Source organism: Anaerococcus provencensis, assembly GCF_000312365.2.
Taxonomy (GTDB): Bacteria; Bacillota; Clostridia; order Tissierellales; family Peptoniphilaceae; genus Anaerococcus; species Anaerococcus provencensis.
The window spans coordinates 695,010-752,680 of sequence record NZ_HG003686.1 but is presented as its reverse complement, the minus strand read 5'-3'; the positions used below and the strand labels follow the sequence as shown (position 1 = coordinate 752,680).

At 34.3% G+C, this 57,671-nt stretch carries 46 protein-coding genes, 1 tRNA gene, 1 other RNA gene and 1 CRISPR repeat array (2 of these 49 cut by a window edge); of the genes, 9 read left to right on the top strand and 39 right to left on the bottom strand.

Annotated elements, in window-relative coordinates:
- The 7 genes from BN38_RS06270 to dnaG all read right to left on the bottom strand — a co-directional run.
- A protein-coding gene (locus BN38_RS06270; RefSeq protein WP_044566108.1) for a bifunctional 5,10-methylenetetrahydrofolate dehydrogenase/5,10-methenyltetrahydrofolate cyclohydrolase crosses the window boundary here: on the bottom strand, window positions 1-589 show its 5' portion. The gene continues 197 nt to the left of window position 1, outside the view; only the first 589 of its 786 coding nucleotides appear in the window; the start codon lies at window positions 587-589; its stop codon lies beyond the left edge, outside the window.
- Between the two features lie 50 nt (window positions 590-639).
- On the bottom strand, window positions 640-2,328 hold the full coding sequence (locus BN38_RS06265) for a C40 family peptidase (RefSeq protein ID WP_044566107.1): 1,689 nt from the start codon (window positions 2,326-2,328) through the stop codon (window positions 640-642).
- 230 nt (window positions 2,329-2,558) lie between these two features.
- Window positions 2,559-2,894: RNase P RNA component class A (gene rnpB, locus BN38_RS10775), an RNA gene on the bottom strand.
- Window positions 2,895-2,936: 42 nt separating this feature from the next.
- The gene (locus BN38_RS06260; protein WP_044566106.1) at window positions 2,937-3,707 is read right to left on the bottom strand and encodes a Nif3-like dinuclear metal center hexameric protein; all 771 of its coding nucleotides are present in this window, start codon (window positions 3,705-3,707) and stop codon (window positions 2,937-2,939) included.
- Window positions 3,689-4,381, bottom strand: coding sequence for a tRNA (adenine(22)-N(1))-methyltransferase (locus BN38_RS06255; protein ID WP_044566105.1), 693 nt, complete (start codon window positions 4,379-4,381; stop codon window positions 3,689-3,691). The genes BN38_RS06260 and BN38_RS06255 overlap by 19 nt, the downstream gene beginning before the upstream one ends.
- On the bottom strand, window positions 4,381-6,198 hold the full coding sequence (gene rpoD / locus BN38_RS10925) for an RNA polymerase sigma factor RpoD (protein ID WP_084593765.1): 1,818 nt from the start codon (window positions 6,196-6,198) through the stop codon (window positions 4,381-4,383). Before rpoD ends, BN38_RS06255 begins: the two co-directional genes overlap by 1 nt.
- Window positions 6,191-7,846 carry a DNA primase gene (gene dnaG, locus BN38_RS06245; RefSeq protein WP_044566104.1) on the bottom strand — a complete coding sequence of 552 codons (1,656 nt, stop codon included), beginning with the start codon at window positions 7,844-7,846 and terminating at the stop codon, window positions 6,191-6,193. The genes rpoD and dnaG overlap by 8 nt, the downstream gene beginning before the upstream one ends.
- Before the next feature lie 235 nt (window positions 7,847-8,081).
- Between dnaG and BN38_RS11370 the strand changes: the two genes are divergently transcribed.
- Window positions 8,082-8,447 (top strand): cupin domain-containing protein, encoded by a 366-nt coding sequence (locus tag BN38_RS11370; RefSeq protein WP_230197736.1) that lies wholly within the window; start codon window positions 8,082-8,084, stop codon window positions 8,445-8,447.
- An 89-nt stretch (window positions 8,448-8,536) separates the two neighbouring features.
- Window positions 8,537-8,932, top strand: a complete 396-nt coding sequence (locus tag BN38_RS11365; RefSeq protein WP_230197735.1) for a helix-turn-helix transcriptional regulator — start codon at window positions 8,537-8,539, stop codon at window positions 8,930-8,932.
- Window positions 8,933-8,981: 49 nt separating this feature from the next.
- Here BN38_RS11365 and BN38_RS06235 read toward each other — a convergent pair whose 3' ends face one another.
- From BN38_RS06235 to tuf, 3 genes are all read right to left on the bottom strand, one after another.
- Window positions 8,982-10,319, bottom strand: coding sequence for a DUF438 domain-containing protein (locus tag BN38_RS06235; RefSeq protein ID WP_044566103.1), 1,338 nt, complete (start codon window positions 10,317-10,319; stop codon window positions 8,982-8,984).
- A 106-nt stretch (window positions 10,320-10,425) separates the two neighbouring features.
- Window positions 10,426-11,757, bottom strand: coding sequence for a putative glycoside hydrolase (locus BN38_RS06230; protein WP_044566102.1), 1,332 nt, complete (start codon window positions 11,755-11,757; stop codon window positions 10,426-10,428).
- A 468-nt stretch (window positions 11,758-12,225) separates the two neighbouring features.
- Window positions 12,226-13,422: an elongation factor Tu gene (tuf, locus tag BN38_RS06225; RefSeq protein WP_044566101.1), complete on the bottom strand. Its 1,197-nt coding sequence runs from the start codon at window positions 13,420-13,422 to the stop codon at window positions 12,226-12,228.
- A gap of 121 nt (window positions 13,423-13,543) precedes the next feature.
- On the opposite strand from tuf, the gene BN38_RS06220 reads away from it, so the two are divergent.
- Window positions 13,544-13,619, top strand: a tRNA-Thr gene (locus BN38_RS06220).
- Window positions 13,620-13,786: 167 nt separating this feature from the next.
- Here the strand turns inward: BN38_RS06220 and BN38_RS06215 are convergent.
- Complete coding sequence (locus BN38_RS06215) at window positions 13,787-16,201, bottom strand: glycoside hydrolase family 3 protein (protein WP_049944458.1); 2,415 nt, start codon at window positions 16,199-16,201, stop codon at window positions 13,787-13,789.
- Window positions 16,202-16,360: 159 nt separating this feature from the next.
- Here BN38_RS06215 and ypfJ point away from each other — a divergent pair, with 159 nt between their 5' ends.
- Window positions 16,361-17,275, top strand: a complete 915-nt coding sequence (gene ypfJ / locus BN38_RS06210) for a KPN_02809 family neutral zinc metallopeptidase (protein WP_044566100.1) — start codon at window positions 16,361-16,363, stop codon at window positions 17,273-17,275.
- Window positions 17,276-17,460: 185 nt separating this feature from the next.
- Window positions 17,461-18,894: a CRISPR direct-repeat array (repeat unit 28 nt; unit sequence GGATCACCCCCGCGTGTGCGGGATAAAC).
- 28 nt (window positions 18,895-18,922) lie between these two features.
- Here ypfJ and cas2e read toward each other — a convergent pair.
- Genes cas2e through BN38_RS06165 form a run of 9 tightly spaced genes read right to left on the bottom strand, consistent with a single transcriptional unit; the run spans window position 18,923 to window position 28,763 of the window.
- Window positions 18,923-19,804, bottom strand: coding sequence for a type I-E CRISPR-associated endoribonuclease Cas2e (gene cas2e, locus BN38_RS06205; protein WP_044566099.1), 882 nt, complete (start codon window positions 19,802-19,804; stop codon window positions 18,923-18,925).
- Entirely contained in the window at window positions 19,804-20,742 is a 939-nt protein-coding gene (cas1e, locus tag BN38_RS06200; protein ID WP_044566098.1) for a type I-E CRISPR-associated endonuclease Cas1e, read from the bottom strand. Before cas1e ends, cas2e begins: the two co-directional genes overlap by 1 nt.
- Before the next feature lies 1 nt (window position 20,743).
- A complete protein-coding gene (gene cas6e / locus BN38_RS06195; RefSeq protein ID WP_044566097.1) occupies window positions 20,744-21,385 on the bottom strand; it encodes a type I-E CRISPR-associated protein Cas6/Cse3/CasE in 642 nt (213 codons plus the stop codon).
- Between the two features lie 9 nt (window positions 21,386-21,394).
- Window positions 21,395-22,114, bottom strand: a complete 720-nt coding sequence (gene cas5e / locus BN38_RS06190; protein ID WP_044566096.1) for a type I-E CRISPR-associated protein Cas5/CasD — start codon at window positions 22,112-22,114, stop codon at window positions 21,395-21,397.
- A 9-nt stretch (window positions 22,115-22,123) separates the two neighbouring features.
- Entirely contained in the window at window positions 22,124-23,197 is a 1,074-nt protein-coding gene (gene cas7e, locus BN38_RS06185) for a type I-E CRISPR-associated protein Cas7/Cse4/CasC (protein ID WP_044566095.1), read from the bottom strand.
- Complete coding sequence (casB, locus tag BN38_RS06180; RefSeq protein WP_044566094.1) at window positions 23,187-23,804, bottom strand: type I-E CRISPR-associated protein Cse2/CasB; 618 nt, start codon at window positions 23,802-23,804, stop codon at window positions 23,187-23,189. Before casB ends, cas7e begins: the two co-directional genes overlap by 11 nt.
- Window positions 23,805-25,478, bottom strand: coding sequence for a type I-E CRISPR-associated protein Cse1/CasA (locus tag BN38_RS06175; protein WP_044566402.1), 1,674 nt, complete (start codon window positions 25,476-25,478; stop codon window positions 23,805-23,807). It abuts the gene before it with no gap.
- A 4-nt stretch (window positions 25,479-25,482) separates the two neighbouring features.
- Complete coding sequence (locus BN38_RS06170; RefSeq protein ID WP_044566093.1) at window positions 25,483-28,242, bottom strand: CRISPR-associated helicase/endonuclease Cas3; 2,760 nt, start codon at window positions 28,240-28,242, stop codon at window positions 25,483-25,485.
- Window positions 28,239-28,763, bottom strand: coding sequence for a thermonuclease family protein (locus BN38_RS06165; protein WP_044566092.1), 525 nt, complete (start codon window positions 28,761-28,763; stop codon window positions 28,239-28,241). Before BN38_RS06165 ends, BN38_RS06170 begins: the two co-directional genes overlap by 4 nt.
- Window positions 28,764-28,883: 120 nt before the next feature.
- Here BN38_RS06165 and selD point away from each other — a divergent pair, with 120 nt between their 5' ends.
- Genes selD through BN38_RS06145 form a run of 4 tightly spaced genes read left to right on the top strand, consistent with a single transcriptional unit; the run spans window position 28,884 to window position 31,894 of the window.
- Window positions 28,884-29,897, top strand: coding sequence for a selenide, water dikinase SelD (selD, locus tag BN38_RS06160; RefSeq protein ID WP_044566090.1), 1,014 nt, complete (start codon window positions 28,884-28,886; stop codon window positions 29,895-29,897).
- An 11-nt stretch (window positions 29,898-29,908) separates the two neighbouring features.
- Window positions 29,909-30,511, top strand: a complete 603-nt coding sequence (yedF, locus tag BN38_RS06155; RefSeq protein ID WP_044566089.1) for a sulfurtransferase-like selenium metabolism protein YedF — start codon at window positions 29,909-29,911, stop codon at window positions 30,509-30,511.
- Window positions 30,505-30,768, top strand: a complete 264-nt coding sequence (locus tag BN38_RS06150; RefSeq protein ID WP_044566088.1) for a DUF3343 domain-containing protein — start codon at window positions 30,505-30,507, stop codon at window positions 30,766-30,768. Before yedF ends, BN38_RS06150 begins: the two co-directional genes overlap by 7 nt.
- Complete coding sequence (locus BN38_RS06145; protein WP_044566087.1) at window positions 30,758-31,894, top strand: aminotransferase class V-fold PLP-dependent enzyme; 1,137 nt, start codon at window positions 30,758-30,760, stop codon at window positions 31,892-31,894. Before BN38_RS06150 ends, BN38_RS06145 begins: the two co-directional genes overlap by 11 nt.
- A gap of 37 nt (window positions 31,895-31,931) precedes the next feature.
- On the opposite strand, the gene BN38_RS06140 is transcribed toward BN38_RS06145, so the two are convergent.
- The 18 genes from BN38_RS06140 to dpaL form a co-directional block, all read right to left on the bottom strand.
- On the bottom strand, window positions 31,932-32,729 hold the full coding sequence (locus tag BN38_RS06140) for an XdhC family protein (protein WP_044566086.1): 798 nt from the start codon (window positions 32,727-32,729) through the stop codon (window positions 31,932-31,934).
- Window positions 32,726-33,529, bottom strand: a complete 804-nt coding sequence (gene yqeB / locus BN38_RS06135) for a selenium-dependent molybdenum cofactor biosynthesis protein YqeB (protein ID WP_044566085.1) — start codon at window positions 33,527-33,529, stop codon at window positions 32,726-32,728. The genes BN38_RS06140 and yqeB overlap by 4 nt, the downstream gene beginning before the upstream one ends.
- Window positions 33,522-34,091, bottom strand: coding sequence for a nucleotidyltransferase family protein (locus BN38_RS06130; protein WP_044566084.1), 570 nt, complete (start codon window positions 34,089-34,091; stop codon window positions 33,522-33,524). The genes yqeB and BN38_RS06130 overlap by 8 nt, the downstream gene beginning before the upstream one ends.
- The gene (gene yqeC / locus BN38_RS06125; RefSeq protein ID WP_044566083.1) at window positions 34,081-34,779 is read right to left on the bottom strand and encodes a selenium cofactor biosynthesis protein YqeC; all 699 of its coding nucleotides are present in this window, start codon (window positions 34,777-34,779) and stop codon (window positions 34,081-34,083) included. The genes BN38_RS06130 and yqeC overlap by 11 nt, the downstream gene beginning before the upstream one ends.
- The gene (gene xdh, locus BN38_RS06120) at window positions 34,763-37,402 is read right to left on the bottom strand and encodes a selenium-dependent xanthine dehydrogenase (protein ID WP_084593764.1); all 2,640 of its coding nucleotides are present in this window, start codon (window positions 37,400-37,402) and stop codon (window positions 34,763-34,765) included. The genes yqeC and xdh overlap by 17 nt, the downstream gene beginning before the upstream one ends.
- An 8-nt stretch (window positions 37,403-37,410) precedes the next feature.
- Entirely contained in the window at window positions 37,411-38,778 is a 1,368-nt protein-coding gene (gene hydA, locus BN38_RS06115) for a dihydropyrimidinase (RefSeq protein ID WP_044566082.1), read from the bottom strand.
- Between the two features lie 67 nt (window positions 38,779-38,845).
- The gene (xdhC, locus tag BN38_RS06110; RefSeq protein ID WP_044566081.1) at window positions 38,846-39,457 is read right to left on the bottom strand and encodes a xanthine dehydrogenase subunit XdhC; all 612 of its coding nucleotides are present in this window, start codon (window positions 39,455-39,457) and stop codon (window positions 38,846-38,848) included.
- Complete coding sequence (gene xdhB / locus BN38_RS06105; RefSeq protein ID WP_044566080.1) at window positions 39,450-40,334, bottom strand: xanthine dehydrogenase subunit XdhB; 885 nt, start codon at window positions 40,332-40,334, stop codon at window positions 39,450-39,452. Before xdhB ends, xdhC begins: the two co-directional genes overlap by 8 nt.
- 11 nt (window positions 40,335-40,345) lie before the next feature.
- Complete coding sequence (xdhA, locus tag BN38_RS06100) at window positions 40,346-42,640, bottom strand: xanthine dehydrogenase subunit XdhA (RefSeq protein ID WP_044566079.1); 2,295 nt, start codon at window positions 42,638-42,640, stop codon at window positions 40,346-40,348.
- 62 nt (window positions 42,641-42,702) lie between these two features.
- On the bottom strand, window positions 42,703-44,076 hold the full coding sequence (locus BN38_RS06095) for a uracil-xanthine permease family protein (protein WP_044566078.1): 1,374 nt from the start codon (window positions 44,074-44,076) through the stop codon (window positions 42,703-42,705).
- Window positions 44,077-44,139: 63 nt separating this feature from the next.
- Window positions 44,140-45,519, bottom strand: coding sequence for a uracil-xanthine permease family protein (locus BN38_RS06090; RefSeq protein ID WP_044566077.1), 1,380 nt, complete (start codon window positions 45,517-45,519; stop codon window positions 44,140-44,142).
- A gap of 99 nt (window positions 45,520-45,618) precedes the next feature.
- Complete coding sequence (ssnA, locus tag BN38_RS06085) at window positions 45,619-46,938, bottom strand: putative aminohydrolase SsnA (protein ID WP_044566076.1); 1,320 nt, start codon at window positions 46,936-46,938, stop codon at window positions 45,619-45,621.
- Window positions 46,939-46,947: 9 nt separating this feature from the next.
- Window positions 46,948-49,521 carry an FAD-dependent oxidoreductase gene (locus BN38_RS06080; protein WP_044566075.1) on the bottom strand — a complete coding sequence of 858 codons (2,574 nt, stop codon included), beginning with the start codon at window positions 49,519-49,521 and terminating at the stop codon, window positions 46,948-46,950.
- Between the two features lie 410 nt (window positions 49,522-49,931).
- Window positions 49,932-51,296, bottom strand: coding sequence for a dihydropyrimidinase (gene hydA, locus BN38_RS06075; protein ID WP_044566074.1), 1,365 nt, complete (start codon window positions 51,294-51,296; stop codon window positions 49,932-49,934).
- 18 nt (window positions 51,297-51,314) lie between these two features.
- On the bottom strand, window positions 51,315-52,778 hold the full coding sequence (locus BN38_RS06070; protein ID WP_044566073.1) for an NCS1 family nucleobase:cation symporter-1: 1,464 nt from the start codon (window positions 52,776-52,778) through the stop codon (window positions 51,315-51,317).
- 17 nt (window positions 52,779-52,795) lie between these two features.
- Complete coding sequence (locus tag BN38_RS06065; RefSeq protein ID WP_044566072.1) at window positions 52,796-54,130, bottom strand: YgeY family selenium metabolism-linked hydrolase; 1,335 nt, start codon at window positions 54,128-54,130, stop codon at window positions 52,796-52,798.
- A gap of 10 nt (window positions 54,131-54,140) precedes the next feature.
- On the bottom strand, window positions 54,141-55,337 hold the full coding sequence (gene ygeW, locus BN38_RS06060; RefSeq protein WP_044566071.1) for a knotted carbamoyltransferase YgeW: 1,197 nt from the start codon (window positions 55,335-55,337) through the stop codon (window positions 54,141-54,143).
- 13 nt (window positions 55,338-55,350) lie between these two features.
- Complete coding sequence (gene dpaL / locus BN38_RS06055; protein WP_044566397.1) at window positions 55,351-56,592, bottom strand: diaminopropionate ammonia-lyase; 1,242 nt, start codon at window positions 56,590-56,592, stop codon at window positions 55,351-55,353.
- A 199-nt stretch (window positions 56,593-56,791) separates the two neighbouring features.
- On the opposite strand from dpaL, the gene BN38_RS06050 reads away from it, so the two are divergent.
- The gene (locus BN38_RS06050) at window positions 56,792-57,484 is read left to right on the top strand and encodes a GntR family transcriptional regulator (protein WP_044566070.1); all 693 of its coding nucleotides are present in this window, start codon (window positions 56,792-56,794) and stop codon (window positions 57,482-57,484) included.
- Here BN38_RS06050 and BN38_RS06045 read toward each other — a convergent pair.
- Window positions 57,481-57,671, bottom strand: partial view of a MogA/MoaB family molybdenum cofactor biosynthesis protein gene (locus tag BN38_RS06045; protein ID WP_044566069.1) — the 3' end only. The gene runs 289 nt beyond the window's last position; only the last 191 of its 480 coding nucleotides appear in the window; its start codon lies beyond the right edge, outside the window; the stop codon is at window positions 57,481-57,483. The genes BN38_RS06050 and BN38_RS06045 overlap by 4 nt on opposite strands.

Sequence of the window (57,671 nt, the reverse complement as noted above, 5' to 3'; positions counted from 1 at the left end):
TGCCGATTGCTGATATAAAAATATCAGAACTCTGAATAAGTTCTTTTTGATTCTTAGTAAGGCTATTTATAACACTTACCGTAGCTCTTGATCTTGACAAATATGTTGCCAAAGGTAAACCGATTAGAGTACTTCTATTTGCTATTGTGATGTTTTTACCTCTAAGATCAGTTATAGATTGTAAGTACCTAGCTATAGCTTTGGGTGTTGCTGGCAGATAGCCAATTTGCCCATTTAATGCTCTACCTTGAGAAGAGTAGGTAAAGCCATCTAAATCTCTAATTTTGATTTCTGAACGTATAATATCTAAATACTTGTAATTATCAAAAGGCAACAATAATATAAATCCATCGTCTTTATTGAAACCGTTAGCAAAATCGATAATCTGACCAGGATTAGTAGCTGAGTCGAATTCTTTATCCACAAAATCAATACCAAATTGTTGGCATTTTTTTATAATAAATTTCTTATATGATATCTCCTCACTGTTAGGATTCATTGACAGTATAAGTAGTTTATTATTGATTTGTGACTTTTCTAAATGATCAATTATCTGCTTTTTTAATTTGTCAGTGTTTAATATTTCCATCATATCTCCATTAAAAAAACGCCCACACGGACGTTTTAAATGTTATTTTCTTAGAAAATTCTTCTAGCACCTCTGAATGTATTTTGATAATAACTATTATAAACATTATCGTATCTTACACCAGATCTTGGTGTTGAAGCATGAATAAATGTACCATCTGAGCTTGTTATAATACCAACGTGGTCAATTCCACCGCCCTTGATGGAAAAGAATATTAAGTCACCTGGTTGTAAGCTATTGTAGTCTACAGCATATCCAGTATTAAACTGTGCTGCTGAAGAGTGTGGTAAGCTTACTCCAAGTTGCCTATAAGTATTAACTACTAGGCCTGAACAGTCAAAACCAACAGATGGATTAGATGATCCCCAAACATATGGATATCCAACAAATTGCCCAGCAATATTTGCAGCTGAAAGGCCATTGTTATTTACTGCAGGTTTTTGTGCTTGTTCTACAGCTACTTCTTGTTGATCTTTTACTTCCTCTACAGGTGCTTTTGCTTCTTCCTTTACTTCTTCAGTTGTTAGATAGCTTGAAGAAACGTATGAAGTTTTACCATTAAAATCAAATTTAACCCAGCCGTCTGCTATTTCACCAGAAACTTTTGTACCCTTACTTAGGGTACCAACGATATTTCCGCTAACAGCTTTATCACGTACGTTAAGTACATTTGTGTTGTAAACCCAACCAGTGAATGCTTGGCCTTTTACTTCTGGGATCACTTCTTCTTGCACTTGTTCACTAGCCTCATTATTTTCTACTACTTCTTCAACTTGGGCTTGTTCTTCAGTTGCCTTTTCTTCTACAACTTCTTCAGTTTGAATTTCTGTATTTGCTTCTTGAACTTCAGGAGCCTCTTCTTGCTTATCTTTATTATTTAATGAATCTATTAAATCTTGTGGGTATGAATCACTTAAATAAGCTAGTTTAACATAACCGTCATTGGTCTTAAACCACTCACCGTCAACTGTTCCGCTGATTTTTTCACCAGCTGCCAATGTTTTTACAATGTTTGAAGAATCTTCAAAAGATTTGCTGCTTCTAACATTTAGAGCTTGAGTATTGATGTATTTTACAAGCTCATTGATAATTTCTTCTGGAGTCTCTTCGCTAACTTCTGCATTACTATCATCAGCTTGATTTTCACTTTCGTTAATTACAGAATCATTGCTCTCAGCTTCAGTGCTTACAGCCTCGTTGCTATCAAGATATTCTACTTGTGAGTCGATATCACTTTGTTCGTTTTCAACCAAGTCTTCCTCATTGATATTTTCGATAGCACTATCAAGATTTACGTCTTCATAAACTACTAGTTGATTATCATCAACTTCTTCATTTACTGCGACTTCTTCTTCAGAAACTTCTTCTTCTGCAGATACTATGTCTTCATTTTCTACATCTGCAGTTTCTTCCTCTTCATATGTAGTTTCTTCAATTGAAATAAGTTTCTCTGCAACAATTTTATTGGCTGCTTCTTCTATTTTAGCAACTTTTTCTTCATCATCTTTTGTAGTCTTGTGAATTCTTTTTTCTTTTGCTATTGCTGTATTTTTAAGATCTTTTGTATAATCAGCTTGTATAAAGCTCACATAATCGTTATTTTCTGTGTAAGATGGACTAATCATAGAATTAGTATTTTTATCAGAATCTAAATTATTTACTGTAGAAGCATATGCTGTTGCTCCTGCAGTTACAGCTGCTATAAGAGATAAAGCAGCTCCTATATTTTTTTTATTCATTAGTGTAAAATCCTCTCCTTAAATAGTTTGGTATTCCTTTATGAATTAAAATCTTACTATATTCTATACTAAATTAACAAAATAGTCAACAATTAGTTACAAAAAAATTACACTTACAGAAAAAACCTACAATTTCAACCTTTATTTCTAAATATAAATTGTAAATTATTTACCAAAAGTGTAAATAAAAAATACTTTGAATTTTTTTGGTTACATTTTGTAACTATTATGTAGGGAGCAAATCTATAAGCCGTGTTCTGTATTAGACAATCATCTATCTAGACTTACTGTTGCCAATAAGCTCAAGCGAACAACCATTCTGGATCAAAGCCGAGCAAGCTTTGTTTGTCATCCCTTCGTTCTTGCACCGGATGGGGTTTACATAGCCTATATGTCACCATATAGCTGGTGAGCTCTTACCTCGCCATTCCAACCTTACCAAAAATTTGGCGGTATACTTTCTGTTGCACTTGCCTGAAGATCACTCCTACTTGACGTTATCAAGCATCCTGCTCTGTGGTGCACGGACTTTCCTCGTACTATGCCGCGATTGTCTGATTTACTCCAAACTTTATTTTACTCTTTATAATATATTTGTAAAATTTATATTAAATAAAAGTCCTAAAATCATCCTCTTTAGAATAAGTATAAACCTTATTATCAGTCATTTTACTTAATATATTTTCTAGCTTATAAATAATATGGTTTTCGCTAGCAAAATGACCAGGATCGATTATTACAAGACCTCTATTTGCATAGTCCATCCCCATATGGTAGGAAACATCTCCTGTAATCATCAGATCACAACCTTGGTTAATTGCATCATCAAAAAGCGAAGAACCAGCTCCCCCACAAACAGCTACTTTTGAAATTTCTTTTTCCATATCGCCATAGCAAACTAGTTCATTAGCCTTAAGGATTTCTTTTACTTTTTTAGCAAAATCTTTTGCTTTTGTAGTTTCTATAACTCCAAATCTACCTAAGCCAGGATCCTTATATAGTTCTAAAACTTGCGGCTTTTGGATCTCTAGTATTTGACAAAGATTGTCATTAAGACCATCGGCTGCGATATCTAGGTTTGTATGCATAGCAAAGACACTTATATCGTTTTTTATAACTTTTTCTAGGCGGTTGTAAAAAGAATCAGTAAAATCAATAGACTTTGTGCCATTAAATAAATATGGATGGTGGGTAATGATTAGGTTACAATCATTTTCTATAGCCATATCTACACCCTCTTCTTCCAGATCCAGACTAATTAGTACATTTTTTAGTTCCTTGTCCAAATTTCCAATCTGGAGTCCTGAGTTATCCCAGTCTTCTTGCAAATCTAGTGGATATTTTTCGCATAATTTGTCTATTAGTTCTCTAATTTCCATCTTTCATAAACCTCATCTATAGCTTCTAATCTTTCGTCTATTTTTTCTAAGCCATCATTATTTTTAGAATTTTTAATGATATTTTCTCTAAAAATCTGATTTTTCTTACGATCTATTAGTAATTTTTCTACTAATAGTTGACTCTTATTTTCTATATTCTCAAATCCATAATATATATCAGAAATTTTCATCTCCTTCTTATTACCATATTTTACCTTTAAAATGTCATAATATTTACCATTTTCAAAGGATAAAAAATCTCTCATAATCTCAAAATTATTATTATATAGAAATAATCTAAGTTTTTCAGTTGCTATGTTTGATTCTAATATCATATAATCAAGATTTTGGGCAAATTCGATGTTAGCATCTATAATATCAACAATAGTATTGCCACCCATACCTGCAATGATTGCGATTTGATTATCTTCTTTTTCTATACCCTTAAATCCATCTGTCACCTTAGTTTTAATTATTTTTGATAAATCATCATCAAGTTGGTCTTCAAGCTTTTTTAAGGATGGTGCGGATATATCAGTAGCCAAAATATTTGAGCTGATATTATTTTTTGCCAAATATAAAGGAACCAATCCATGATCGGTTCCTACATCTATGACACTTTTGCCATAATCTATCAATTTTATGATATCCATTAATCTTTTCTTATCATTCATTATAAAAAGTCTTTCAACGATTCGCTCTTATTCGGACTTTTTAGCTTTCTAAGAGCCTTTGCTTCGATTTGACGTATCCTTTCACGGGTTACATCAAATTCCTTTCCAACTTCTTCTAGTGTTCTTGGTGTTCCATCTATAAGTCCAAATCTTAGTTGCAACACTCGTTTTTCACGAGCACCAAGGCAAGATAAAACTTCGTTTAAATTTTCCCTAAGCATAGTGTAGTTTGCAGCTTCATCTGGATTTATAGCTGATTCATCTTCTATAAAATCTCCCAAGTGTGAATCTTCTTCTTCACCTATTGGTGTTTCAAGTGATACTGGTTCTTGGGCAATTTTTCTGATTTCTTGAACTTTTGAAACTTCTATGCCCATTTGTTCAGCTATTTCTTCGTTAGATGGATCTCTGCCTAGTTCTTGGACTAATTGTCTTTGAGTTCTTACTAATTTATTTATAGTTTCAACCATGTGAACTGGGATTCTTATAGTTCTAGCTTGGTCAGCTATAGCACGGGTTATAGCTTGGCGTATCCACCATGTTGCATAGGTAGAGAATTTGAATCCACGGTTGTAATCGTACTTATCTACTGCCTTCATTAGGCCCATATTTCCTTCTTGAATAAGATCCAAAAAGCTCATACCACGACCTACATATTTTTTAGCAATGGAAACAACAAGCCTTAAATTAGTTTCTGCCAATTTTTGTTTTGCTCTTTTTGATAATAGAACAGCTTTTTTTAGTTTTAATATATCATCTTGGCTAAGCTCGTCATTATCGAAAATTATATGAGCCACATTGCTCATCTCTACCAATTCATTTAATTCTTTAATCTCATCTGCACTTAGACAATTATCTTTGGATAATTCTTTGGATCTATTTGCAGCTTCAATCAATGAATCTATAGTCATCTTATCAAAAGTTTTTAGATATTCTTCATTCAAAGCCTTCGACAATAAATTTGTAAATGACTCATATACAAAGGTAAGCACATTTTCATCTACATTGACATTTAGAATGTGATCAAAGGAATCAAACAAATCACATAGTGAATTTGCATCATTCTCACTAAGCTCTTTATCATTTACAGATTTTTGAGCTATATTACAAATTAACACCTTGTTTTTTAGCTCCTCTATCTTTTCTAAGTCAGGTTCTTCAACCATAATCTCTTCGAAAAGTTTGCCCATTGCAATGATCCCATTTAGATTGTATCCAGATTCTTCACTTAATTTTCCATCATTCTGGTATTCATCATTAGCAATCAATATGGCCTTTGCCAAATTCCCAAAAAATATGGTATTGGATAATTCAATTTTATTTTGCTTATTTAAATTTATACCTTCTAATTTTTTGTAGGCTATCTCACCCATTTCCATTTTTCTAGATAGGTCAATTTCTTCCTTAGCGGTTAATAATGAAACTTTTCCTATTTCCTTAAGATACATCTTTACAGGGTCATCAAGCTTAATGCCAGAAATATTTTCGACATCATCATCTATTTCTTCATCTATATCTTCTTCGTTTATATCGTCGTCATCTAGTGTTTCATCGTCATCTAAATCATCATCCAAATCACTATCATCTAAATCTTCGTCCAATTGTGCTTCTGATTTTTCGACAATTTCAATTCCACTGCTTAAAATTTGAGATATAACGTATTTTTTGCTATCTTCTTCTATTTCTTTAAACGATTCAAAAGTATAGATTTGAGTATAAGTTATAAGTCCATCTTGATTTTCACTAATGGACTGAAATTCTTCTATTATCTCTTTTAAAACATCTTCATCAAGCAACTTATCGCTTTCGCTACTCATTCGTACTCCTCTTGGCTTTTCTTCTATGGGCTTTTAGCTCAAATAACTTTTGTCTTTTTTCAAAAAGCCTAATTTTATCAATCAATTCACTTATTTGTATTGGATTGGTATCATCACTTATATAGTCAAAAATGTAATTATAATCATCATCATTTTGGTCAAACTTGCTTACATCTTTATTTATAATAAAATCTTTAACGTTTAATACTTTTTCATTTTTTAGATGCTGATTAAAAAAATCTTCATTAGATAAATAATCATCTTTCTGATTAAAAATTAATCTAAGTATTTCTAATTCAATAGTATTAAAGGATTTCTTCTTCTCTGGAATAATAATTTTATTCTTTTTATTTGAATAATTTACTCTATTCCCAGTATCAGTACTATACTTGTTTATAGCTTCATTTAAAGTACTTTTATCAATGTTAAATAGAGTTGATACGTTATTTATAAATATTTCTCTAGTTAGGTCTTTGTCTATACTTGCAAGAAATTCTATAAACAAATCCAACTTCTCAAACTTTTCATTTTCATTTGCCTTGCTATATAAATCCAAGATTTTATTATATTTGTAATTATAGACATCCAAGGCTTGGCTCTTTTTTTCTAAGAACTTTTCTTGTCCATATTTTTTAATAAAATCATCTGGGTCAAGTCCTTCTTCTAGAACAATTACCTTAGCTACTACTCCATTATTTAGGAAAATATCGCAAGCTTTGTCAGTAGCCTTCATTCCTGCCCCATCTCTGTCATAGCAAATATATACATTATCTGCATATCTTTTTATAAGTTTGGCTTGGTCGTCTGTTAAAGCAGTACCCAGACTTGCAACAGCATAATCTATACCATGGTTATTTAAAGCTATGACATCCATATAGCCTTCCACAAGGATGATATCTTTCTTTTTTTGTCTCTTATAGACATTTAAGCCGTAAAGGTTGTATCGTTTCTTAAATATACTAGATTCAGGAGAGTTAAGATATTTTGGCATTTGATCATCTATACTTCTACCACCAAAACCTATAACATTGCCATAATGATTTATTATCGGGAAAATAATCCTATTCCTGTACTTATCATAATATTTGCCTTTAGCCGACTTTTTTATAAGTCCTATATCTTCCAAATCATTCTTATCATAACCCTTATATTCACCGTAATTTACCAAGTCATCCCAGGAATTTTTAGCAAATCCTAGCATAAATTTATTAACAATTGAAGATGATAGGCCTCTTTTTTTTAGATAGTTTATTGCATCCCTATTAGTTAGCAAATTCTTGTAATAAAACATCATTACATCTTTGTTTATTTCATAAAGCTCCTTGTTTTTAGGATTCTGTGATGAGCTGTCGTTATAAGTAATAGTAACACCTGTTTTGTTTGCCAAATATTCTAGGCTTTCTTTGTATGATAGGCCCTCTTTTTGCATAATAAAAGAAACAACATCTCCACCTGCTCCACAACCGAAACAGTGAAATAATTGTTTCCTATCGTCAACAGTAAATGATGGTGTTTTTTCATTATGAAATGGACATAAGCCCTTAAAGGAAGACCCAGACCTCTTTAAATCAGTATATTCGCTGATAATATCAACTATATTGGCCCTTGACCTTATTAGCTCTATAGTCGTATCTGAAATCATAGCCATAATATCACCCCTATTAATCAAACTATACTAAGGCAAAAAAACTTTTCAATTTTATATTTTTCGTGAATTGTGAAGAAATTTTATAGTTAAAATGATATAATAATTATAATAAGTAGAATACGATATTAAAATTATATTATAGTTATTACTTTAAATTAATTCTAAAATGTATTATAATATAATATATTATCTTATATATTATCGTAATAGCGGATAGAAGTTCAGGAGAAAAATTATGGATACATTCAATACAAATGATATTGATCGAGAAAATGACATATCAGATCTTGGAATAAAAGTATTAGATAGCCAGAAATTTATTTTTAATAAGAATTATTCTTCAAGAATTCAATTCCATCCATTTACTTATTTTTATTTTCTAATAAATGGCGAGGGCAAACTTTCTATTGAAAATGAGTCAATAGATGTCAGGCAAAATGACCTTATTATTATAAACTCAAATATTGGTCATACTATGTATATAGATGGAAATTTTGATAATTGTGAAGTTATTGGTTTTGGTGTAGAATCTATTTCAATTTCTAGCGTAGATAAGAAAAAAATAGCGTTAATCCAACTAACTTTTTTCATTCAAGTTTAACTGAAGAATCTAAAGCTTTATCAACTTTTGAAAGTATATTTGACGAATATAACTGCAAGTATCTATTTTCTAGATCTATGGCAAATTCTTTGGCATCTATTTTTATTATCAATATCTTAAGAGCTAACGAGGATAAACTTGCTATTCAACATGACAGGAAAATCAACCACCAAATTGATTATGTTAAGTCATACATTGATAACAACTATGCTGAAGATATTAAGTTAGAGCAACTATCTACTATGGCTTATATGAACAAGTTTCATTTGATAGCTGAATTTAAACAAGCTTATAGGGTAACCCCTATAGAGTATTTGATACTAAAGAGAATAGAAATATCAAAAAACTTGTTGATTTCCACAAATCATTCCATGGAGGAAATATCAACCATAGTTGGTTTCAATTCTCAGTCGTATTTTAACCAAGTTTTCAAGAAAAAAACTATGCAAACACCTTCGCAGTTTAGAAAAAAACATAGGCTATAATAAAATCGTTTCATTTTTTCAATAAAGATTAAATGAAACGATTTTTTATTTACAATTTATTCCATTTTTTAAGATAATTCTTGTAGAAATCCATATTCTGAACAGTTTCTAGAATCCCCTTGTAATTTCCCTCTTTATCCCAAACTCCATAATAGCTTACCGTATAATCACTTCCACCTATGTCTCTAATTACAACAACTTTATCCCTAGCACCAGATTTTAAGTCTCCAATAATCTTTTTAACTTTGGGTAGTGCTTGAGGTGGATGGCAAGAATATACTTCCCTTCCTAGGGAAGATTGTGGTCTCTTAAAGATTTTGTTTTCTCTAGGGTTATTGTAATAAGAGTTAATATCTTTTTCATCAACGTAAGTAATCTCAATTTCTAAAGTATCAAGCATTGCTTCAAGTTGATCAACTCTCATTTTCCCTTTTGAAAAGTATATATACTTATCATCATTATCGGCAGTTTCTTTGAATAATTCATCATCACTATTTTTGCTATCTTGATCATATTCTTTCAAATCGCTATATATATTAGAATAATCTTCATCAGATAAATTCTCTTCTAGCAGAGGATATAGTATATTTTCTTCCTTATAAGTCATTTCTTCTGCCCTTATTATAGTTTCCTCTAATAAATCTTTGTCATTCTTTTTGAGGGCCTTTTTTATATTTCTTAAAATCTCATAATCAACACCCCACATCACTTCTGATGGACCAGATTTATTATATTTTGACTCTAATAGAGGATATATTAAATCTCCTTTTTTTCTATAGTGACTATTTAGAAGCTTTTGCAATTCTTCCAAGGGATTTTCACAAATTTCTCCACCATAATATGCTTTTGTTTTTAAAATTAAATCTTTAATCTCATTATTTTCATCTTGTAAAAGATTAAGTACTGGGTTGTCATACACTATTTTTTTCTCTTCTGCAATAGTCATGCCATGAAATAAAGCAGAGTGGACATCACATAATCTTCTTACCTCTTCCTTATCCATTCCTTCATCTAATAGTGATTCTTCTGCATCCATTATTTCTGAGGATGAGACACCATCAAAGTTCTCTTTAAAATCTTTCCTTACTGATTCAAGTTCTTCACCAGCTGACAATCTTTTAATATAAGATTTAATTTTTCCTTTTCTATCTATTATTTCTTTATCAAAAGATGAATCTTCAAGCTCATAGCCAAGTTCTTCTAATTTTGAATTTATATCTTTTATTCCTAATATCTTAGCACCTCTTTTTATTGACATTTTAGATGCCATTTTTTTAATCATTAAAGGATTATCTAGGCCAACAAAACCAAGTTCCAATAATTCGTCTTTTAACTTAGGATTTTTATTTATTAAACTTTCCAAATTTTCATTAATATCTAATTTCATATTATCACCTTCCACAATAAGTATATCATAAATGATTATCACTATCAGTAACATATGTTACAAATGAAAAAACTGTAGCAAAACATAAGTCTCACTACAGTATATATTAGTAATCTACACCATCGGAATACTCACTAGAAGCATTCCAAATGAGATATTCATTTTGTCCTTTGTCATATATAGCATCGATTTGAGCTTGAACTGCTTCTCCATCGTATTCCATCCAATTACCTTCACCAATCCAGCTGGCTGTGAAGTCTTGAATCCATGGACGAGATACAGGTGGGTGCTCAAGCGCTCCCAAAACCTCTTGTTCTTCTTCTAGATATCTATAAACAAGATTGTATGGCTCTAGGTCAGGCTTTTCTATGTCAAATGACCACTTACCCCAGTGTGATGGATAAATCATTGATGAGATAGCATCTGTTTGATTTGCCATTTGGTCAAAATCTTGGCCTATACCCTCAGCTCTTCTTACTTGTAGAGCATAGCCAAATACATCTATTGACATCGGTGTACCATAGGATTGTAGCTCTTCACGAGCTCTTTGTACAAAGCCTGTTATAGCTGCAACTCTTTTCTCGCCTTCTTCCATGTCATCCGTATCTTCATATTCACCTCTGGAATAAGAAAGAGTGTCTCCAAAGGTTTCAAATCCTTCGGCAAACCTCACGTAGTCAAACTGAATTTCATCAAATCCAGCTTCTGCAGCAAGCTTTGCAATTTTGATATCATAATCTTGAACTTCCTTTAAGAAAGGGTTCATAAAAGCTTCTCCGTGACCATTCTTCCAAAGACTTCCATCATCTAAGGTGAATCCCCAGTCTGGGTGTCTTTCTGTTATGATACTATCTTTAAAAGTGGTAACCCTGCCTATTACATATATACCTCTAGAATGCATTTCTTCTAAGAAGGTCTTAGGATCAATTATATCAATCTTTGAGTACTTTATATCCTCATCATCTGTATCAAAATTCATGGTGACATTGCCCCAGTCATCCTTGATGTCAACAACAACTGAATTTAATTTTGTACTTTCAAGTTTTTCTATAATCTTATTATATACTTCTGGATTGTTTACACTGTAAGAGTTTAAGTATAAGCCCTTAACTCCATCTTCTGGATAATATTTTGATTTTTTGGCTTTTAGATCGTGCAAGCGTGAAGTGTCATAGTCCATATTGTAATCATCTGGTGTGACACCCACTTCATAAGGTTTACCTACTTCTCTTTCTATGGCCTCATTGATTAGTCCATCAGATTTAGTAGTTTCTTCATCACTTTTTGCTTGATCTGTCTTACTTTCGCCAGTATTTTCTAGACTATCACTAATCTCTTTATTCTCAGAAATAATTTCTTTATCACTACTATTGGTACAAGATGATAGACCTAGGATAATGGCAAAAACAAGGGATAAAATCCACTTATTTTTTTTCATAAGCACTCCTTAATAAATAAAGAGCGAGCGAAGTGCTCACTCTTTGATATTTCTTTAATATGAGGAAATCATCCTCTCGATGACCATTGGGCGATCCACGAAAATCGCAACTATAGTTGCTTTCCGTGCTTTCGCACTACTTTTCGGCATAAATGACCAAATTCAATGGTCATTTATGTGCTTAGTTCTCTGGATTGAAATAAGCCCGTCTGGCTAAGGGAAGACCCTCCATGTAATGGTTGTACGTAGTACAAAGCCCGTCCGGCTAGTGGAGGACCTTCGCTTCTTCGCTTCTTCGCTTACCTCAGAGATGTAAAATCCTTCAGATTTTCCACCCAAGATGATGGGGTCCTCTCGATACACCTACGGTGCATCTCGCTTAGTTCTGCGGATTCGCTTGCTACTTCGTAGCTAAAGCTTATCTCGCAGATGTAAAATCCTTTGGATTTTCCACCCAAGATGTCGGGACTATTTAATTACCTTTGTTACAACGCCTGATGCTACTGTTCTTCCACCTTCACGTACTGCGAATCTTAGTCCTTCTTCTAGGGCTATTGGTTTTTGTAGGCTGATTTTGAATGTTGCGTTGTCTCCTGGCATTACCATTTCTACGCCTTCTTCTAGTTGGATGTCGCCTGTTACGTCTGTTGTTCTGAAGAAGAATTGTGGTCTGTATCCGCTGAAGAATGGTGTGTGACGTCCACCTTCATCTTTGGTTAGTACGTATACTTGACCTTCGAATTCTGTGTGTGGGTGTACGCTGTCTGGTTTTGCTAGTACTTGTCCTCTTGAGATTTCGTCTCTTTGTACGCCTCTTAGTAGAATTCCTACGTTGTCACCTGATTCTGCTTGTTCTAGTGATTTGTGGAACATTTCTACGCCTGTTACTACTGCGCTTGATGTTTTTTCTGTTAGGCCTACGATTTCTACTGTGTCGCCTACTTTTAATGTTCCTCTTTCTACTCTTCCTGTTGCTACTGTTCCACGGCCTGAGATTGTCATTACGTCTTCTACTGGCATTAGGAATGGTTGGTCGTTGTCTCTTTCTGGGATGTCAAAGTAGTTGTCTACTTGTTCCATTAGGTCTAGTATCTTGTCTGTCCAAGGACCTTCTCCGCCTTCTTGTAGAGATTTTAATGCTGAGCCTACTACTACTGGGCAGTTGTCTCCGTCGAATTCGTATTCGTTTAGTAGGTCTCTTACTTCCATTTCTACTAGTTCTAGTAGTTCTGGGTCGTCTACTTGGTCTTCTTTGTTTAGGAATACTGCGATTTTTGGTACGCCTACTTGTCTTGCTAGTAGGATGTGTTCTCTTGTTTGTGGCATTGGACCGTCTGCTGCAGATACTACGATGATTGCGCCGTCCATTTGTGCTGCTCCTGTGATCATGTTTTTAACGTAGTCAGCGTGGCCTGGTGCGTCGATGTGTGCGTAGTGTCTGTTTGGTGTTTCGTATTCTACTACTGATGTGTTGATTGTAATCCCACGTTCTCTTTCTTCTGGTGCTTTATCGATGTGTTCGTAGTCTACGTATTCACCTGTTCCGTATTTTTTGTTTAGGGCTTGGGTGATTGCTGCTGTTGTTGTTGTTTTACCGTGGTCTACGTGACCGATTGTTCCGATATTAATATGTGGTTTGCTTCTTTCAAATTGTTGTTTAGACATTTTATCCTCCTAATGAATCATATATCAGTATTCTACCATACATTGACAAAAAATACTAGATATTATTTATGATAGCTATCCTTGCTTAAAGTTAAAATATATGGTACACTAATCAAGTAATGCCACTTTAGCTCAGTAGGTAGAGCGCATCCATGGTAAGGATGAGGTCCTCGGTTCGATCCCGGGAAGTGGCTCCATTTTTTTGCCCAAATTACTTAATTACAATGTTTTTAATACTTTTATGCCACCTTGCTTATTGACATTTTAGTCTCAGTTACTAGCAATTTTCTAATACATTTTAATTAGGTAAATGAGCGAAAAAAATCAAAGTCACCAAAAAATCGATGACTTTGATTTATTTTACTTAACTATTCTTTTTCTTACTTAAAACAAGACTTGATGCTGATGCAAATAAAGTTAATATAACTTCATTTAATCCACTTATACCTGTTTTTGGGTTTTCAGGCTTGCTTGCTTTTCTAGGTGTTTTTATTTTATTTCCTTGTTTTTCTTTTACAATTGGTTTTTCAGTAGGATTTTTTTCTCCTATGTTATTTGAATCAGTCTTATCATCATCTATTAACTTTGTTTCTAATCCATAACCTATTTCGTAGGCGATTTTATCTGTATATTCGAAATTTTCATCAAGTTCTGGAACGTCTACTGGTAATTTACCTTTTGAACTTACTTTTCCGAAGACAACGTCTAGAGAATATGGTATATTTGGTCCAAATGTCTTTACTGGATCTTTACCTTTTTCTGTTGGATCCATTCCTTTTGAACCATAGGCTAGAATATGAGCATCAGAATTTTTGTATCTATCCAAATCATATGGTTTGCCTATGCTGATAATTGCAGATTTTTTATTATTTTCTTTAGCAAAAGTTGTTAACATATCTGGTATTTCTGCTAGCCAGTCATTTTTGCTAAGTTGATTTGCTCTACCAATTTCACTTACTGCAATTATATAATCGTATTCTTTAGCATAATTTTTCAATATTTCTTCTGCTTCCTTAGACTTATCCTTATAATTTTGGAAGGTAAATACGTCTAGTTTTGCATCCTTATCGATTATTCCTTCTTCTTGTAGTTTTTCAAATCCATAATTAAATCCAGGAACTTCATTTTCATAAGGTGTATAAATCAGTACTTTATCACCTTTTTTTGGATACATTGGCAATGCATTATTGATATTTTTTGTAACTGTTATTGCCTTATCGGTAATTTCTCTTTGTTTTTCAAAATGTTCTTTATTTCCAACAACCTTTAATGCATTTTCTATTTTTTCTTCAATTGGCTTGTTGTACTGGTCTAAATCTAAAATTCCTCTCCTATATTTTAAATCTAGAATCCTATACACAGAATTATTTAATTGGTTTTCGCTTATATTTCCTAATTCTATCTCACTTTTTATTCTATTTATTATGCTGTCTAATTTTAATAAGTCTTCATTTTTTTGCAATAGTGCTGGCATTAGTGGAATATCCACACCTGCTCTAATAGCCATTATAACAGCCTCTTCTTCTCCAAAGTGGTCTGCTATTGCTTGCATTTTCATAGCATCTGTAATAACTATGCCATCATAGTTCATTTTCTTTCTAATTATTCCTGTTATTATATCATCAGAAAGAGTTGCTGGTATTCCTATTACTGAACCATCTTTTTGGGAAATCACAGTATCTTTCTCAAGTTGAGGATAGGATATATGGGCTGTCATAATCATATCGACGCCTTCTTTTGCAGCTTTATCAAAAGGTATTAACTCTAAGTTTTTTACTTCTTCATAAGACTTATCTACTACAGGCAATCCTAGGTGACTATCTGTAGCTGTATCTCCATGACCAGGGAAGTATTTTATAGCAGCAGATACTCCGTTATCTTGTAAGCCCTTGACAACTTCAGAGCCTAGTTCTCCTACCAAATTAGGGTCAGATGAGATAGATCTCAAGCCAATAACAGGGTTATTTGGATTGTTGTTTGTATCCATAACTGGAGCAAGATTGACATTGATTCCTAAAGCTTTTATCTCTTCTGCTATAATTTTCCCGTACTCATAGGCTAATTTCTTATCTCTACTTGCACCCAATGCCATATTTCCTGGTAAAGAAGTTCCAGTACCAAGTCTAACAACTATACCACCTTCTTGATCTATGGAAATTAAAAGTGGATCAAGTCCGCTTTCTATAGCAGCTTTTTGAATATTATGAGTAAGTTTGGTAGTTTGTTCAGTATCTCTTACATTTTCTGCAAATAATATTACCCCACCAATCTTATACTTACTTATAGCATTTTTGATATCATCATTTAATTCAGTTACTTCTTTTAGCTCGCCATTTTCATCTTCCCAATTTCTGAATTCTAGCATTAGCATTTGACCTATTTTTTCATCTAAGGTCATATTGGAGATTTTCTCTTCTATCTTCTTATTTCTAGGTTTATTAGGATTTTCATTATCCTCTTGAACCTTATAATTTGTATTATTTTCTAATGCGTCTTTTTCTTCAAGGTTTTCTTTTGAACTCTCACTATTATCAACATGTTCTTCTTCTACAATTAAATCATCACCATCATCGAAGTATTTTTCACTTTCGATTGCATAATTGCTAACTTCGAGATTTTGATTATTAAAATCATCTAATAAAAGTTGATCAAAATCTGGTGCATCATAAGTGACAAGTTGTTTTTCTTCTATAGTTTCTGCCTTAGAAACATTAAAAGGAATCACACTAAGCGATAAAGCTAAGAAAAGCGGAATCCCATACTTGAAGTTTTTCTTCATTTTATACCTCCTTATATATTGTTATTATAAATATAAAATATTTATATAAATAAATCAAGAAAACATTTGCATTAATTTATTATGCTTCATTAGTAAATAGTTCATTAATTTAAGCGATAATTGGGTAAGAATTTAATATTAAGATTTATGGAGGAAATTATGAAATGGGAAAATAGAGAGCGTAGCTCAAATGTTAGGAGAGGTCCTAGCGCAAATAGAGGCGGTGGTTTTGGGGGTAACCGAGGCTACAGAGGGCCGATTTTTATACCACGTGGTGGTAAAGGTGGCCTTGGTGGAATCATATTTTTCCTTATATTGATGTTTATATTCAGAGGAATAAGTGGAATGGGAACAGGTTCTAACAATACTAATCAAAACCAACCACAACAAAAAGGACAATATCAAACAGAAATAGGTAGTGAAAGTAATGGTCGCGCTAGACTAGAGGACTTCCTTGCAGTTGTATTGAAAGATACTGAAGATGTATGGCACCAAAAATTTAACGAAATGGATGCAGAATATGTAGAACCAACAATGGTACCTTATGAAGGATCGACAAGGTCAGCGTGTGGCATAGCGCAATCAAATATGGGGCCATTTTACTGCCCACTTGATGAAAGTATATATATAGACGTAGACTTTTACAATCAACTCCAAAATCAGTTTGGAACTGGTGGAGACTTTGCCCTAGCCTATGTATTGGCCCATGAAGTCGGCCACCACGTACAAAAACAGCTAGGAATATTAGACCAAACAAATAAATTGAGAAAAACTCTGTCAAAAAAAGAATACAACAAGTATTCAGTAGCCCAAGAGCTTCAAGCAGATTACTTTGGAGGACTATTTGCCTACTATGTAGAAGAACGTGGATACCTTGATCCAGGCGATATAGAAGAAGCAATGGATGCAGCAGCAGCCATAGGAGACGATAGAATCCAAGAAATGTCAGGAAGAAATGTTAATGTAGACACCTTCACCCACGGTTCATCAGCCCAAAGAAAAGAAGCCTTTGACTTAGGCTATCAATACCACGACATAGAACACTCTATGACATTTTTTGACAATATACAGTAATAGAATTAATAAATGAATGCTAGTTAAGTTTACGCTAGCATTCTTTTTTATCGAAAATAATCCGATTATATAAGCAGAAATTTATTCAAAACATCAACATATTATCTTAAATAACTAAAAGTTATTTAGAACCTCAATTTAATAAGACCATAGTGTTTTGGAACCCATAATAAAAAATTTGGGTAAAATTCCCCCCGCGTGTGCGGGATAAACTGGGGGCCAGACTATGACTGCTCATCTTTGGTGAGGATCACCCCCGCGTGTGCGGGATAAACTAGAACTTCAGAAGTAACCCAATCCGCAAATCGGGATCACCCCCGCGTGTGCGGGATAAACTTTTTCTTTGACTACATTTTCGCTCTCATCTGAGGATCACCCCCGCGTGTGCGGGATAAACCACAGAGTTAACAAAGGAGGTGACTGTATTGTGGGATCACCCCCGCGTGTGCGGGATAAACATCCTATATAAGTGCTATAGGAGGTTCTTTTGAGGATCACCCCCGCGTGTGCGGGATAAACCTTCTTCTTTATTTCCATTCCAACCGTCTTTGAGGATCACCCCCGCGTGTGCGGGATAAACCTAGTGTAATTTGTAGTTACAAACAATCTGCTGGGATCACCCCCGCGTGTGCGGGATAAACTGGGGGCCAGACTATGACTGCTCATCTTTGGTGAGGATCACCCCCGCGTGTGCGGGATAAACTGGATTGGGAGTTTACTGAACATACTGATACCGGGATCACCCCCGCGTGTGCGGGATAAACCTGTTACTACCTTTATGATTCCAATCACGACTAGGATCACCCCCGCGTGTGCGGGATAAACTGTCCCCACCCGATTCAATTAAGGCTCGTTTGAGGATCACCCCCGCGTGTGCGGGATAAACTAATACGGTGATGGGCAAGGTGGCCAGGGGAGAGGATCACCCCCGCGTGTGCGGGATAAACCCATGGGTCTTGATGGGCCTAGCAAGGCAGAAAGGATCACCCCCGCGTGTGCGGGATAAACGAATAACTATAAAACATGCATAATGTATATTTAGGATCACCCCCGCGTGTGCGGGATAAACACCAGGTAAAAAGAATCCATAGAAGCAGTACCAGGATCACCCCCGCGTGTGCGGGATAAACTCGCTTAGGCTTTATGGTGATGCTTAGACTATAGGATCACCCCCGCGTGTGCGGGATAAACGTATTACATTGCCATTGGCAAACATATCAGATAGGATCACCCCCGCGTGTGCGGGATAAACGGACTCTATGAAAAAGGGACTGAGTTTCCTGTAGGATCACCCCCGCGTGTGCGGGATAAACCTGGCATGTTTTATAAGAAAGATGGGATTGTCCAGGATCACCCCCGCGTGTGCGGGATAAACTCTTGATTTTTGTTCAAGTTTTTGATATTATTAGGATCACCCCCGCGTGTGCGGGATAAACTAGATGTTGCTAGTATAGTTATCAATACTGGCTGGATCACCCCCGCGTGTGCGGGATAAACAGCTTGCTGAGACTAATTTTGGCCAAGATGATAGGATCACCCCCGCGTGTGCGGGATAAACTGAAAATAATGTTAAGGAATATTTAAACACACAGGATCACCCCCGCGTGTGCGGGATAAACAGTTATTCGATCCTTATTTTTAGCCATCCTATTTTGATTTTTCTTTAAAAATATTTACTTTTGTCGTAAGCTCATAGGTTAATTTTGCATCTGCTAGTGCTCTGTGAGGTACTTTTTTATCTATACCGTATGCCTTTAGAACTGTTTGTAGTTTATAGTTTTCTAACATTCTTTTTTCTTTTTTAACACATCTCATCAAGTCTATGGTTTGATTTTTAATTACTTGTAATCCATTGTTCTTTAAGGCATAGTTTATGAAATTGATATCAAAGTTATTCCCATAATTTACTACTGGTAGGTCCCTTATGAATTCTAACAGGTCAATCAAGGCTTCTTGTTCATCTACTCCATTTTCTGCTAGGTATTCATCACTTAAACCTGTTAATGTTATAATATCTCGGGGTAACTTTGTTTCTATTTTAATTGCTCTCTCAAATTCTTCTATTTTTCCGCCTATTGCTTTTATACATCCGATTTCTATTATTGAATTTTTCAGAAAGTCTAGGCCATTTGTTTCTATATCTAATACTGCATATGTATGGATTTTTGCAGTTTGTTTTTGAAACTGGTGGGCTTTTCTCATTTTTGATGCTTTGCTAAATCCAAGTTTATTTTCATCACTTATATTTTCTTTTCGTTCTAACAAAACCAAGGGTATGCCGTCAAAGTCTGCTATGGATATTTCTTTACTATTTGTCCTAAATTCATAGCCTATTTCGTTGCGATAGGCGTAACAAATTGTGGCTTCCCCTTCTTTGACATTTTCTATCACCCTTTGCCAAAGCTCTTCTCTGACTTTGCTGTTGAAGTTTCCTACGTAAACTCCAGTAGATATTTCTTGCATCCACTTAGTTAAATCTCCCCTAAGAAAAACTGGTGTTTTTTTAAGCGTTATTACAGTAAATGGCATTAGAACTCGCTATAATTGACACCATATTTTACCTGATCTTCCTTGTCATCCCGTAGGTGGATTTGGTCAATTTCTATTTCTTCCTCAGGTGGAATATCTAACAAATACTGAATATCTTTTACTATTTTCACCATTAATTTTTCTTTATGAATCACATCTCGTATAGCTTTTCTAGTTAGAGATTCAATTTCTTCACTTTCTGGATTTAATGAAACAATCTCAAATGATGCAGGTATAGTAATTTGCGCCTTGTATAGGTCTGCTATATCGTATACAAATGAAAGATCGTGGCCAGTATGAACAAAACCGAGTCCTGGAGATAGGCCCAAGGCTACTATTATGCTGTGAACCAAACCATACAAGGCAACATTTGCTACTGATAGGGCTTGGTTAACCTGGTTTGATTTATCAAAATCTTCTATATCATAGTTTCTCCCAGTCCACTCTACATTGTATTTTTTGGAGTTTTCTTTGTAGCTTCTACGTACTCTAGTTCCTTCCCTACCTCGCAATTGTTGGAGAGTTAATGAGCTTACGTCTTCATTTGGAAATCTCATCTGGTACATTTTCCTTGCAACATGAGCCCTTGTTCTCGTATTGGACACAAGTTTGGCTTGCTTTTCTAGATATCTTGACGAGTGGCTAAGACTCCTACCGTGGGCGTACTGTCTGACCCCATTTTCACCTACCCAAACCATAGCACAACCCATATCTCCAATGAGTTCTACTGCCCTGTGGCTTATATCTGTACCAGGTCCAAGGAGTAAGACCCCAATCATAGCGCAGGGGATTTTTACTATGCCACGTTTGTCCAAAAAGACTATGGCACTATCTTCTCTGTTGATTTTGGCATGTTCTACATAAATAAAGCTTACTCTATCAGAAATCCTTGGCAGTTCGTTAAGTTCGGCTTTTTTAGCACCAAAAGATTCTCTCATATCAGTTTTCCAAAATAATTGTCATAAGACCAAAACCATAAGCTTTTTTCTTGCCTATGCCATTTGTGAGAGTTTTTAGCATTTTTTCTTTATCACTAATTGTTAACCTGCCTTCATAAGTTACTTTATCAAGCTTTATTCTTTTGGAATTCTTATCATGTTTGAAGTCTACATATTTTCTTTCACTAATGATAAAGTCTTCTTCATTTAGTGTAAATCCATTTTTTTCTGATCTATCTAAGAGAAACTTTTCAAAATCCTCTGATTTTAAGGGAACTATTTTGCCTCTATTGTTTTTATCTGGGTCTTTTTTTGTGGCAATAGTCGGATTAAGGCAAACTTTAAATCTTGCTTGCATTCCATTTTCTAAATTTCCCAAAAAATGATCATAATCCTTAGTTTCTCCACTCCCCTTTACCCCATATCTTTCAAGTAAATTTAGGTCAGGCTTTTCTTGGCTTACCAGCAATAAATAATTTTTCCCATTCAGATTATCTATTCTCCAGAGTTTCCTACTTCGACTATTCGCTTCGATTTCTTGTGGAAAACTTTCTTCTACCCAACTATGATAAGCTTTTAAACTTGATAATTTCTTAAGATTTAATCTATTATTAAAATCAATTTCAACTCTTGACATATACATATTAAGCTCCTAAATACTTGAAAATGCATCGTGTTCATTAATAGTAGTATTATTCTCATTATTACTATCACAATCACGTACATCTATTATAAAATGAGATTCATTTCTATACTTGTGTTTTCTATCTTTTTGAGAAAAAGATATAACACTATCTCTTCTAGGATAGGCTTTTAAATTTAAATCTAGATTAGAATCTATATAACAAGAAAGCTGATTTGTATGTGTTTTTCTATACCAAGCTTTTGCTTGCCATGGGTAGGATTTTATAGCTTGTAAAATATCCTGATCATATATGTCAAGGAGAAAATCTGCATTTGGTGGGCAAGACCTCCTACCCATAAATGTTTGGAAATATGGAGTTTGTAGATTGTCGTATATGTCTTCTACAAATTGATCATTTGAATGACTTAAAGCTACTATAAAAATCGCATCTTCTAGATAATATCGATTAGTCACATAAGTCCTTTCAAATTTTCCATTATCTTGATATTTTTGAGCTGTATGATAGTCTTTTAGTAAATTTCCCTGCTGATCAATCCTCACTGCAAATTTTACTTCATTTAATTTTTTGATTTTTTCATCTTCATATCTCCTATATCCAAAGCTTGCAGCTATTAGTCCGATGACTGCACTTTTTGATGGATACAGATCAGTTTGCCTCGTTTCAAAATGAGAGTCTGTCCCCCATGATTGGAGAGGTCCTGCAAATTTAAGTAATATAGTTTTCAAAAAATCACCCTACCATTTTGTAATTTCAGTATCTATAAAGCTTGCAAGATTTTCTATTAAGTCATTTAAGGAATTTTCATTTTTAATATCATTTGCACTAATATTAAAGTCGTTAATATCTAAAACAAAAGTTTTTAGAGGTTTATTTACTATTTTTTGAACTTTTTGATATTCATTAACCAAAGCTCTAGTAGATTTTTCTACATAACCATCATTAGATTTTATTGGATCTTCAAAAGCTGATACAAGGTTTACTGGCCTATCATCTCTAATAGAAACCATTACAAATTGTGGAAGAGTTTGATTTGCAAATGTATTTACTTTTCCTGTTGGTAAACTATTGGCAAATGATTTTACAAATAGCTTAGCTGTATTTATGACAGCTTCTTCATTTTCTAATTGCTTGTAAAGTTCATGAATGGCAACATTCGCATACCTATACAAAGTTGATGAATTAAATTCAACTGTTCCAAGCATACCAGCCCCCGCATTTTCTTCAGGAGCGAGATCATCTACTGCAGTAAAGAAATCAAATTCTGTATCTACTGAGTGAGTAGAAATGGCATGTGCTACTTGGCTTGAGGCATCTTCGTTTAATGATGGATCATCTGCTACCATCCTGCCAAAGAGCGCGATGTCAATTGCAGGATTATCTTTTAATATTTCTTTTAAATACTTCTTATCATTATTATTGTCAATAGCTGCTTTCGCTAATTGTCTAGCCTGGCTATCTCCTAAGAAAAATAGGGCTTTAGCTTTACCATCTTTTGTCTTAACACCAGCGGCATTTATAATCTTTTCTGCTAGGTCAAATGCTTCATCAGTTTTTGAAGAGTCAATCTCTATAATTTTATTTGCAACAAATTGAACAATATCCTTTGTTCTAACACCAACATTTTCTTGTTCACTTTGCTCGTAAAAATAAGTTCTCATAGCTCTTTTCCAAGATTGGGAACTTACTCTTGATCTTTTCACTCCACCATATTGGCAAGTTTTTGGGCTACCTGTATCATCTCTATTTATATTTGATGGTGGCAAAGTTTGTATTGCGTGTACATCAAGAAACAGTCTATTATCGCTCATTTTCTTCTCCTTTATCTTCTTTATTTGTATATCTGTAGTATTCTTTTGCCCAGCTTAGTTTTAAGCTCTCACGAGTACTCGGGATTTGAAAATAGTATAAGTCTTGAGCAAGCTTTGCGTAATTTACTTTTTGATCTGATCTAGATTTTAAAAGATTCACTAATTGTCTTAAATGAAATACAAATTCATCAGAAGTATCAGCTGTAATCATTGTGTTAAATCTTCTATCAGTTGACTTGACATTGTCATCTGTCCTAAGTACTCTTAGTGAAAATCCCATGTTTTTATATTTTTCTTCATCAACATTTTCTAATAGAACACTTTTGCTATTTCCTTGCTGATGGATGGCAAATATTTGTAGGGCTGTAATAATTGCTTTTTCTTCATATGACAAATCTCCATATTCACTTATAAATGAATCTGGAAGATATCTATAAAGAGTTGCAAAAACATCAATAGTCTGAGAATATGGTTTTGATATTGAATTTCTTAGATTTGATAATGTTGCCTTTGTAGCTGACGAGTCCAGATCTCTAGAAATTTGTTCCAAAATATTGGCAGTAACACCATAAACTGAAACTTTTTTTACATCTTTATTATCAGTCATCTAGTCCCCCTTTCTAAGTTTTTTGTTTAAAAAGTAATTAAAAGAATTATAAGCGGTCACTATATTATGGTTCTTATCATCTATTGTTATCCCTGTATAATCTCTTGGATTGGCATTTTCTAGGACCTTGTCTGCTTCAGACCTTACTATTTTTTCTAGAGTCTTTCTCCATTCTTCTATTTTTTGATCTTTGCCATCATCTATAGTTATTGACATAAGCCAATTTTTGAATGGGTCGTTTAAAAGAAAATACACATTTTCTACCCTTTGCTCTACAAAATTATCTGATTGCTGATTTCTAATCAGCTTAATTTCCCTTAAAAATCTCTTATATGTGACTTCTACTATCTCCTTTGTTTCGTTAATAGTATCATCTATCCTTATAACCCAACCATTTTCTGATAGGTCACTAGCTACAAAGTCGTTAATATTTAAATAATCGTAGATTTCATTAACTGGAACCCAACTTGTTGCATTACCGTCATCTTCCATGCTTATAGAATTTATTGTAAAATTATAATCACCAATAGTGTTTTTTATTGACTCTAAGTGAGTCATAAGTCCTACTTTCCATGTATCATTTGTATTAGGATTTAGGGCAAGTAAGCCAAATGATCTCCATAAGCTAATATCTCTTCTATGTTTTTTCGGAGTAAAAGTTCCCTTATTGGGTCCACTTTCATTTTTTCTCCAAGTTGTCATTAATTCTAAATTTTGATTTTGATGCTCTACATCTAATAACTTAACAACTTCAAAGGAAAAGTCTTTGCTTAAATCTACATCAGGGTCGATATATATAGCTCGTGAATATCTAGTGTAAAGCTCAGCCAAATTATTAATCAATGAAATTGTTAATGCTTGGTCTACATTTTCTGATACTGAAAATTCCCAAGCTGGTCTTTGTCTATATTTATTAAATTCTTGAGGATGAACTAATACTAAATTTAACATCAACGTCTCAAACAAATTATTTCCAGTAAAATATATACCACCAAGATCATATAACCAGCCCTTTGACGGAGAAAATTTATCTCCTATATTAGTAAATTTTATTTTATCTCCTGTTCCAGTATAGCCATGATAAGTAATTAACCGTCTTGCTATCTCTTCTTCGGTTGTTAAATTTTTGTTTGAATTATCTTTTCCAGAAAATAAAGAAGTTTTATTGTTACTTTCTGTAATTGTTCTATTAATATTTTTTATACTAATAGCTGTACCTTTTTTGTTCTTGGTATTATTTCTAATGATATCTTCACTAACCTGCATAAAAGGATACTTATCATCAAGTAAATAAAATCTATCACGCCATTTTTCTAAATACTCATTTACAATGTCTGGAAATTCCCCAGCTTTCCATAAATTTTTCCAAGTTCTCTTAAGATCTTTTTTGTAGGCAGAGAGATCATCCTCGTCTACATCTTCGATTTGTTTGAATCTCTCATCTAGCTTTACATAATCATAAGGATTTCCATCAGCATCAAATCTTGAAAAAACTGTTTGTAGGATAGCAAGCAATATACGAAGGATGGCAAAATCTTGCGTCTTCATTTCACCTGCTAAGCTCCTATAGTTTTGGGCGTTTGCAAATAATTCTGTTAAAGATATTTCTTTAGTCTCTCCAGATAAATCTAATACTAAAATCCAATTTTCATCAAGTAAATTAAACTTTCCCAATACCTCACTTCCTTTCATAAGATAGGCCATATTTACTAGAATATTTCAAAATATAGTCTCCAATTTTAAAGATGCCGTTTTCATCAAAAATAACACCCAGAGAACCTCTAAGCCACACGTTGTTCTGAAATGCAGATAAGTACTTTAGATTATATTTTTCTAAAAACTCTATTGTTTTACTTATATTATATTTTTCAGATAAAACTTGTGGTAATTTCAAGGTATTTGAGGCGATTTTCTTTGAATAATTGTTATCTTCTATTTTATCCATTATATCATAATCTGTCCCAAACAGCCCTATTCCATTTTCATTTTTCTGTAAGGCTATAACTTCTATTGTTTCCTTACTATCTCTCACTTGGGCAAAGGTTTCTTCTTCTGTTATGACTTCATTGCTATTATTAAGCCAACCCATAATAGTCTCTCCTTCATCAGCTAAAAAGTCCCTATCCGGCTTGCCTATCCTAAATACTTTGGCTCTTTTTTCCTTCTTATCGATTATATTCTCATGCTCTTTTTTGAAACTATGATATTTATCTTTTAGATCATCTGATAATTCAATCTCATCTTCTGAATAAACTTTCTGGACAAGCTTTGATAAATCATCAGGAATTATTATTGAATCTGGCAAAAAGTATTGGCTTCTTGCTAATAAATATGAGCTATAAACACTTGCAGAACCCTTATCAAAGTCAAAACTTTCAGAAGCTCCAACTACATATAATATTGGTTTTTTATAATTTTCAGGTCTCTCTATATCATGTCTTTGTAATCTACCAGCTCTTTGTAAGATCAAATCTATTGGTGCTAATTCAGTTACCATCACATCAAAATCAATATCTAATGACTGTTCTATAACCTGGGTTCCTATATATATCTTTCTATGAGGTCTATTGGACTTTTTGCCAATCATTTTTAATAGTTGATCTTCTTTTTCTATCCTTTGACTGTCGATAAATCTAGAATGTATAAGCTCAAAAGAATCTTTTCCTAGGACTTCTTCTAGTTCTTTAGCTAAGTCTTGAGCTTTTTTTACTGTATTTACTATTACTCCAATATTACCACCCTGTTTGTATAGCTTAATCAGTAGATTCAATAAATTTTCGTAATCCTCATTTATGACTTTAATTTCTTTTGCTTTTGACCTTGTAAATTTATCTTCGTATTTTATTGTAGAACCATCATTATATGTGATTAGAGGATAAGTGTCTCTAGCTATAGTTCTTTGGTGTATTTGTTTTTTCTTTCCTATACCCTTACCTAGTAAGTATTGCTTTACTAACTCTTCTCTTTTGCCGGCAGGAAGAGTTGCAGATAAGATTATTACTGGCACATCATAAGCTCCTAGCCATTTCAATGCTTGATAGAGATACTGGTTCATATAGGCATCATAGGCATGAACTTCATCTATAATTACAACTTTCTTACTAAAGCCCAAGTGTCTGAGAAATAGGTGTTTTTGTTTTAATGCCATAAGTAAAAACTGATCTATAGTTCCTACAATAAAATCATCTAATATTGCGGATTTCCTACCCGAAAACCATTCATTGACTATTACATTAGAATTTTCTGAATAGTCATCTTGGTTAATATTTTTAGCAAGATCGTTAAATGTTTCATTTAAATATGCTTTTCCGTGGATTAACCTTATTGATAATTTATCTTCAAATTCATTAGATACAGACTCAAGCCATCTTTCGATTCTTGGAAAAATACCATTTGATGTAGCTTGGGTCGGTAGGGCAAAATACATACCACTTGCAGCCTTTTTTTGAGCTAAGACTTCAAGACCAAAAAGCGCCGCTTCAGTTTTTCCTATACCCATATGTGCTTCAAATACGAAAATCCCTGGATTGTCTGTATTTATAATGGTCTGAATGAATTTATCTTGGTAGTGATTTGGATAAAATGAATCATTGCCAGTCATAAATCTTTCTTTAAATTCTTCTTTGTAATCTATTTTATATGGACTTTGCCATGTTTCTGTTTTTATCCAAGCATTTAATCCATTATAAGCTCGATTTCTTGTATCAAATTCTTTATCTTCGTATACAGATACTAACGGAAAATACTTTGTATTACTAGCAATCCAATCTGCCATTATTAACAATCCGGTTAAGATTACTTGACCAACTTGGTTTATATAAGGGAGGGATTTGATATCTTTAAAGCCAGCAGTTTCTAAAGCCCATAGCAATATTTCTCTTTGATTATCCTCCCACAACTTATATGTTTGATCATTCTTATTTTCATTTTGATAATAATTGGATGGATAGGCAAATTGATTATCAACTTGACTAGCTACTTCCACTGGGCTTCCATGATGAGCACCAACAATTACTGCAATATCTCTATTTACCCCATATTTTTCTAATAGATACTGACTAGCAAGACTATGATGACTTTTATTGGCCGAAGCTAGTTTGCTGTCAAATATGCCATCAAATCCATCATTTGCTAATTTTTCTATAAGCACACTATCCAAATCGCTTGAGTTTGTATAGCCTTTTTTTAGTTGAAAAGCAGGGGTCGCTTTTCCTAAATCATGGCAAGATCCAACAAACATAGCAAGTTTTTTCCCTATGTCTTCATCATCACTGTTTATAGATTTATTTATAAGTCTTCTTTGCGATTCGCTTAGCCAATGATCATACAAAAAGGCCACCACATTCTTAGTATCTATAAGATGAATATATAGGGGCAACCACTCAAATGAGCCATTATTATCCTGTTTTTTAGCCCAAAAGTTCTTATTTATTGTCATTTCCACATTCCCTTATTATTTTCCTTGGCATTATTTTCAAATTCATCAAAGATTTCCTTGTATTTGACATCTGGCTTATAGTTTCCAGCAAAGGCGTAGCCTTCTTTTACTAACTTCCCATTTAGATTAATTTCTCCTAGTTCTTCTTTAGTTGGATTAGAAGGATCTTCTGGTTTTTCTAACCATATATATCTTAGGAGTCTGCCGTGCTTGTCGGTGTTTGATATGTCTTTTTCTAGGTATACAGTTTTGTTTTTAATCATATCTTTTGTATAGTGAAAAGCTTCTTTGCCATAGTGTTCACTGATTCCCTTTTTGGGGTTATATTCAGGAGTGTTTATTCCTGTAAATCGTACCTTTTGTTTTTCACCATCGATTATAATATGAGCTGTGTCCCCATCAACTATCCATTCCACTTCGCCTGTTTGATAATATGAGTCTTCTTTTTGATCTTCTATTAGACAGGCTGAAAGTATAAATAGCATAATAATTAACAAAAATTTACTTATATACTTTTTCATTTCTAGCTCCTTTGCTCTTTTTATTTATTATATCAAAGTTATAGGCAGTCTATCGATATACTTTGATTAAAACTCTTAAATAATCAAACTTTTAACGTATAATATATATAAGGAGGCTTTATGAATTCTTTGGAAGTTTGTGGAGGTTGTAATGCAAAAATTGCTGCAGGAAATCTCGATAAATTATTAAATGATATAAAACCTTATAAACGCGATGATATCTTGGTTGCATTTGACAAGAAAGATGATGCAGCGGTCATTGATATAGACGGAGAAAATTGTGTGATTCAAACTCTTGATTTCTTCCCAACTATGGTCGAAGACCCGTTTACTTTCGGTCAGATTGCTGCTGCCAATGCCTTAAGTGATGTTTATGCCATGGGTGGTGAAGTTATTTCTGCCCTAAACATTGTAACTTTTCCCTTAGAGGGAGATTATGAAGTTCTTAAACAAATACTAAAAGGTGGCAACCACAAGGTTTCTGAGGCCAGAGCGTCCCTTACTGGTGGACATTCTATCCACGACAAAACTATCAAATATGGCCTTTCGGTGACTGGCAAAGTTAAGAAAAAATATATTTGGAAAAATAATACTCCAGAAGATAAAGATGTGATTTTGCTTAGCAAAAAAATTGGAACTTCTCTTGTAACATCCAATTATGCCCAAGGATTGGTTAGCAAGGATGATTTTGATAAGTGTATTGAGCAAATGACAACTTTAAATAAGTATGCCAGAGATATATTTGTTAAATACAATATACATGCAGCAACTGATATTACTGGATTTGGACTTTTAGGACATTTATCCGAGATGGCTGGAGATGATTTTTCTATAATAATTGATTCTAAGAGTCTACCTATACTAGAACCCGCGCTAAGGCTAGCTGGAGAATTTTTGTATTCTGCTGGTGGACAAAATAATAGAAATTATTTAGATGGCAAAGTTGAATTTATAAATGATAATTTTGCCATGGAGGAAGTATTATTCGACCCTCAAACATCAGGTGGTCTATGTGTATCAGTAAGTCGTGATGAAGCTAAAAAAATAATAGATGAATTTAAAGAGAATGATCTTGATATTTGGCAAATAGGCCAAGTAAAAAAGAAAAGATCCTATTCAATAATTGTAAAATAAAGGAGAAATTGATGAAAAATTTAGATTGTATAGGTAAGGTTTGTCCAATTCCTGTAATTGAAACAAAAAAAATGATGGCTGAAAATCCTGAAGAAAAAGACTTTGAAATTTTAGTAGATAATGAAGTAGCAACACAAAACATTTCCAAAATGGCCAAGGAATTAAAAATCGAATCAAGTGTAGAAAAAGTAAGCGATGGATTTTACAAGGTAAGTTTACACAAAACTAACGAAAGCTTAGAACAAGTTAGTTCAGAAAACCAAGCTTTTGAAACTAATAGCTCATATGTTGTTGCAATCTCTGATGATAAGATGGGCAATGGAGACGAAGAATTTTCAAAAACTCTACTTGAAGGATTCATCTACGCTCTAACAGAGCAAGATCAGCTTCCAAGCAAGGTAATTTTCTACAACAAAGGGGTGTACTTAACAACACTTAACGAAAAAACTGTAGAAGATTTAAAAACTTTAAAAGAAAGAGGAGTTGAAATTCTATCATGCGGTCTTTGCCTTGGAAACTATGAAGTCAAAGAAAAACTTCAAGTTGGCGAGATAACAAATATGTACAAGATCGTTGAAATAATGAGATCTAGCCACCTAGTAAATCCATGCTAGAAGAAACTTTTGTTCTCTTTTCTTTTGAAAACTTCAATGACCCAGCTAAGGCTTTGGACAAGGTAAAAGCTTTTGAGAAGGCTAGATTAATTCCTCTCCCACCAGAGATTGATGCAGGCTGTGGCTATGCACTTAGGATAAGAGAAGATGATTTAAAAAGAGCATTAGATATATTTGACGAAGGTGAGTTTGATAGGATTTTTAGCCTTAAAAAAGATTCCAATAAGAAAAGGATTATAGAAGAATATGTATTTTGACAATGCCGCTACGACTATTCATAAACCAAAAAAAGTAGGTGAGAAATTATCTTACGCAATAACTAGCGATAAATATGGTAATCCTTCTAGGTCTGGTCATGTTTTGTCTCAAAATACAATGTTGGCAATATATGAGAGTAAAAAAGAACTAGCAAAATTAGTCCATATAGATAACCCATCTGATATAGTTTTTACATCAAATGCAAGCTATGCCTTAAATTTTATAATTAAATCTCTAATAAAGGAAAATAATCATGTAATAACGACAACAACTGAGCATAATTCTGTCCTTAGGCCCCTTTACCAGACTGGCGCAGATCTTTCTTTTTTAGACTTTGATGATAATTTTGAACTGGAATATGAAAAGCTCCCATCTTTACTAAAAGAAAATACTAGATTTCTTGTGGTAAATTCCGCTTCAAATCTCTTGGCCAATGTAAATGATTTGGATAGACTCCATAGCTTTTCAAAAGCAAATAATCTTATCATGATAGTTGATCTGGCACAATCTCTTGGTCTTATCGATATAGATATTACTAGATACGATAATTGCCTTTTTGCCTTTACTGGCCATAAGTCTCTCTATGGTCCTAGTGGGACTGGCGGGATTATTAAAAATGGAGATTTTAATTTTGAAAATGTATTTTCTGGTGGTTCTGGGGTAAAGTCATTTGCAAAAAATCATCCTAGTGATTTTCCTACAGTGTTTGAAGTAGGAACAGCAAATTTTATAAGCCAAATTGCCCTCAAAGATGGAATACAGTTTGTAAATGAAATAGGTGTTGACAATATCTACAAGCATATAGAAAATTTAACTAAATGCTTTTATGATGGTGTAAAAAAAATTCCAGGTATCAAGTTTTATTCCAAACAGCCTGATGGAAAGTTAATAAGTCCCATAGTTTCTCTAAATTTGCCAAAATTATCATCAGATGAGCTTGCCCTAATACTTGATGAAGAATATGACATACAAACAAGGCCAGCTTCTCATTGTGCACCTCTAATTCACAAGCATTTTGGAACTGAAAAATGTGGGATAGTGAGATTTTCATTTTCATATTTTAATACAATTGATGAAATTGACCAGGCCATAAAAATACTATGGAAAATAGGAGAAAATTATTAAAAAAGCAAGGCTATAAGATTAAATATGAGCCTTGCTTTTAGTTTAGTTTTTGGATTTTTCCATCCTTATTATTTTTTACCATAAGAATTTCAGCCATGATCGATATAGCAATCTCTTCTACAGAACCATTATCTACATCTAGACCTATTGGACTATAAATTTTCTTTAAAAATTCTTCATCAATTCCTTGGCTTTTTAGCTGGTCAAACAAACCTATAACTTTTGCTTTTGAACCAATCATACCTAGATAAGCAAAGTCCTTATCAACTAGATATTCCAACGTTTCCTTATCGTGGGCATGACCCCTGTTGCATAAGACTATGTAGGTCTTCTTACCATCGAAATCTATTTTATCAATTGCGGATTTTACATCTTCTGCAATATATTCTTTTATAGCATCAAAGTCTGGAGATTTTTCAAAATCTGCTCTATCATCAACAACACTTACATCAAATCCTGTTTTACTAGCAATCCTGGCAAGTTTTTGAGAAACATGACCTGCACCAAATATTAAAAGTCTATTGCTTGACTTAAAATATTTGACATAACCCCTGGAATTACCACCACAAGACATTTTAAGTTCACCATTTTTGGAAAGGTTATAATCAAATTCAAAGGAGTTTCCCTCTTTCATGCCTTCCAATGTTCTTCTTATAAGATCTTTTTCTATGGCTCCACCACCGACGGTTCCAAGAATTGATCCATCAGCAAATACTGCCATTACAGAATTATCTTCACCTGGAGTAGAACCCTTATTTTCAATCAAAAAGCATAGGGCAGCATCTCTTCCCAATTGATTTTCTTTATAAATTGCTTGTAAAATATCTGCCTTCATAGATTCTTCCTTCTTTTCATGATGAGAATTGCCTCAAGAGATCCCCCACCAATAAGTCTTGCCTTATCTGATATAGTATTGGCGTTTCTTGGTATAACCCTAGGATCCACATCTCCTATTTTCATTCCCTTAAAAACTTCGCTTCCTTCATTGATCATGCCACGAATCATGCCATCAAGACCAGAAAGTATTTGTTTGCCATTGACACTAGCAACAGCTTGTCCTTTTTTTACAACGGAGCCTAGGTCTTCTATAATATGAAGCTTACCATCGTCTGATGCTCTGAGGATTCTTTCTGTCGTGTAGCCGTTGATATTACCTGGATTTCCGGTGTTTGCTTGGGCAAATCCTTCAAAAATCAATCTACCAAGGTCATGGCCCCTATTAGTTTCTATAACAACATCAACATCGACTCCTGCCTCAAATCCAGGACCTAGGCCTATAGTAATTGGAGCCATATTCATATTGGTGCCGAGATTTTTCTTTGCTAGTATCCCATCAACTACAGCTAGGGGTTGAAATTCTTTTATATATTTTCCTTCTGGGTCGACTGCTACTGCAACATTTGATTTTTCAAAGGCATTATTTATATCATCTATATTGTCACATCTTACTGCCCTTATATCTTCAATTTGCATTTCACCATCATAAATAGCTTGTCCTACTGCGACATTTCTCCTGATACAAGTTGGTTTTTCTATTTCTAATACCAAGACATCAAAGCCAACTCTATTTAGCTTTTGGATAGTGCCTGTTGCAACATCTCCTCCACCTCTTACAATGATTAGATTATTATTCATATTTTTCCTTCATATCTTCGTAAGTTTTCACAGTGTCAATATCAAGAAGCTCACTCTCATCTGATATTTCTACCTTATTTACTTCTTGCTTATAAGCTAAAATCATGCCACCTTGGTCGCCTTCAAGTTTATAAAGACCTTCCTTGTAGTTATTAGGGAATATAACCGGAGCTCCACGCCTATCATTTACTACTGGATATGTTATTAACTCCTTATGCTTATAGGCACCTATAAGTTTCTCACAAGTTTGAAGGCTTAGAAGTGGCTGGTCTGCTACAAAAAACATCATGGCTTCATCATCACATTCTCTAACACCAAGTTTTATAGAAGATGATTTGCCAACTTCATTATCGTCATTAAATATGCCAACAAATCCCATTTCTTCGGCTTCTTTTAGGATTTCATCATAACTTGATACTACTATTACCTTGTTAAAATCAAGCTCTTTTAATAAGTCCAAAGTATGTTGGTATATTTTTTTGCCTTTGAAGTCTAAAAATAACTTATTTTCACCCATCCTTGTAGAAAGGCCAGATGCCATAAGTATTGCATTAATTTTCATAAAATTTCTCCTTTTTAACTGATCCATATACTATCTTAATACCCGACTTGTCGTGCTTTATGATAGTACGTGCTTGATTTATTTCAGCTTTACTTTCCACTTGATTAATAAAAGCAAACTTATCTTTAGTAAATCCTTTAAATAAACCTTTTTCATATGAAATAAGCTTATTAAATGTTTTGTAATCTATGGCATCATTACCAATATATTTTTCATAGTTTTTATAGTTATAAATAAAATCAGAGCTTGGAATTTTATCGTAGACTTTGATTGAAAAAACACCTATTACTTTGGTGGAAAAATCGTAAATTACTGGCTCATAATCGTACCAAAATTTAAGTGGAAGATTGCGAGAACCATCTGCTTCAATAAGTACATAGGCAAAGTCCTTTATTATATTTTTAAGATTATCATAGCCCACTGATTTAAGCTTGTTTTTCTCACTTATAAAGTCTCCCAAAACTATTATTTCATTACTATCTGGCTTTTTATAGTCTTCAAATGATTTATAAAGCTTATCAAAACCATCATCAGGAACTCTGATCTTGGTTGAAGTTGTTACAAGTACTGGGCCATTTTTCGATAAAGCTTGGGCAAGACTAAACATCAAAGTAGTCTTGCCCCCTGTGCCTGTAATAGAAATTACATCATTTTCTTTTATTTGAAAAATATTACTTAATTTTTCCATTGAATTCCTTTTTTGGCTTGCTGTAGAATGTATCTCTCATTGGGAAATCACGTCTTAAGTCCCCATCAAGTACATAATACGCGCCTTGGGTGGCTGCTGCTATTGGTATTGTAGATATTTCACCAACACCTTTGGCACCAAATGCTCTATCAAGTAGTTCATCGTCTGGCTTGCTTACTAAGATTGGATTGATTTCTGGAACCATAGGTGCTCTCCATAGGCCAAGAGTACCATACTTCGCCTTTACTACTGACCTATCAAGTTTAAAATCTTCGGTAAGAGCATAACCAAGTCCCATCACAACTCCACCTTCGATTTGTCCTTCGATTGCTAGTGGGTTTATTACCTTACCAACATCAAAGGCTGCATCAATTGATCTTATAGACCCATCATCATTTAATATTACAAGGTTTGTCGAAAAACCATAGGCAATATGGGATTTAGGATTTTCTTTGTCCGAATTCAGTGGATCTGTAGGATCAAAATATTCGTGGAAATATTCATTGCCATCTAGATTCTCAAGGCCATCTTTATCCATATCAGCTTTTAATTTTTCTGACACTTTTTTAATAGCTTCTCCGGATATCAGAGTTTGACGAGATCCTGAAGATGTACCAGAATCTGGTGAGTTTTCTGAGTTTGGTTGCATAATATCAATCTTGTTTAATGGCAATTCTAGAACATCTGCTACCATTTGTGCAAATACTGTTTGCGCTCCTTGGCCAAGGTCACTTGCAGCACAGTATAATTCTACTCTATCACCATTTACAACAAGTTTTGCCCTGCCCTTATCAGGAAGACCTACACCTACACCAGCATTTTTCATAGCACAAGCTATACCAGCACGCTCCTTATTGGCATAATATTTATCTTTTATAGCATCAAGAGTTTCTACTAGAGCGGTAGATGAATCTGCTATTTGACCATTTGGTAAGACTTCACCAGGTCTGATTGCGTTCTTATATCTAATCTCAAATGGGTCAAGACCTGCTTTCTCGGCTAATAGGTTTATGTTACTTTCTAGGGCAAAATTTGATTGGCAAACACCAAATCCTCTAAAGGCCCCTGCAGGTGGGTTGTTTGTGTAGTAACCATAACCATCAATTTTTGTATTTTCATAGTGGTAAGGGCCTACAGAGTGAGTACAAGCACGTTCTAGTACTGGTCCACAAAGTGATGCGTAGGCTCCTGTATCCATTTTTATTGTTGCTTGCATGGCTAGGAAATTTCCTTCTTCGTCACAACCCAGTTTAAACTTAGCCTTCATAGCATGACGTTTTGGATGGAATTTTAGAGAATCATCTCTTGATAACTTAATCTTAATTTTTCTTTGATATTTATAAGCTGCAAGGGCTGCAAGGTGTTGGACAGATACGTCCTCTTTACCTCCAAAACCACCGCCTATAAGCTTGTTCTCCACAACAACTCTATCAGGTTCATCTTGCCAACCAAACATTATTAATGTTTCTTTCCTAGTATCGTAGACTGATTGGTCAGTTGTATATAGTTTTACACCATTTTTGTATGGTTCGCCTATAGCACATTCTGGCTCTAAAAATGCATGTTCAGTAAATGGTGTGGAGTATTCTTCTTCTACTACATAAGCACATTTTTCAAAGGCAGCATCGGCATCACCACGAGATACGTGTCTTTCTTGACATAGATTACCTGTAGGATGGATTAATGGTGCATCTGGGGCTTCTGCTTCTTCTATCGATGAAACTGTAGGAAGCTCTTCGTATTCGATTTCAACAAGTTTTTTTCCCTCAGCCAGGGCTTTTTCGTTTTCTGCAACTACTAAGCAAATTGCATCACCTTGACTTCTTGTTATATCGCCCTCAGCTATGAAAACATCCCAGTCTTGTTGTATATGTCCAACCTTGTTATTTGGAATGTCTTCTGCTGTTAAAACACCTATAACTCCTGGAACTTCAAGAGCTTTTGTGTAATCGATTTTTAGTATTTTAGCACGAGGATACTTACTTCTAATAGCAGATGCATAGTTTAGGTCCTCTACTTGCATATCGTCTACGTATTCGCCAATACCTAAGACTTTATCGTGTGCATCGATCCTAATCATCTTATCACCGACTTTATATAAGTCCTTATCTTCTTTTTCAATTGAAATTTTGCCACTTAATATTTCAGAAGCAAGCTTTATACCTTCGATGATTTTCACATAACCTGTACATCTACAAATATTTGATTTGATTCCATTTGCAATTTCTTCACGACTAGGATTCGGATTGTTTTTGATAATAGCCATCCCACTCATAACCATACCTGGGGTACAGAAACCACATTGTACAGCTCCAACCTTGCCAAAGGCATAGACAAAGGCATCTTTTTCTTTATCACTTAAACCCTCTATGGTTAAAACTTCCTTATCCTTAAGTTTGGATAGTTTTTGTGTACAAGCTGGGTATCTTTTATCATCAACTATAACAGTACAAGTGCCACATGCTCCCTGGGAACAACCATCTTTGACACTTGTTATATGCAAATCGTCCCTAAGAAATCTTAAGAGAGTCTTGTCTTCATAGGTTTCGTATGTCTTGTTATTTATCTTTACAATAAATGGTGATTGATTTTCTATTTTTTCTCCAATTAAAATATTCGCCATCATTTCTCCTAAACAAATTTTCTTTCAATAAATTCTCCCATACCTTCTTCGCCATAGTATCCATCCGGATCTAAAAGGACATCTCCTTTAAAGATTAGGGTGTTTAATTTATAAGCAGTCTCAAATCCTTCATAAGTTGTATAATCACAAGCTGAGTGTCTATTCTCTTGGCTAATTGTATATGATTTTTTATCAAATATAGCTATATCTGCATCTTTGCCAAGTTCAATCGAACCCTTTTTGAAAGCAAGGCCAAAAATTCTAGCCGGATTTTTACAAAGTAGGTCAATAAGTCTTTCTAAGTCTATGCCTCTTTCTAAGCCTTGGGTCAAAACCACTTCCATTCTCTCCTCAACACCTGGTATCCCCCCTGGAGCATCAAAGAAATTATCTTTGTATGGAAGTTTCTCCGATTCGTAGAAAAATGGGCAATGGTCAGTTGCTATTACATCTACTGTTCCATCTGCTATAGCTTCCCATAGACCTTCCACGTCTTCTTTTTTCCTAAGTGGTGGAGCGCATATGTATTTGACACCTTCTGCATTACCGCCTTCTAGATACTTTTCTTCACTATAGGTCAAGTATTGGGTGCATGTCTCACAAAATAGGTTTTTAACTCCCCTTGCTCTGGCCTTTCTAATCTCATCTACGCCAAGCTTTGTTGAAGTATGAACAATATAGAGTTTTGGACATCCTGCAACTTCACTAAGGTAAATCAGGCGGTTTATTGCTTCAGCTTCTGACTGAGCAGGTCTTGTCTTTGCATGGTAGATTGGATCAAGATTTCCTTTTATCTTTGCTTGATCGCGAAGTTCTTTTATCATTCCATCATTTTCACAATGAACGCAAACAACCGTTCCTGTTTCTTTGGCTTTTTTTAGGATTTTTAAGATACTATCATCATCCAATTTCCCGCCATAGGTTGTATAGATTTTAGTGGATACAATGCCTTCTTTATAAAGTTCATCCATCTCTTCTAGAATCTTTTCACTTGCATTTTGGATAGCACCGTGAAAGGAGTAGTCAATAACAGCATGACCATCGGCCATTTTGTGATATTTATCAATCATAGCAGACACTGGGGAATCCTTTTCCCCAAAGGCAATATGATCTACTATGGAAGTTGTTCCTCCAAAGCTTGCTGCCCTAGTTCCTGTATAAAAATCGTCAATTGATATAAACTTACCTAAGTCAAGAGAAAAGTGAGTATGAACGTCAACTCCTCCTGGTGTTATGACCTTATCTTTTGCATCTATTATCTTATCAGCTTCACAAGATAAATTTTTACCAATTTGACTAATCGTGCCATCTTTTATAAAAATATCTGATAAATTTTCATTTGAATTAAGTTTTGCGTTTTTAATCAGTAGTGACATAATTCCTCCTGATATGTAATATATTACCCATTTTCAAGATTAAGCACTCAACTAAGAGTGCTAATTATTAATCTTTAATTTGTGGATCGTGGTATCTGTTGTCTTCTTCAATAGCCTTATCGGTTTCAAGGTCTAGGTTTCTGCTTGCTATTTCAACTTCAATAGCATCTTCAACAGCCCTAAAAATATTTTCATAGCCTGTACAACGACACATATTTCCAGCAAGTAATACCTTTAGTTCATCTCTCGAGTATCTTTTGCCTCTTTGAACTATTTCTGTTGCTGTTATAATAAAGCCTGGTGTACAAAATCCACATTGTACTGCTGCATGGTCTATAAAAGCTTGTTGGATTATAGAAATCGATCCATCACTTGCCATAAGACCCTCAGTTGTCCATAGGTCTTTGCCATCAGCCCATATTGCTAAGTATAAGCAAGAATCAACGCTTTTACCATCTATTAGGACTGAGCAAGCTCCACACTCTCCAACTTCACATCCTTTTTTTACAGATGTAAGGCCCATATTTTTTCTCAAAAAGTCTGTAAGAGATGCTCTTTTATCTACCATTTTTTCTACTGGTATGCCATTAATGGTGCAAGATATTTTTTTAAATTCTGGTTTTTGATAAGTTAATTCAACTTCCTTTGGTGCAAATGGACCATATTCTCTACTATGCATTGATTAGTCCTTTCTTTTTTTCTAAGCACTCTTTTAAACTTCTGACACAAATTTCATATAAGACTTGGATTCTCATCTCTTTTGAGGCCCTCCAAGAATCTCTTGGACTTAGCTCTTTTAGGGCCAGTTTTGAAAAACCTTTTATGTTTTCGTCGTTTAATTCCTTGCGTTTATATGCTTTTTCTGCTTCATATACTCTTACTGGAGTAGATGCTGCTACACCATAGCAAGCCTTTATTTCTTCAATTGTTAAATCATCATTTAGCTTAACATTTACAGCACAAGAGCTTGTTGCAATGTCCATAGCATTTCTCATGGCATATTTGTAGTAGTAACCAAGGTATGAGTCATAATTTTCTTTAGTTATTCTAAATCCTGTTACAAATTCACCCTCTTTTAGGTCAACTTGGCCAAAAGATATATAGAATTCTGTTATAGGCACTTCTCTTTGCCCTTGTGGACCTGCTATCATAACTATTGCATCAAGGGTGAATAAGCAAGGAGCACTATCAGCTGATGGTGCTGCGTTACAGACATTTCCACCAATGGTTGCTGCATTTCTAAGCTGTGGTCCACCTGCAGTAAGAACTGCCTTTGCTAATTGTGGGACTCTTTCTTTTATGATTGGATCTTCAGCAATTTTTGTAAATGTATTTAAGGCTCCAATTTTGATAGATTCATCTTCTAAAAGTTCAATTTTTCTTAGCTCATCAATGTAGTGAATGGATAAGAGTTTGCTATCGGACATCTTTCCATCTCTTATCTTTACTAAAACATCGGTTCCACCTGCAATAATCCTAAGCTCAGGGTCTTCTTTTAGTTTATCTATGGCTTCTTTTACTGTATAAGCTTCATCTATACTTTTTATATCGTACATAAATGTCCCTCCTATAAGTCGTTATCTATCAATCCCTCTTCTTTGAAAGTTGGAATTAATAAATGAGGAGTTAATGGTAATTTGTTAAAAGAAATTCCAGTCGCATTTAAGACTGCATTTCTTATAGCTGGAGCTGGTGAACAAGTTGGTGGCTCTCCCAAAGATTTAGTTTGGAAAGGACTTGTTGGTTCATGATTTTCTATGAAATATACTTCCATATCAGGTGTGTCTGTTGTTGTAGAAAGTTTATAGTCTAATAGGTTATCATTTAGGGTTGCTCCGCCTTCAGAGTATTTTAATTCTTCTGTCAAAGCATATCCTAAAGCCATTGACATACCACCGTGAGCTTGGGCTTCAGCTAGTTGTGGGTTTATAATTCTACCAGCATCATGGATATTAATAAGTTTTATAACTTTTACTTTTCCAAGAGGAATGTCAACTTCAACTTCAGCAAAGCTAGCACCAAAAGAATAAGCATTGGTTCTAACTGTATGAGTTGTCTCAGCTGTAAGGTGTTGGGCATTTTCCTTTAGAGTATATAGGGATTCTGTGGCAAGCTCTTCCATTGTGAGAAGCTCTCTACCATCAGTTGTTCTAATAATCTTACTATCTACAAGATCTAAGTTTGCTGGTGTAATCCTTGTTTGTAGGTAGGCTTGATTTAATATTTTTTCTTTTAATTCATGGGCAGTTTTTGTGATAGCAAAACTTGCCATATATGTTTGACGAGATGCGTATGCACCTTGACCAAATGGTGCCACGTCTGTATCCTGGGTGCTTATGATATGGATATCTTTGATATTCATACCTAAAGCATCTGCTGCCATTTGTGAAAATACTGTATCAGCACCTTGGCTAATTTCTGTTTCTGCCAATTGAAGGCTAACAGACCCATCCTCTGCAACTATCATTCTACAGGAAGATGTTTCAAGGGAAATAGGATAGACCCCAGTATTATACCAATAAACTGCACATCCTACTCCACGTCTTACATCTCCACTTTGGTTCTTGTATGCTTCCTTTTTATTCCAATAATCCATTTTTTCAGCACCTAAATCTAGGCATTGTCTGAATGAATCGTAATAGTTTTCGTTGTGTGAGAAAGGATCCACATAACCTTGTGGCATAACATTATTATATTTTAATTCTAGTGGATCTACACCAAGGGCCTTTGCTATATCGTCATGGTGAGCCTCATAGGCAAACATAGCTTGAGGTATACCATAACCACGCATAGCACCTGCAGCTGGTAAGTTTGTATAAACAGTATAAGCTTCTGCTTTTATATTATCACAAGGATATAGCTGATGGAAGCAATTAAGACCTTTGGATGCTATAGAGTGTCCGTGAGAAGCATAGCCACCATTATTTGAGTACATTTGCATTTCTCTTGCTGCAAAGCTTCCATCTTTCCTAACGTAGGAAACTATATGGAATTTGATGGAGTGTCTTGTTCTTGTTGATACGAAGGTTTCTTCACGACTTGGAAGAATTTTTACCGGGTGACCACCTACTTGTGTTGTCAAAAATGCACAAAGTGGTTCGTAAAGTGCGTCTTGTTTGTTGCCAAAACCTCCGCCTATGTATGGTTTAACTAGTTTAATCTTTCCCCAACCTATACCAAGGGCTTGACCAATTACCCTTCTTACTATGTGAGGTATCTGAGTAGATGCTACTACCACGATTTTTCCTGCTTCTTCGTAAGCATAAACATCTGGATTTTCAAGGTGGGCATGTTGAACTACTGGAGTATCATACCAGCCCTCTACTTTGATAAGGCCTTCTTCTTTGATAGCCTCATCAAAATCACCTCTTATATTTGTAGTATGTTTTAGGATATTATTTGGGTTCTCATCGTGGATTAATACCTTGGCATTTTCCATTGAGTCAAAGACATCAAAGTGAGCATCATACTCTTCATAGCTTACTTTGATAAGCTTACTAGCTTCTAAGCAAGCTACTTCATCAAGGCCTATAACAACAGCAATTTCATCGCCAATATATCTTACGTGTTCATTTAAAAGTTTTCTATCGGCTATATCTTGGTGTTCTTTTTCAGTTGACCATGGGTGGCCAGCTGTTGGAAAAGTGTGATCAGGGACATCAAAACAAGTGACAATCTTTACCACACCAGGAACTTTCATAGCTTCTGATGTATCTATTTCTTTTACTCTACCATGAGCAATTTTCGAATGGATAATTTTACTTGCATATGCTTCTTTCGGGATAAGATCTTCGGTAAATTTTGCCCTACCTGTTACCTTATCAAAAGCATCAACTCTTTTAACGCTTTCTCCTACGTACATAAGTTTTCCTTTCCTAAATCTTTTGTAAGCGATTTATGTCTTTTTATTATAACATAAAATTTTTATCCAATTAAGCTTTCACCAATTTGTTTGTCTTCTTCTTTTTCTGGAATTATTATGTTCATAAGTACTGCAGAAATAGCAGCTAAGACTACTGGAGATGCACCTATTGCAACTTCGAGGCTATTTGGCATAAATGATACACCTGCCGCATTGGCAGCTGTAACTACTGTTGTAAAACCAAAACCTATGGCCACAGATACTCCTACTATAGAGGTATTTCTAAGTGTAAGTGGTTGGTTAGCAATCATGCGAATACCATTCATGGTAATAGCAGCAAAAATTGAAAGAGTTGCTCCGCCAATTACTGGTGCTGGTATTGAAGTTAGAAATGCTGAAAGTTTTGGGAAAAGTCCTGCTACAAGAATTATTATTGCAGCTTGAGTAAACACTTTTTTATTTATTACTTTGTTGATTGAAACTATACCAGCATTTTGTGAAAAAGTAGCTGTTGGTAGTGTTCCAATAATAGTTCCTACTAAGTTTGCTATACCATAGCCAATTATTCCGCCACGAAGCTCATCATCCGTTGGAACCCTATCCATTCCACCTATGGTTGTAGAGCTCATATCTCCTATACCTTCTATGGCTGTAACTATGAAAATAATTACAAATGAAGCTATAGCTGATCCATTAAATCTTATACCAAAGTGCATTGGCTTAATTAGTGAAAACATTGGTGCTGTGCTTACTGATGATAAATCAACCATATTAAAGAAAAATGAAACAATATAGCCAACTATCATAGCAAGTAATACTGAGGCTAGCCTTGAAAATCCTTTACCAAAATGTGTAAAACCAATATTTGCTATGAGCGTAATAACTGCTACTAGCCAATATTGCCAAGATCCCCATCCAGCCATGGTTAGATCTCCACCTCCACCCATATTTTGGATAGCAACAGGATATAAGGATAGACCTATACACAAAACTACAGTACCTGATACTAGAGGTGGGAAATATGGGAGTATGTATTTTAGTCCATAGCCAAAAACTATTGATGCAAGGGCTCCTATTAACTGCGCTCCAAGTATTATAGCTATAATGTTCTTAGGCCCTAAATCTTGGTATTGGCCACCTAGAGCTAGCATTGTTGGTATATAAGCAAAACTAACTCCATAAATCATAGGAAGACGAGAGCCTATTTTACCTATTGGATATAGCATCAATAGTGTTGTTAGAGCTGATCCTATCAGTGACATTTGTACCAAAATAGTAGAATCCTCTGCAGATAAGCCTATCGCACCAGCTAGGATTATCGGAGGAGCTATACATCCTGCAATCATCACTATTACGTGTTGTAAAGCTAGTGGAAAAGATTCTTTGTTTGAAACATCAGCTTCGTATTTAAATAGATTATTATATGTATTTGACATCTCTGCCTCCCTTTTATTTAAAGATAATGTGGCCACCTTAAATTAGGTGGCCTATGTTAAGTTTTATTTATCCATTTCTCGTCTTTCTTGTTCTTCTTCAGCTATTGTTTTCTTTGGCAATATTATATTTAGTAAAAATACAATAAGTGTAGCAAGTACTACTGGTGAAGAAGTAAAGACCATTCTAAACCATTCTGGGAATTTTTCTAAAGCTGTTGGATTTAATTGAGTAATACCCATACCAAGTGCAATGGCAAGACCCGTGATTGTAACATTTCTAGAACTCATTTCATCAGAAGTGATAAGTCTCATACCACTCATGGTTATTTGAGCAAATACTGTAACTGTAGCTCCACCTATTACAGCTTGTGGAACTGAAAGCATCAAGGCTCCAAATTTTGGTATAAATCCAGCTATAAGGATCATTATAGCAGTTATTTTTAAAACTGCTCTTGAAACAACTTTTGTCAAGCTTACTATACCAACGTTTTGGCTATAAGAAGCTGTAGGAAGTCCACCAATAAATGCAGAAATCATATTTGTTAAACCGTAGGCTTTGATACCGCCCTCTAGCTCTTCTTCTGTTGGCTGTCTATTCATACCACCAGCTGTTGTTGAAGAGAAATCTCCAACTGCTTGGATAGAGTTTACTGTAAACATTACAGCCATTGTTAGACAGGCATCCCAGTGGAATTCTAAGGAAAAAGGTAGTATTCTTGGGATTGTAAACCAAGCTGCATTTGCTAATGGCTCAAAGTTTACAATATTAAAGAATAATGAAGCTATGTAACCACCAATAATACCAATTAAAATTGCAGATAATTTAATAATTCCTTTACCAAACATATTACAGATTAAAACTATAACAAGTGTGATAACAGCAACAATCCAATATTCCATATTTCCTTGGTTAGGGTTACCATTACCTCCAGCCATATAATTTAAAGCTACAGAATATAGAGATAGACCAATGGTCAAAACTACTGTACCCGATACCATCGGTGGGAAATACTTATAGAGTCGTTTGATATTCATTCCAACTAAAAATGCAACAATACCACCAATAATTTGTGCAGCAAACACTGCACCTATACCGTATTTAACTGCAACAGATACAATTACAGGTATATAAGCAAAGGATGTTCCCATAATCATAGGAAGTCTTGAACCAAGTCCAAGCTTAACTATCGGGTATAATTGCAAGAAAGTTGCAAGGGCCGCCACAAACATACCTGCTTGGATAAGATATATCGATTGTTCAGGTGTTAGGGCGTAAGGTGTGTCCTTTAATGTGTTAGTCAGTACTATTGATGGAAGTGTGTTTCCAACTATCATCGCTAGCAAGTGTTGCAAAGCAATCGGAAAAGCTTTTTTAAACTCTGGCTTACCATCAACATCAAACAGCGAGGTGTTAACTGACACTTGTTTGTTATTATTTTCCATAAATCTTCCTTTCTATTTTTTAATTATAAACTATATTGAAAACTTTTTCTATAGTATTATTTATTTATTGGTATAGAGGGCGAATACTGACGCCCCTATTTATAAATTTTTCCAAATTTCTTTTGCTCTCTCTCTTGATTTAGCGTGAATTAGAGGTCTGTCCACTCCCAAGATTTCTCTATCTTTCATTACAAACTTACCATTAATAATGGTATCAGATACGCACTTACCACTTAGACCAAATAGTACATGACCTCCCCAGTTGTTGGCATTTAGTGGAGTTACAGGATCATAATCTAGTAAGATAATATCTGCATATGCACCGCTTTCTATGCGACCAACTGGTCTTTTGAGGTACCTTTCCATGATTAGCGGGTTGTTTTTAAATTGTAAGTGTAGGGATTCTGAAAAACCTTTAGTTGGATCAGCACTTTCATGGCTCATTAGTATGTTTGAAACTTTCATAGATTCAAACATATCATTAGTATAAGCATCTGTTCCGATACCAACTAAGAGTCCCTTGTCTAAGAAGTTCAAAACTGGAGGAGCACCAACAGCATTGTTCATGTTACTTTCTGGGTTGAAGATTGCCATGGTGTCATGGTGTTTTAGAATACTTATCTCAAGTGGATTGATATGAACGTTGTGAACAGCAAGAGTATTTCTAGAAAAGATACCAAATCCTTCCAAGCGTTCCACAACTCTTTTTCCATATTTTTCTAAAGTAATCCATTGATCATCAAGGCCCTCGGCAATATGAACGTGATAACCGTCATATAGTCCCTCCATAGCTTGGCGAGATTTGTCTAGAGTTTCATCTGAAACTGTAAATGATGCATGTATACCAAATAGTCCACTTGCCATATCATCTCGCCTTTGTGCTTCTTTGATCCAATTGATATTTTCTGCTATGCCTAGATCTCTTTTTTCAAGTCCATCCCTATCTGATACTTCATAGCAAAGGGAAGTTCTTATTCCAACATCTTTTGCTGCATCTGCAAGGGTAAATAGAGAACCTTCTATGGAATTTGGCCCTGCATGGTGGTCGATTAGTGTGGTCACACCGTTTGAGACCGATTCCATATAAGTCACAAGTCCATTTAGCTTCACATCTTCTAGAGTGAGGCTTTTATCCAATGCCCACCATTGGTTTTCTAAGACGTGGATGAAGTTATCAGTTGGTTTAGATACACTCATTCCCCTAGCATAGGTTGAGTAAATATGAGAGTGAGCACATATCAAACCTGGCATGATAAGTTTGCCCTTAGCATCAACTACTTCTTCATCCGGATATTTTTTTATAATATCATCATATGGACCAACTTCTTTAATAACATTATCTTCAATAACAACAGCTCCATTTTCGTAGAAATTGTTATTTTTATCATTGGTTATTAGTTTACCACCTGCTATAATCATTACTTACTCCTATTTTAGGTAAAATTTATAGTTATTTTCAATTGTTTCTATAAATTTTCTTGTAGTATCATCAATTTTTTCATCATAAAGGCTAGCTTCTATTATGTTTTTATTAGTAAGTCTTATCCTATACTTGCCATCATCTAGCTTCAAGAATCCTGTATTTGTAGACTCTTCAAAGTCAAAGTCAGTCCAAAATACTGTAAATTTGTCTTTATAAGGTTTTCCTATATGTGGACAGAAGGAATCACAGTTGCCACATTCGTTGCACATACCATCTAAGTGGATTATTTGATTACCAAGACCAGCTACAGATATAGCTACGTTTGCTCTGTTTGGGCAAACTTCAGTACAAATCTCACAAATCATATCACATGATAGGCATCTTGAACTTTCTTCTTTGCTATCCCTGAAATAGTTTACTAAGTTTCCTCTTTTTGAAATCACATCTTTTCTGTCTACTTGGTAGTCAACTTCTATGAAATCGTGATCAATTTTTTCTTTTCTTAGTATATCTTTTGTAATTGTCTTGGCTGATCCAATAGCGTGAACAATAGATTTTTTGCCCTTTAGGATATCTCCAGCAAAATATACATTTTCTTTGCTTGATTCTAGACTATCAAGAAGAGCCACTTTATTTTTATCATCTATATTTATGCCTAGATTTTTGTAGATTTCAAAATCTGTTTCTTTCCCAGTTGCTATTATTACATAATTGTATTGATTATAATCATCAAAGTCACCAGTAAATTCAGTATTATATTCAATTTCTATTCCATAAGCATTTACAAGGTCTAGGTCTTTTTGAATTATATCTTCACTAACTAAATTATTTGCATAACCATAAGCATTATCAGATTTTTCAATTACCTTTACATCAATGCCATTTCTCTTTAAAAATATAGCCGATGCTAGACCTGCAGGACCTGCACCTACAATAAGAACTTTTTTGTCAGTTTTAGCTTCACAAATTTTTATATTTTTTACAAAATCTTCTTGAGCCTTGCTAGTAACTAATTTTTTAATTTCTCTTATCTCTAGACCCTCTTCATAGTCGACTCTAGTACAAGATTTTTTACAGAACTGATAGCAAGTTTCAGATAAGATAGCTGGAGCCGTGTTATCTATAGCTATTACTTCCATAGCTTTTTTATAGTCACCATTCTTAGCGTAGTGGATGTAAGCTGCTACTTGTTGGTTAATAGGACAACCGTCAGTCTGGCAAGGAGCTTGGAAACAATCTATAAGTGGCAAGTCTGTTAGCCATTTTCTATCCCTTACTTTTTTCTTAGGATTTTTCTTGTAAGTATCAGAGTTTGTTAGTTTTTCGTAGAAATCATCAAGTTTTTCCTTGTCCACTCCAGCATATTTGCTACCTAATAGGGGCTCAGTAATTTCAGCTAGTTGTTTGATTCTATAGTACCCACCTGGCTTTAGTAGAGTTGTTGATACTGTGATAGGTTGGTTAAATATTTCAAATAATTCGTATACATTAGAAGCGTCCGCTCCCCCACAGTAACTCATAGGAAGTTTATCTCCAAACTCATCTACTAGCTTTTTAGCAACTGTAATAGTTAGTGGAAGTAAGCTTCTACCTGACATATACATTTCTTCTGAAGGGAGTTCATTTTTCTTTTGTAAAACTGGCATAGTGTTTGATAATTTAACACCAAATGTGAGACCTTCTTTTTTACCAATTTCTAGTAAATTATTTAGAATTTTAATTGCATCCTCAAATTGTAAATCATTTTTGAAATGGTGATCACTAAAGTTTACATAAGCAAAACCAAGTTCATCCATTATATTTCTGGCATAGTCATAACCTACAAGTGTTGGGTTACATTTTACATATGTATGTAAGTGTTTTTCTTCTAGCAGATATTTTGCTATGGATTCTATTTCATCTGCAGGACATCCGTGCATAGTTGAAAGTGTAATAGAGTTACAAACCATTGGTTCTATTTTATCAATATCTTCAGCTGTCACGTTTTTAAATAAATTGACATTTTCTTTTAAAAATCTGATAGAATCTTTATATACATCTAGATTTGATGCATCTTTTAATCCTTCTAAGAAGTCATCAATTTTTTTGTTCTTTATTCCCTCTAGATTGTAACCAGCAGACATATTTAAGCTGAAATCTTTTTTGTCAGCCAAGGCAAATTCTTTGGCCAATACTTGGATTGCTATGTGACTTTTTACATATTCTTCTAGGGCTCTCTTTACTGTAAGTTCAGTTGACCATTCGCAATTATAGGCTTCATCTTCGCTTATAATACATGGCTTTGGTATGGCTGCCATAATTTCTTCTCCATCCATAACTTGGACAGTTTTAAGTTCTATATATCTAGATCCTGTTAGGTAGGATGCTATTATATTTTGTGCTAGCTGGCTGTGTGGGCCTGCCGCTGGTCCTACAGGAGATGTAATCTCTTCGTTAAAAACAGTCTTTAGAACTTTGCCAGAATTATTCTTGTAAAATTTTTCCTTTGCAATGGAAAAACATGTTCCATAAGTATTGTATTCGTCTATAGCCCATTTGATGAGCTTATCAAATTCTATGGGTCTCATATAATCACTCATAGTAACCTCCCTTTGTCATCTACATTTTATTATGAATGTCCGTCCTTAATAATATGTAGTAAAAAAACACTCTTATTCTTAATCAGAATTAAAAGTGTTTGTTTTTTTAATTAACCCTAATTAAATCTATTATTTAATTATAGTTTGCCTCACAATTAAATAAAGTTAGCGTAGCCTTTTTGAGCTTATTTTCTATTTATGAAGCTAAGTGCAGTTTCATTTTTTAAATCACTCAAAATATGAGCGCTAGCAATATAATCATAACTAAAACGTTCCCATCGTATGTAACAATTATTTTATAGATCTTAGCATTGTAATAATCCATTTATTATAAGATCTCCATTTTAATATGGTGTAATGCCAAGGGCATTTAAGTCCTAGGCCACCAAAATTTTTTTATCATAATATAACTATTTAAATATTCTTTTTATAAATTTTCCTTGACCTTTATTAGCAACATAATCGTTGTTTTTAATTAAAAATTGTCCTCTGCTTAAAACTGTATTTACTTTAAAATCAGATGCAAATCCTTCATAAGTGGTGTAATCAACCTTAGAATGACGATTAGACTGCGTAATAGTATAAGGCTTTTCTTCTAATATTACTATATCTGCATCAGATCCTGGAGATAAAATTCCTTTTTTGGGATACATTCCAAAAATTTTTGCAGGATTTTCCACCAAAACTTCTATTAATCTTTCCATACTTATTCCTCTTTTCATACCTTCGGTTAATATTAATTCCACTCTTTCCTCTACTCCAGGTATACCACCGGGGCATGAATAAAAATCGTCTTTGAATGGAAGTTTTTCTTTTTCATAAAAGAATGGGCAATGATCTGTTGCTACTACTTCAACATCACCTTTTATTATACCTTCCCATAAAGCTTCATTGTCAGATTTTTTCCTTAATGGAGGCGCACAAATATACTTTATTCCTTCAGAGTTTCCACCATCAATAAGTTTTGATTCGTCCAATAATAAGTATTGAGTACATGTTTCACAATGAATATTTTTTAATCCTCTTGCCCTAGCTGCCTTGATTTCATTTAAACCAGCTTCAGTTGATGTATGAACAATATAAAGTGTAGGATCACCTGCTAATTCTGATAGATAAGAAAGCCTATTTATAGCTTCGGCTTCTGTCACATCTGGTCTAGTATATGCGTGATATATTGGTTCGTTATGACCAGCTTTCTGTGCTTGGTCTCTAAGTTCTAGAATCATTCCATCATTTTCACAATGTACACATACAACAGTTCCTACTTCTTTAGCCTTTTGGAGAACTTTAAGAATTGAAGAGTCATCAATTTTTCCACCATAGGTTGTATAAATTTTCGTAGAAACAATTCCTTCATTATAAAGAGATTCAAATTCATCTAAAATTATATCGTTAACCTCTTGAATTGCTCCGTGAAAAGAGTAATCAATGATTGCATTGCCATCAGCTTTTATATGATATTTATTAACCATGTCACTAACAGATGTACCACGATTACCAAAAGAAATATGATCTACTATAGTAGTTGTTCCTCCATGTGCCGCTGCAACTGATCCAGTGTAAAAATCATCAACGGCGATATATTTACCTAGATCAAGTGTGAAATGTGTATGAACATCTACCCCACCAGGGATAACGATTTTCCCATCTGCATCAAAAACTTCATATTGATCATTATAAAGATCTTTTCCAATTTCTTTAATCTTTTCGTTTTGAATTTTAATATCTACTAAATTGTTTCCTAATAAGTTTGCATTTTTTATAACTAAATTCATTAAAACACCCCACAATATTTAATATTTTTTGAATATTTTCAAATAAAGAAAATATAACATACCTGTAAAAATCACACCAAATACGTACGCATTATTAAAAATCCAATTAATAGATGGAACAAATTTTGCAACAAATATTAAAACTGTTATAGCTAAAAATAAAATTATAACTGGAATATTCCATCCGTTATTATAATAATACTTACCATCTTGGATCTTATAAGCATCAACAATATCAATATCTGTCTTATATTCAAAGAAATATGATACTATATAAATACCAGAAATAGGTCCTATCAACGCCCCTAATAATTGAGTCACATTAAATATTAGGTTATATGCTGATGATAAACTATCCCAAGGCCTAGCAAGAAATGCAAGTAAAGCAACAAAAATTGTAACACGTTTATAATCAAACTTATTTTTTGTTAAAGTAGCTGCAATATTAACTGGTGGAACTAAGTTTCCAGCAACATTAGTTGTTAATACTGCCATAATTATGAACAAAGAAAAAACCACTCTAATTATAGGACTATTAAAATTAGATACCAAAATAGCTGGTTCCCATATTTCTTTGCCAAATGCAAGCAATCCTCCAGCAGTACCACAAATTCCCACAAAAGATATATAGAATGTCATTAGTGGAGCACTTATAATTTGTCCTATTGATTGTGCTTTTTGATCAACACAATGTCTAGTGAAATCTGGCATTGATAAAGCAATCCCACCATCAAATGCAATCATAGCTGATAAAGCTGGCCAAAATAGTGTCCAAAAACTTACTCCTTCTTTTGCTTGAAGTACAGGAGCACTAAATAGTTTTGTAAAGTTCCAATCTGCTACTGAGAACGCCCAAACTATTACAACTAGACTTAGAACTATAAGTATAGGAGCAGATATACCCTCCAAAGCTTTTACTGCTTTACTTCCATATGCCGCAATATAAACATTTATTGCCCAAAATATTAAGAAAGAAATAAACTGGGAAGTAAACCCCATATTTAACCATTCAGGGAAAATAGCACCTATAATTGTATGAACCGCCTGACCACCTATCCACGCTTGAACACCAAACCAGAAGACTCCAAGTATAGCACGAATAAGAGAAGGAAAAATAGTACCACGCTTTCCGAATACAATTTTACTAAGCATTGGATATGACATACCATATTTAGTACCGAAATGTCCTAGAGCAATAGCCACACCCATTACTATGGTGTGGCCCATTACTACTGTTAACAAAGCTTGACTCCACGACATGCCAGAAACAAGAAGCCCACTGGCCACTTGATATACTGCGATTGATACAATCATTCCTATCCAAAGGTTAGCAATATCTCTTATAAACCAGTCTCTATTCTTTGAACTTATAGGGGCACTTATTTCGTTAAAGTCATTAGGATAATTATTAATTTCATTTAACCCAGCTGATGTCAGATCAACTATGTCACCTTTCTGAATTTGAGTTATTTTATTTTCCATAAGTTCAACCTCTAAATTTATTTATTTTGTGTGTAAACAAGTGGTAGAGCAGCATATACTGCAGCGCATGTTACAAGGTCTTGTTTAAATGTAACTTCGTTTGGTGCGTGAGCTTGGTCTTCTGCTCCTGGTCCAAATCCTATGGTTGGGATATTGTGACGACCCATTATTGCAACACCATTTGTTGAGAATGTCCATTTGTCTGTTAGTGGACGAGCAGCTCTCTTTTCTTCTTCTTTAGCGATTGGTGGAGCGATTCTCTTATCTCCGTATAGGTTCTTATATGCATTTTCAAGAGCTTTTGTAACTACGTGGTCTTCTGGGATTACCCATGTTGGGAAGTAAGCTTCTTGTTCATATTCAAGTCCTGTCCAGCTTGCTCTCTTGTAGTCATACATAGATACTTTTGCACCGTGTTTTTTAACTGATGGTAAATCTTCGATTTCTTTTATGCAAGATTCCCATGTTTCCCCAGCTGTCATTCTTCTATCAAGAGAGATAGAACATGAGTCAGCTACTGCACATCTTGATGGAGATGTATAGAAGATTTGGCTTGTTGTAACTGTTCCACGACCTAAAAAGTTTGCTTCTTTGTATTCAGGGTTGTATTTTTCGTCAAGCATCTTTACTAGACCCTTGATTTCAACAGTGTCATCAGCAGGGTTTTCGTTTAGTGCTTCGATTTCTTTTAGGATGTCAGCCATCTTATAGATTGCGTTGTCTCCTCTTTCTGGAGCTGAACCGTGGCATGATATACCTTGTACGTCAACTCTCATTTCCATTCTTCCTCTTTGGCCTCTATAGATTCCGCCGTCTGTAGGTTCTGTTGATACTACAAATTCTGGTTTTATACCTTCTTGTTCTATCATGTATAACCAGCAGTTTCCATCACAGTCTTCTTCTTGAACTGTTCCTGTAACAAGAACTCTGTAATCATCATTTAGATAGCCTAAGTCTTTAAGGATTTTTGCACCGTATACTGCAGAAACTGGTCCACCAAGTTGGTCTGATCCACCACGTCCACCGATTAAGTTTTCGTCTTCAAATCCTTCGTATGGGTCAAATTCCCAGTTCTCGATATTTCCGATACCAACTGTATCAATGTGACCATCAAAAGCGATTTGTGTTTTACCTGTTCCCATTTCTCCAAGAACATTGCCTTGGCCATCAATCCAAGCTTTGTCAAAGCCTAGTTTTTCCATTTCTTCTTTAATTCTTTTTGCTTTGTCACCCTCTTCGCAGGATTCTCCCTTAAGCTTGATTAAATCTCTTAAGAAAGCTACCATGTCTTCTTTATATTCACCCGCTTTTACTTTTATAGCATCAAAGTCAATATTTTGAAATTCTGTCATTTTAACCTCCTTATTTATCTAATCTTTTGTTTGCTTTTTCTAGTAATTCTGTTAGTTTTGCTTCTGGATTTTCGATCTTTTGTAAGAATATCATAGCTGCAATGATGTATGGTTTGTAGCTTGCTTCTTTGTATAGTGGAACTCTATATCTATCAAATACTGAACCGTCAACTTCACCTTCTTCAGTTGATACACCTGTTATATCAGCTGGTAGACAGTGTAGGTAAAGAGCCTTGCCGTCTTTTGTAAGTTCCATCATTTCTTCTGTAGCTGCCCAGTCTTTGTGTTCAGCGTTTTGTTTTAGTAGTCTTTGTTCTAGTTCATCTATACCAGCTTGGTCGCCTTCTCCGTAAAGTTTTGTTCTTTCTTCCATAGCAGCAAATGGTGCCCATGATTTTGGATAAACAATATCAGCATCTTGGAAAGCTTCCTTCATATCATTTGTAACTGTGAAAGATCCACCGTATTCTTTAGCGTTCTTACGAGCTATCTCTTCAACTTCAGGCATTATTTCGTATCCTTCTGGGTGAGCTAGAACTACATCCATACCTAGTCTTGTAAATAGGCCAGAGATACCTTGTGGAACAGAAAGTGGTTTACCATATGATGGTGAGTAAGCCCATGTCATAGCAACTTTTTTGCCTTTTAGATTTTCCATACCACCAAATTCGTGAATAACATGAAGCATATCTGCCATAGCTTGTGTTGGGTGGTCGATGTCACATTGTAAGTTTACAAGTGTTGGTCTTTGTTCAAGTACTCCATCATCATAACCTTCTTGTACGTATTCAGAGAAGTCTTTCATGTATTGGTAGCCTTTGCCGATGTACATATCATCACGGATACCTACAACATCAGCCATAAACGAAATCATATTTGCTGTTTCTTTTACAGTTTCACCGTGAGCAACTTGACTTTTGCCTTCTTCGAAATCTTGAACTTCTAGGCCTAGTAAGTTACAAGCTGATGCAAATGAAAATCTTGTTCTTGTTGAGTTATCTCTGAATAGCGAAATGCCTAGTCCTGAGTCAAATATTTTTGGTGATATGTTTTCTTCTCTCATAGCTCTTAAGATGTCAGCTACTTTCCAAATGGCTTGTAGTTCTTCTTGTGATTTATCCCATGTGTGGAAGAAGTCATCACCGTATAAGTTTTTGTGGTCTAGTTCTTTTAGTTCGTCAATTAGTTTTTTGATATCTTGGCTCATTTATTTCTCCTTTTTATCTTTGAATTTCGTATTTGTATTCTTCTTCGTTTGGATATATACCATCCCAAACAACGCGTCTGTAGTGTTCATAGTCTGTATCACCCTCTGTTGATACAAGAAGAATCACTGAGTTTTCGTCAAGTTGTAATTGTTCTTTGATCTCTTTCAAATCTTCTCTTTGTAAGATTTCAGAAAGAGGTCCCATTGTTGCTGCTCCACTTTCTCCTGAGATGATTTTCTTATCATCTTTTAGTGGATTTCCAAGTATTCTCATTCCCCTTGCAGCTGCTTTATCAGGTACTGATAAAAAGGCATTTGCATAAGAATGAAGAACTGGCCAACCTATAGTTACTGGTTCTCCACAAGCAAGTCCTGCCATAATTGTGTCCATCTTTCCAGTAACATTGTGAATCTTACCGTCATCTGCTTTTGCAGTAATGAAATTACAATTTGCCTTTTCAGGTTCAACAATTGTAATAAATGGCTTTTCATCACCCTCATAAACTGATGAGAAGTAACCTGTCAAGCCTGTTGCAAAAGAACCTACACCAGCTTGAGCAAAGATATGGCTTGGCTTAATACCAAGTTCTTGTAATTGATCATTTGCTTCTTTTGCTAGTGTTGCATAACCTTGGATTATCCATGTTGGGATTTCTTCATATCCATCCCATGCTGTATCTTGGACCATAATCCAACCTTTTTCTTCGGCATTCTTATTAGCAAGGGCAACACATGCATCGTAGTTTAAGCCTTCCATGATTTCACATTCAGCACCAAGAGCTCTAATATTATCACGTCTTTCAAGTGCAGATCCATCTGGCATCAATACTACACATTTTTGTTTAAGCTGATTTGCTGTCCAAGCCACACCTCTACCGTGGTTACCATCTGTAGCTGTAACAAAAGTAACATCATCTAGCTGATTTCTAATCTCTTGTGAAATCATTTTCTCAAAAGGTAAATCTTCTATGTCTATTCCAAGCTTATTAGCTATGTACTTACCTATCGCAAAAGATCCTCCCAATACTTTGAAGGCGTTTAGGCCAAATCTATAGGATTCGTCTTTAACGAATATATCCTTAACACCAAATTGCTTAGCTAAATTACTAAGTCTGACTAAAGGTGTCACTTCATAGTCAGGAAAACTTTCATGAAATTTTTGTGCTGTATTTACAACTTCTTCGTTTATAAAATCTAACGAAGCCTTATCTCTTTTAGAGATATCATTTAATACTATGTTATATGTCTCTACCAAAATTACATCCTTTCTAACTATTATTGATATATCCATCAAAACTTATATTATAAATTGAAATCTATAGATTTTAAGTCATAATGAATAGGTAGTATGTGATATATCACTTATATTATAATTGCAATAAACTACATTGTCAAATAAAAAATTTAAACGCTTTCATAATTGTGAAAATAAAGTAGAAAGGTATATTAGCCTTATGGAAAATAAAGTAAACAACAAGATTAAAAGAACATTTGTAAAAGACCAAGCATATAATATCTTACATGAACAAATAATAAATGGGACACTAAAACCCTACACTCAGCTAAAGATTTCTGATCTATCAAAAGAGTTGGGTATTTCTAGAACTCCTGTAAGAGAAGCAATTCTAATGTTAGAAAATGAGGACTTGGTTGTAACGAAGGCCAACCAATGGACTATGGTTGCTCCTATAAGAGTCGATAGATTGAAAGATATTTACGAGCTTGTAGCAGGCTTAGAAAAATACGCCTTAAAGAATAATTTTGATAAAATTGACGATGCTTTTATAAATGATTTGATTAAAATTAACGAAAAAATAAAAACTGAACATATGAATGGTAATATACTAAAAGTAATTGACCTAGACAATGAATTTCACGACAAAATCATAGGACTATCAGATAATAAAGAGATAAAACCAATAGTCGATAAATTAAAAAATAGACTTAAAAGATTTGAAATATGCTTTTATATGGCAAAGGATAGTCACAAAGAACCATCAACTTACAACGAACACTTGGTGATGATAGAAGCTATTAAAGAAAGAAAGCTAGATGAGGCTCTAGAAGCTTTACAGCAAAATTGGACAACTACCATCACCGATGAATCTATAGAAAAGATAAATAAACTAATAAACCAAGAAAACTAATGATTGCTTATGCCATTAATAGTTTCAAGAGCGTGGATTAAAAATGGTCTTATTATTTCAAAGTTTTCCTCACAAGCTTTACTAGAACCAGGAAAATTTATAATAAGACTATTTTTTCTTATGCCAGAAACTGATCTTGATAAATAAGCAAAGGGAGTTATTTTGCTGCCCTCTACCCTCATAGCTT

Coding starts and splice junctions, on each gene's coding strand:
- BN38_RS06265 (WP_044566107.1), bottom strand. CDS start 2,328: ATGAATAAAAAAAATATAGGAGCTGCTTTATCTCTTATAGCAGCTGTA.
- BN38_RS06260 (WP_044566106.1), bottom strand. CDS start 3,707: ATGGAAATTAGAGAACTAATAGACAAATTATGCGAAAAATATCCACTA.
- BN38_RS06255 (WP_044566105.1), bottom strand. CDS start 4,381: ATGAATGATAAGAAAAGATTAATGGATATCATAAAATTGATAGATTAT.
- rpoD (WP_084593765.1), bottom strand. CDS start 6,198: ATGAGTAGCGAAAGCGATAAGTTGCTTGATGAAGATGTTTTAAAAGAG.
- dnaG (WP_044566104.1), bottom strand. CDS start 7,846: ATGGCTATGATTTCAGATACGACTATAGAGCTAATAAGGTCAAGGGCC.
- BN38_RS11370 (WP_230197736.1), top strand. CDS start 8,082: ATGGATACATTCAATACAAATGATATTGATCGAGAAAATGACATATCA.
- BN38_RS06235 (WP_044566103.1), bottom strand. CDS start 10,319: ATGAAATTAGATATTAATGAAAATTTGGAAAGTTTAATAAATAAAAAT.
- BN38_RS06230 (WP_044566102.1), bottom strand. CDS start 11,757: ATGAAAAAAAATAAGTGGATTTTATCCCTTGTTTTTGCCATTATCCTA.
- tuf (WP_044566101.1), bottom strand. CDS start 13,422: ATGTCTAAACAACAATTTGAAAGAAGCAAACCACATATTAATATCGGA.
- BN38_RS06215 (WP_049944458.1), bottom strand. CDS start 16,201: ATGAAGAAAAACTTCAAGTATGGGATTCCGCTTTTCTTAGCTTTATCG.
- ypfJ (WP_044566100.1), top strand. CDS start 16,361: ATGAAATGGGAAAATAGAGAGCGTAGCTCAAATGTTAGGAGAGGTCCT.
- cas2e (WP_044566099.1), bottom strand. CDS start 19,804: ATGCCATTTACTGTAATAACGCTTAAAAAAACACCAGTTTTTCTTAGG.
- cas1e (WP_044566098.1), bottom strand. CDS start 20,742: ATGAGAGAATCTTTTGGTGCTAAAAAAGCCGAACTTAACGAACTGCCA.
- cas6e (WP_044566097.1), bottom strand. CDS start 21,385: ATGTATATGTCAAGAGTTGAAATTGATTTTAATAATAGATTAAATCTT.
- cas7e (WP_044566095.1), bottom strand. CDS start 23,197: ATGAGCGATAATAGACTGTTTCTTGATGTACACGCAATACAAACTTTG.
- casB (WP_044566094.1), bottom strand. CDS start 23,804: ATGACTGATAATAAAGATGTAAAAAAAGTTTCAGTTTATGGTGTTACT.
- BN38_RS06170 (WP_044566093.1), bottom strand. CDS start 28,242: ATGACAATAAATAAGAACTTTTGGGCTAAAAAACAGGATAATAATGGC.
- BN38_RS06165 (WP_044566092.1), bottom strand. CDS start 28,763: ATGAAAAAGTATATAAGTAAATTTTTGTTAATTATTATGCTATTTATA.
- selD (WP_044566090.1), top strand. CDS start 28,884: ATGAATTCTTTGGAAGTTTGTGGAGGTTGTAATGCAAAAATTGCTGCA.
- yedF (WP_044566089.1), top strand. CDS start 29,909: ATGAAAAATTTAGATTGTATAGGTAAGGTTTGTCCAATTCCTGTAATT.
- BN38_RS06150 (WP_044566088.1), top strand. CDS start 30,505: ATGCTAGAAGAAACTTTTGTTCTCTTTTCTTTTGAAAACTTCAATGAC.
- BN38_RS06145 (WP_044566087.1), top strand. CDS start 30,758: ATGTATTTTGACAATGCCGCTACGACTATTCATAAACCAAAAAAAGTA.
- BN38_RS06140 (WP_044566086.1), bottom strand. CDS start 32,729: ATGAAGGCAGATATTTTACAAGCAATTTATAAAGAAAATCAATTGGGA.
- yqeB (WP_044566085.1), bottom strand. CDS start 33,529: ATGAATAATAATCTAATCATTGTAAGAGGTGGAGGAGATGTTGCAACA.
- BN38_RS06130 (WP_044566084.1), bottom strand. CDS start 34,091: ATGAAAATTAATGCAATACTTATGGCATCTGGCCTTTCTACAAGGATG.
- yqeC (WP_044566083.1), bottom strand. CDS start 34,779: ATGGAAAAATTAAGTAATATTTTTCAAATAAAAGAAAATGATGTAATT.
- xdh (WP_084593764.1), bottom strand. CDS start 37,402: ATGGCGAATATTTTAATTGGAGAAAAAATAGAAAATCAATCACCATTT.
- hydA (WP_044566082.1), bottom strand. CDS start 38,778: ATGTCACTACTGATTAAAAACGCAAAACTTAATTCAAATGAAAATTTA.
- xdhC (WP_044566081.1), bottom strand. CDS start 39,457: ATGCATAGTAGAGAATATGGTCCATTTGCACCAAAGGAAGTTGAATTA.
- xdhB (WP_044566080.1), bottom strand. CDS start 40,334: ATGTACGATATAAAAAGTATAGATGAAGCTTATACAGTAAAAGAAGCC.
- xdhA (WP_044566079.1), bottom strand. CDS start 42,640: ATGTACGTAGGAGAAAGCGTTAAAAGAGTTGATGCTTTTGATAAGGTA.
- BN38_RS06095 (WP_044566078.1), bottom strand. CDS start 44,076: ATGTCAAATACATATAATAATCTATTTAAATACGAAGCTGATGTTTCA.
- BN38_RS06090 (WP_044566077.1), bottom strand. CDS start 45,519: ATGGAAAATAATAACAAACAAGTGTCAGTTAACACCTCGCTGTTTGAT.
- ssnA (WP_044566076.1), bottom strand. CDS start 46,938: ATGATTATAGCAGGTGGTAAACTAATAACCAATGATAAAAATAACAAT.
- BN38_RS06080 (WP_044566075.1), bottom strand. CDS start 49,521: ATGAGTGATTATATGAGACCCATAGAATTTGATAAGCTCATCAAATGG.
- hydA (WP_044566074.1), bottom strand. CDS start 51,296: ATGAATTTAGTTATAAAAAATGCAAACTTATTAGGAAACAATTTAGTA.
- BN38_RS06070 (WP_044566073.1), bottom strand. CDS start 52,778: ATGGAAAATAAAATAACTCAAATTCAGAAAGGTGACATAGTTGATCTG.
- BN38_RS06065 (WP_044566072.1), bottom strand. CDS start 54,130: ATGACAGAATTTCAAAATATTGACTTTGATGCTATAAAAGTAAAAGCG.
- ygeW (WP_044566071.1), bottom strand. CDS start 55,337: ATGAGCCAAGATATCAAAAAACTAATTGACGAACTAAAAGAACTAGAC.
- BN38_RS06050 (WP_044566070.1), top strand. CDS start 56,792: ATGGAAAATAAAGTAAACAACAAGATTAAAAGAACATTTGTAAAAGAC.